We start from the raw sequence: 57,165 nt of genomic DNA on the forward strand, positions 1-57,165 counted from the left end.
CTCCGGCGCCAGCTTGCTCAGCAAAGCCTTCTGCCGGGCATCGGCCTTGGCTTCGACACGGGTGGCGAACGGCTTGCCCAGCGCCTCGGTCAGGTCGGCGTAGGCCTGGCTCGGGTTGCGCCCGGTGCGGGCGGTCATTTCGGCGGCCAGCAAGGCCGGGATCAGCCCGTCCTTGTCGGTAGCCCAGACCGAGCCATCACGGCGCAGGAACGAAGCCCCCGCACTTTCCTCGCCACCAAAGCCCAGCGAGCCGTCGAACAGGCCCTGGGCGAAGAACTTGAAGCCCACCGGCACTTCGTAGAGCTCGCGGCCCAAGCGCTGAGTGACGCGGTCGATCAGGCCGCTGGACACCACCGTCTTGCCGACGGCGGCATCGCTGCGCCATTGCGGGCGGTGGCGATACAGGTAGTCGATGGCCACGGCCAGGTAGTTGTTCGGCTGCAGCAGGCCATCCGGGGTGACGATGCCATGGCGGTCGTGGTCCGGGTCGCAGGCGAAGGCCACGTCGAAGCGTTCGCGCAAGCCGATCAGGCCCTGCATGGCGTATGGCGAGGACGGGTCCATGCGGATCTGGCCGTCCCAGTCGACGGTCATGAAGCGGAAGGTCGGGTCAACCTCGGTGTTCACCACTTCCAGGTCCAGCTGGTAATGCTCGGCGATCGCCGACCAGTAGCGCACCCCTGCCCCGCCCAGCGGGTCGACACCCAGGCGCAGCTTGGCGCCGCGGATGACGTCGAAGTCGATGACGTTTTCCAGGTCGGCCACGTAGTTGCTCACGTAGTCGTGGCGCTGGGTGGTGGATGCCCGCAGCGCCTGGGCATGGTCCATGCGCTTGACGCCCGCCAGGTCAGCGGCCAGCAGTTCGTTGGCCTTGGCCTCGATCCACTTGGTCACGTCGCTGTCGGCCGGGCCGCCATTGGGCGGGTTGTACTTGAAGCCACCACTCTGCGGCGGGTTGTGCGACGGGGTGATGACGATGCCGTCGGCCAGGCCCTGCTGGCGGCCACGGTTATGGCAGAGGATGGCGTGGGATACGGCCGGCGTCGGCGTGTATTCGTCATCCTTGGACAGCATCACCTGCACGCCATTGGCCGCCAGTACTTCCAGGGCGCTGGCGGTGGCCGGTGCCGACAGCGCGTGGGTATCGGCGCCGATGAACAGCGGGCCATCGATGCCCTTCTCCTGGCGATACAGGCAGATGGCCTGGGTAATGGCCAGGACGTGGTACTCGTTGAAACTCAATTCAAGCGAAGTGCCCCGGTGCCCCGAGGTGCCGAAGGCCACGCGCTGGGCCGCCACGGCAGCGTCGGGGCGGCCGGTGTAGTAGGCGGTGAGCAGTCGGGGAATATCGACCAGCACGCTGGCCGGAGCCGGCTTGCCTGCCAAAGGACTGAGCGTCATGCAGAAACCTCGAGTTCAACGAATGTTGGTGTTGGAGCGTGCAGTGTACTGAGAGTTGCAAGAGCGCGCGATGGGCGGCAGCAAAGAATCAGTGAGCGCACCGCACACCCTGTGGGGCGGCTTTAGCCGCGAAGAATCCAACGCGGTGCCTGCTTCGCGGGCTCGCCCGCTCCCACAATGGACCCGCGCATGTCCCTCATCTCTGTAATGACCGTCTAGAGTGGTACCCATACACCCGACAACGAGGCCCCATGGCTTTTCACCGCCTGACCCGCACCCACCCGCGCCTGAGCATCGCCACCGTGGTCGGCCTGCTCGGCGGCTGGCTGATCCCCGCCAGCGACAGCGTGCAGCACATCCTCGCCGGCTGGAACCTGGGCGTGTGGCTGTACCTGCTGCTGGTGCTCTACCTGAGCTGGAGCGCCAGCGCAGAGAAGGTGCGCAAGGTCGCCCGCGTCGAAGACGAAAACGCCGGCCTGGTCCTGCTCACCGTGTGTATCGCCGCCATCGCCAGCCTTGCCGCCGTCACCCTGCAACTGGTGTCCAGCCGAGGCCTGCAAGGCAGCGCCCTGGCCTTGCACTACCTCTACACTGGCCTGACCGTAGCCGGCTCCTGGCTGCTGATCGGCTGCATCTTCAGCCTGCACTACGCACGGCTGTTCTACACCGGACAAAACCACGAACCGCCGCTGCGCTTCGTCGATGGCGAACGCAACCCCGATTACTGGGACTTCCACTACTTCTCGTTCACCATCAGCGTGGCGGTACAAACCTCCGACGTGGGCGTTGCCGGGCGGGGGCTGCGACGGGTAGTGCTGGCGCATTCGCTGGTGGGGTTTGTTTTCAATACCGCGATTCTAGGATTCACCATCAACATCGCAGCTGGGCTATCAGGTTGATGACCTGCCAGTTTTGCCAGTAGACGCCAGGTTAACCAATAGAAAAAATCAAAAGCCCACCAACCTCCACAGGTCGATAACATGACGGCTCTTGAGAAACCACCAAGCCCTACCAGACATTTCTATCAATCAAACCGTCTGTGTAGTTTGATTGGGTCGAGGGCTGAACGACTAGTAATGGCTCAGGCAGTCGCGATCGGGCAGCAATCAAGCAACAGGAAGGTACAGCTCTTTCATTTGGATTCGGCAGAATCGGTCATAGGGAGCTCCGCAGCACCGTCAGCCTATCAATACCCTCCCTTTGGAGGAGGCCGCATAGGGACTGCCCTGCTCATGGCAGCGTTCGTCGGTCAACACTTCGATGAGACGTCTGGCGGATATCCATTGGGCAATGGACGACGGGTTTATAAACCCGAAATTTTCCGCTTTACATCTCCTGACATGCTGTCTCCTTTTGACAAAGGGGGAGCGAATCCTTACAGCTACTGCCTGGGAGACCCCATCAACAGGCATGATCCAAGCGGTCAATTTCCGATATTCCGTTACCTGCTTCGTGCCGTTGCTCGAACGACGGTGACGGCTTCACGTCATTTCAATCGCGCTACCGAAGCGCTAATTCGAATGGTTGATGAAGTTGTCGCGGACACTTTGCGTGATGCGGGCAGGCAGCTAACCCCGATTTTTGAAGCAGGCCGCGAAGTAATAACCGCTGCTGCTGCGGTGCCAACAGAGCTCTCCATGAGGGTCAACACCCTGCACCTGACACTTGAACCTCCAACTCCGCGAGCACCGAGAGCTGACACTCAATCACCGAACCAATTGGGAGAACAACGCACTCATATTCGCAGGCGTTGATTAAGGGAAATACCCAATGACCGCCGCGCCGCTCGTCGGAAAATACTGAACGACAGCCTCACCAGAAAATCTAGCTACCTCCCCGGTAGCCGCTGCAATCGTGCAAGGAAAACGTTTGCCTGGCAGCCCCCGCCGGACAGCTTCCGTGACAAGGATGTGACCGCTGTCATGCATTAACACATTTGTCTTGTTTGCCGCCGAGAATCGCGCGTGGCAGGTGCTATGGTTAGTTTCCCGGCGGCCGCATCGATGTGGCCACCCACTCACCACGTCCAGGTAGGACAAGGAGGCTGGCATGAACAAGATGACGTTCCCCAACGCCTGCCAGGTGATGCGCTGGCATTTCCACCCGCTGGGCTTCGAAGCCAGCATGGATGCGCCACGCAGCATGGTTGCACGGCTGTTTGACCGCGCCACCGGTGAAACCCTGCTGGCGATTGCCGGCATCCCCTGCTCGGCGATCATGGCCGCCGCCGATGTAGAGCGCATCATCGAGGCCGTCGAGGCGGAGATGGATGCCTTCATGCCCGCCTTCACCCTGCGTGACGCGGTCTAGCCCACTGCCGTACTCTCCTGGCGCATGGCCTGCAACTTGCCCATGAACTGCTCGGCTGGCACCGGCTGGCCCAGCAGGTAGCCTTGCAACGAATCGCAGCCCAGGCGGGTCAGGAAGTCCTGCTGCTTGTCGGTCTCCACCCCTTCGGCAACGATGCGCAGGCCCAGCGCCTGGCCTAGCGCGACGATGGCTGAGACGATCGCCGCATCGTCACTGTCCTGCTCCAGCTCACGCACGAAGCCGCGGTCAATCTTCAGCTCGTTGGCTGGCAGGCGCTTGAGGTACATCAGGCTGGAATAGCCAGTACCAAAGTCATCGATGGACAAGTCCACGCCCATGTCGGACAACTGCTGCAGCACCGTGAGGCTGGCATCGGCGTCGTGCATGGCAGTGGTTTCGGTAATTTCCAGGGTCAGGCAGTTGGCCGGCAGGTTGCTCTGCTGCAGGGCCCGGGCCACGCTCTCGACCAGCCCGGCATGGCAGAACTGGATGGCCGACAGGTTCACCGCCATGCGCCAGCCCTGGTACCCCTGGTCCAGCCACTCGCGCATCTGCCGGCAGGCCTCGATGAGCACCCACTCGCCAATGGGGATGATCAGGCCGGTCTTTTCCGCCAGGCCAATGAAGCGGTCAGGCAGCAACAGGCCCTGCTGCGGGTGCTCCCAGCGCAACAAGGCCTCGGCCCCGATCGGCTGGCAGGCCTGGGCGTCGAACTTGGGCTGGTAGTGCAGGCGGAACTGACGCTGCTCGAGGGCCTGGCGCAGGTCCTGCAATAGCTGCAATTGCTGGCGGGCGTTGCTGTTCATCGACACGTCGAAGAAGCTGTAGCCATTCTTGCCGGCGCTCTTGGCGTGGTACATGGCGGCGTCGGCATTGCGCAGCAGCTCGTGCTGGTCCTGGCCATTGCCCGGGTACAGGACGATGCCCAGGCTCGCCGTCAGTTGCAGGTCATGCTCGGCCACGCGGAACGGCCGTGACACCAGGTTGACCTGCTTGACTGCCACATCCATGGCATCGTTCGGCTCACGCAGTTCCACCAGCAGCACGAATTCGTCGCCGCCGATACGCGCCAGCGTGTCCTGGCTGTGCAGGTGACCGCGCAGGCGCGCCGCCACGGCCTTGAGCAGCAGGTCACCGATGTGATGGCCAAAAGCATCATTGACCGGTTTGAAGCCATCCAGGTCGATGAACATCAAGGCAAAACAGCCGCCCTGCTCCGCCACCTTGGCGATGGCCTGCTCGATGCGGTCGGCCAGCAGGGTGCGGTTAGGCAAGTCGGTGAGCGTGTCGTGCAAGGCCAGTTGGGTCAGTTCCTGGTTAGCCAGGGTCAGCGAGCGGGCCAGCTCGGCGGTGCGCGCCTCGAGGCGGGCGTCCAGCACCGAGGTGAGCAAGGCCACTGCCAGTACGGCCAGGGTGGTGATCAACACCAGGTAGACCAGACCATCGCCTTGCAAACCGCCGCCCGCCAGTGCACCGCAGAAACTGCCCTCGGGGAAGTTCGCCGCCGCCATGCCGGTGTAGTGCATGCCGACGATCGCAAAGCCCATCACCACTGCCGCCAGGCCGCGAATCTGCCGCACATAGGGGGTGTGCGCGCGCAGGCGGAAGGCGATCCACAAGGCCGCTGCCGAGGCGCCCACGGCAATCAGCAGCGAAGCACCGAACAGCGTCGGGTCATAGTCGATGCCCGGCAGCATGCGCAGCGCGGCCATACCGGTGTAGTGCATGCAGGCGATGCCTGCGCCCATGATCAGCGCACCAAACCCCAACTGCAGTCCCGGCAGGCTCGGTTGGCTGACCAGCCACAAGGCAAAGCCCGAGGACAACACGGCAATCAGCAGCGAGAACGCGGTCAGGGCGAGGTCGTAACCCAGGTCTATGGGCAGGCTGAAAGCGAGCATGCCGATGAAGTGCATCGACCACACGCCGATGCCCATGGCCAGCGCGCCCCCCACCATCCACAGCCAGGCAGCCCGGCCTTTGGCCATGGCGATGCGGCCTGTCAGGTCAAGGGCGGTATAGGACGCCAGGATCGCTACGCACAGCGAAATCAACACCAGCGAAAAGGAGTAGCTACCGGTCAGCATTGGGAGTTCCAGCGGCGGGACGGGAGGCCCGGAAAAAGCTGACGATTGTACTCAAGCTTAAGCGAAACGCACGGGGTTTTTGCGAATGGGAAAGGATCCAAAGGGAAGACGCCATACGGCCTCGCAGAAATGCATTCTCTTTTGTGGGAGCGGCCTTGTGTCGCGACAGGGCTGCGAAGCAGCCCCAGCAATATCAGCCATTGTGTCGAGAACCTGGGGCCGCTTTGCGGCCCTTTCGCGACACAAGGCCGCTCCCACAAAGCACTGCGAATATTTCAATCCTGCTCGGCAAACGCCTGTTCCGCATCCCAACCACCGCCCAGCGCGGCAACCAGCTGCACGCTGGCCACCAGGCGCCCCTGCAGCAGGTTCAACACACTGCGCTCGTTGCTCAGCGCCGTGGTCTGCACGTTGACCACATCCAGGTAGCCGATGAGCCCGGCGCGGTACTGGTTCTCGGTCAGGCGCAACGACTCGCGGGCGGCATCCAGTGCCTCCTGGCGCACTACCGCTTCATCGCCATACACCTTCAACTGCACCAGCAGGTTTTCCACTTCCTTGAAGCCGTCGAGCACGGTCTGGCGGTACTGCGCCACGGTCTGGTCATACACCGCCACCGTGCGGTCCACCTCGGCACTGCGCTTGCCGGCGTCGAACAAGGTCAGCGCCAGCTGCGGGCCCACCGACCAGTAGCGGTTGGGCAGTTCGATCCAGTTGCTGAAGCTGCTGCTGGAATAACCGCCACTCATGCTCAGGCTCAGGTCCGGGAAATACGCCGCCCGCGACACGCCGATATTGGCGTTGGCCGCCATCACGTTGCGTTCAGCTGCAGCGATGTCCGGGCGTCGCTCCAGCAACTGCGAGGGCAAGGCCACCGGAATTTGCGGCAGCGCCGGAATGGCCTTGCTGTCAGCCAGGGCGAAGTCGGCGGGGGTCTTGCCCAGCAGCACGGCAATGGCGTTCTCGAACTGGGCGCGCTGCCAGATCAGGTCGATCAGGTCAGCCTGGGTGCTCTTGAGCTGGGTACGCGCCTGGGCCACCGCATCAGGGCCGGCGACACCGGCGCGGTACTGGTTTTCGTTCATCCGTAGCGAACGTTCATAGGCTGCCACAGTGGCTTCCAACAGCCGCTTCTGCTCGTCGATCACCCGCAACTGCAGGTAGTTCTGCACCAGTTCCGACTGCTGGCTGAGGCGGATCGAGGCCAGGTCGGCCAGGCTGGCTTCGGCACTGGCTTGGTTGGCATTGAGGGTCTCGCGCAGCTTGCCCCACAGGTCGATTTCCCAGCTGACGCCAAGCTGGGCGTTGTAGGTGTTGCGTATGCCGCTGCTGTTATTGGACAGGCTCGAGCTGGAGCTGCCGGTGCCCTGTGCCGAACGGGTCTTGCCGACGCTGAGGTCCAGGCTGGGGAACAGCGCCGCCCGGCTGCTGCGCACCAGCGCCTGGGCCTGGCGGTACTGAGCCTCCGATTGCGCCACGGTCTGGTTGCTGCGGTTGAGCTCTTCGACCAGTGCATTGAGCCCGGCATCGCCGTAGATTTCCCACCAGGCGCCGCGGGCGATGGCATCGGACGGCGTGGCCTGGGTCCAGCCTTCGGCGTGCTTGAACTGCGCCGTGCTGCTCAGCTCCGGGCGGTGGTAGTCCGGGCTCAGGGTGCAGGCGCTGAGCAAGGCGACGCACAACCCGGCGCTGAGCAGGCGCGAGCCACGCCCACGGGTCAGCGTCTGCAGGGCGCGATGAAGTGGGGTCTGGGCAAAAGTCATAGCGGGGTTTCCAGGGCGGCGTCGGTGCGCACGCCGCGCCAACGGTTGAAACGGTGACGCAGGCGGTCCAGGTACAGGTAGACCACCGGTGTCGTGTAAAGGGTGAGGATCTGGCTGAACACCAGGCCGCCAATGATGGTCAGGCCCAGCGGCTGGCGCATTTCCGCGCCTTCGGCGCGGCTCAGCAGCAGCGGCAAGGCACCGAGGATGGCCGCCAGGGTAGTCATCAGGATCGGCCGCAGGCGCAGCAGGCAGGCCCGGCGGATCGACTCTTCCGGTGTCAGGCCCTGGTGGCGCTCCAGCTGCAAGGCCAGGTCGATCATCAGAATGGCGTTTTTCTTCACCACGCCGATCAGCAGGAACAGCCCCAGCAGCGAGATCAGGCTGAACTCGCCGCCGGTGACGTACAACGCCAGCAAGGCACCGACGCCGGCCGAGGGCAATGTCGAGAGGATGGTCAGCGGGTGAATGTAGCTCTCGTAAAGGATACCCAGCACCAGGTAAACCAGCACCAGCGCGCCAAGGATCATCAGCGGCTGGCCTTCCTGGGTCTTGGCGAAGGCATCGGCAGAACCACCGAGCTTGGCGATCACTTCTTCGGGCAAGCCCAGCTTGGCCACCGCACGCTCCAGCGCCGCCATGGCCTGGTCGGGGCTGTAGCCTTCGGCGACATCGAAGGCGATGCTTTCGGCGGCGAACTGGCCTTCGTGGCTGACCCGGTCGTTGGCCAGGCTGTTCTCGTAGTGGGCGATGGTCGACAGCGGTACGCGGGCACCGTCGGCAGTAATCACCTGCACCTGCTCGAGGGTGCTCGGGTCCCAGGCGTACTTCGGGTTGATCTCCAGCACCACCTGGTACTGGTTGAGACTGTCGTAGATGGTGGAAATCTGCCGCTGGCTGTAGGCGTTGTTCAGCACCGTGGTGATCATGTCCATGTCGATGCCCAGGCGCTTGGCCTGGTCGCGGTCGACCACCAGGGTCACCTGCTGGGTGCCGGCACCGTCGCGAGCGTCGATGGCAGTCAGCTGCGGCAGTGTACGCAGCGCCGCCACCACTTTCGGGAACCATTCGCGCAACGCCGCCAGGTCGCCGCTCTGCAGGGAGTACAGGTACTGCGAAGAGGTCTGGTCACGGCCGCCGCCGCCCAGTTGCAGGTCCTGGTCGGCCATCAGGAACAGGCGCCCACCGGGTACCTTGGGCATTTCCTTGCGCAAGCGCTCGATCACCTTCTGCGCATCGATCTTGCGCTCGCTGATCGGCTTCAGGCGTACCAGCACAAAGGCATTGTTGGTCCCGCTGTTGCCACCGATGAAGCCGGCAACGCTCTGCACCGCCGGGTCGGCCAGCAAGGCACGGCGGTAGATTTCCATTTTCGGTTGCATCACGCTGAACGACAGGCCATCGTCGCCACGGATGAAGCCCATCAGCTGGCCGGTATCCTGCTGCGGCATCAACGTCTTGGGCACCACCACGTACAGGGCGATGTTGATAGCGATGGTGGCCAGCAGGCTGATCAGAGTCAGGCGCTTGTGACGCAGGGCCCAGCCCAGGCTGCGGTCATAGGCCTCGACCATGCGCTGGTGCAACTGGTCGCTCCAGCGCTGCAGGCGGGTCTGCTCGGCCTGGTGTGGTTTTAGCCAACGGGCGCACAGCATCGGCGTGAGGGTCAGCGACACCACCAGCGATACGATGATCGCTGCCGCCAGGGTGATGGAGAACTCCTGGAACAGGTTGCGCACGATGCCGCCCATGAACAGGATGGAGACGAACACCGCCACCAGCGACACGTTCATCGACAGCAAGGTGAAACCCACTTCCTTGGCCCCGAGGAAGGCCGCCTTCATCGGCGGCTGGCCGTCCTCGATGTGCCGGGAGATGTTCTCCAGCACCACGATGGCGTCGTCCACCACCAGGCCGGTGGCAAGGATCAGCGCCATCAGCGACAGGTTGTTGAGCGAGAAACCGCACAGGTACATGACCGCGAAGGTGCCCACCAGTGACACCGGCACCGCCAGGCTGGGGATCAGCGAGGCACGCAGGCTGCCGAGGAACAGATAGACCACCAGAATCACCAGCACCACGGCGATCAGCAGGGTGTGCTCGGCTTCCTTGAGGGTGGCCTTGATCACTGGCGAGCGGTCCATGGCCACGTTCAGTTGCACGCTGGCCGGCAGCAGCGACTGCAGGGCCGGCAGCTGTGCCTTGATCTGGTCGACCGTTTCGATGATGTTGGCGCCGGTCTGGCGGTTGACCACCAGCAATACCGCGCTCTGGTCATTGAAGAAGCCGCTGTTGTAGCGGTTCTCGACGCCGTCGGTGATGCTCGCCACGTCGGACAGGCGCAGGATGGTGCCGTTCTGCTGGCGGATCACCACCGGCTCGTAGTCCTTGGCGCTTTCCAGCTGGTCGTTGGCACGCACCTGCCAGCTGCGCTCGGCGTCCTCGACAAAGCCCATCGGCCGGCGCTGGTTGGCGTTGGATACCGCCGTGCGTACTTCATCCAGAGAAAGGCCGTACTGGTTGAGCAATTGCGGTTCGACGGCAATCCGCACCGCCGGCAGCGAACTGCCGCCGATCTGTACCTCGCCTACCCCCGGTACCTGGGCCAGGCTCTGCGACAGGATGGTGTCGGCCAGGTCGTACAGCTGGCCTTTCTGCAGCACGTCCGAGGTCAGCGACAGCACCATGATCGGTGCCTGCGACGGGTTGATCTTCTTGTAGGTGGGCATGCTGCGCATACCGCTGGGCAGCAGGTTGCGGGTGGCGTTGATCGCTGCCTGCACCTCGCGCGCCGCGCCGTCGATGTCGCGGCCCATCTCGAAGCCGATGATCACCCGTGTGGAGCCCTGGTTGGAGCTGCTGGTCAGCGTGGTCACGCCGGCAATGCTGCCCAGCTTGCGCTCCAGCGGAGTGGCCACGGTGGCCGCCATGACTTCCGGGCTGGCGCCGGACAGGTTGGCCGACACCACGATCACCGGGAAGTCCATCTGTGGCAGCGGTGCCACCGGCAGCAGGCCGAAGCTGACCCCGCCCAGCAGCATGATCGCCAGGCTCAACAACATGGTCGCCACCGGGCGACGGATGAAAGGACCGGACAGGTTCATGCCTCGGCCTGCTTCACGTCAGTGGCCGGGCGCCAACGGCGGGCCAGGCGGTCGAAGTACAGGTAGATGACCGGGGTGGTGAACAGCGTCAGCACCTGGCTGACCAGCAAGCCACCGACCATCACCAGGCCCAGCGGCTGGCGCAGCTCGGCGCCGGAACCAGTGGCGAGCATCAGTGGCACGGCGCCGAACAGCGCGGCCAGGGTGGTCATCAGGATCGGCCGGAAGCGCAGCAGAGCGGCCTGGTAGATGGCATCGCGCGGGCTCATGCCTTGCTGGCGCTCGGCTTCGAGGGCAAAGTCGATCATCATGATCGCGTTTTTCTTGACGATGCCGATCAACAGGATGATGCCGATGATGGCAATCATGCCCAGGTCGTTGCCGCTGATGAGCAAGGCCAGCAAGGCGCCGACCGCCGCCGACGGCAGGGTCGAAAGGATGGTCACCGGGTGGATGTAGCTCTCGTACAGCACGCCCAGCACGATGTACATGGTCACCACCGCCGCCAGGATCAGCAGCAAGGTGCTCGACAGCGATGCCTGGAAGGCCTGCGCCGCGCCCTGGAAGCGGGTCTGCACGCCCAGCGGCATGCCAATGTCCTTTTGCACCTGCTCGATCACCTGCACCGCCTCGCCCAGCGACGCGCCGTGGGCCAGGTTGAACGACAGGGTCACCGCCGGGAACTGGCCGATGTGGGAAATGGCCAGCTGGGCCTGGCGCTGCTCGATACGCGCCAGCGCCGACAGGCGCACCTGGCCACCATCGGTGGCCTTGACGTGGATCGACTCCAGCGCCTGCGGGCCGATCACCGCCGCATCCTTGGACTGCAACACCACGCGGTACTGACTGGCCTGGGTGTAGATGGTCGAGATCTGGCGCTGGCCGAAGGCATCGTACAGGGCGTTGGTGATCTGCGACACGCTGATGCCCAGGCGGCTGGCCATGTCGCGGTCGATCACCAGGTACACCTGCAGGCCCTTGTCCTGCAGGTCGCTGGCCACGTCGGCCAGTTCCGGACGCTGCTGCAGCGCCTGCACCAGCTTGCCGCTCCACTGCGCCAGCAGCTCGGCATCCGGTGACGACAGGCTGAACTGGTACTGGGTACGGCTGACCCGGTCTTCGATGCTCAGGTCCTGCACCGGCTGCATGAACAGGCGGATGCCCACCAGCCGGTCGACTTGCGGTTGCAGGCGGTCGATCACCTCGCTGGCAGTGACATTACGCTCGCCATGAGGCTTGAGGTTGATCAGCAGGCGGCCGCTGTTGAGCGTGGCGTTGTCACCATCGACGCCGATGTAGGACGACAGGCTCTGCACTGCCGGGTCCTGCAGGATCACCTTGCTCAGGGCCTGCTGGCGTTCGCTCATGGCGGCGAACGAGGTGGACTGCGGCGCTTCGGAAATGCCCTGGATCACCCCGGTGTCCTGCACCGGGAAGAAGCCCTTGGGCACCACCATGTACAGGAACACGGTGAGCGCCAGGCTGGCCACGGCCACCAGCAGCGTCAGCGGCTGGCGCTTGAGTACCCACTGCAGGGCGCTGCCGTAGTGCCTGATCAGCCAGTCGATCCAGGCGCCACTGGCGCGATAGAACCGGCCCTGTTCTTCTTCCTTGGGCTCGCGCTTGAGCAGGCGCGCGCACATCATCGGCGTCAGGGTCAGCGATACCACCAGGGAAATCAGGATGGCCACCGCCAGGGTGATGGCGAACTCACGGAACAGGCGGCCGACCACATCGGCCATGAACAGCAGCGGGATCAGTACCGCAATCAGCGAGAAGGTCAGCGAGATCAGGGTGAAGCCGATTTGCCGGGCGCCCTTGAGCGCCGCCTGCATGGGCGTCTCGCCCTCCTCGATGTGCCGGGAGATGTTCTCCAGCATCACGATGGCATCGTCGACCACGAAGCCGGTGGCGATGGTCAGGGCCATCAGCGTCAGGTTGTTGACCGAGAAGCCGGCCAGGTACATCACGCCGAAGGTGCCGATCAGCGACAACGGCACGGCGATCGAAGGAATGAGGGTGGCACTGAAGCGGCGCAGGAAGACGAAGGTGACCATCACCACCAGGGCGATGGCGATCAGTAGTTCGTGCTGCACGTCCTTGACCGCGGCGCGGATGGTCTGAGTGCGGTCGGTGAGCACCGAAACATCGAGGCCGGCCGGCAGGTTGTCGGTGATCGACGGCAGCAGGGCCTTGATGCGATCGACCACTTCGATGACGTTGGCGCCCGGCTGGCGCTGGATGTTCAGCAGCACCGCGTGGTTTTCATTGGCCCAGGCAGCCAGGCGTTCGTTTTCCGCGCCGTCGACGATTTCGGCCACGTCCTTGAGACGCAGTGGTGCGCCGTTGTTGTAGGCCAGGATCAGGTTGGCGTACTCCTCAGGGGAGCGCAGCTGGTCGTTGGCGTCGAGCATCGACACCCGGGTCGGGCCGTCGAAGTTGCCCTTGGGCTGGTTGACGTTGGAGGCGCCGATCAGGGTGCGCACGTCCTCCAGGTTCAGGCCGTTGGCGGCCAGGGCATCGACGTTGACCTTGATCCGCACCGCCTGGCGCTGGCCACCGGCAATGCTGACCATGCCCACACCGCTGATCTGCGCGAGCTTCTGTGCCACGCGGGTATCGACCAGGTCGTTGAGCTTGGGCAGCGGCATGGTCTTGCTGGAGATGGCCAGGGTCAGCACCGGGGTGTCGGCCGGGTTGACCTTGTTGTACACCGGCGGCGCTGGCAGGTCGCTGGGCAGCAGGTTGCTGGCGGCGTTGATCGCGGCCTGCACCTGTTGCTCGGCAACGTCCATGTTCATGTCGAGGTTGAAGCGCAAGGTCAGCACCGAGGCGCCGCCGGAGCTGGTCGAGGCCATCTGCTCCAGGCCCGGCATCTGGCCGAACTGGCGTTCCAGCGGCGCGGTAACGGCGCTGGTCATGACCTGCGGGCTGGCGCCGGGGTACAGGGTCATGACCCGGATGGTCGGGTAATCCACCTGCGGCAGGGCGGAAACCGGCAGCAGCTTGTAAGCGATCAGGCCGGCCAGGACGATGGCCAGCATGCTCAGCGTGGTGGCAACCGGCCGCAGGATGAACAGACGCGAGAGGTTCATGCGCCCGCCTTGCCTGCTGCGCTACCAGGCTGTGCTTCACCAGGCTGCACATCACCAGCGCGTGCCGAGCCCTTGGCTTCCTGGCCTTGCAGCTGCTGACCCGGCGTGGTCGGCACTTGCGAGCTGTCTTCGACCACTTCCACCTTGGTGCCTTCGCGCAAGCGGTCGGTGCCTTCCAGCACCAGGCGGTCGCCGGCCTTCAGGCCTTCGAGGATGACGCTGTTCTGGCCGTCGCTGGCCCCCACCTTGAGCTTTCGCACATTGACCTTGCTCTCGGCGTTGACCACATAGGCGAAGGTGCCGTCGTTACCGAACTGGATGGCCGCCGCCGGGGCCATGGTCACCTGCTTGAGGGTGTCGGCCAGCAGGCGCACGTTGACGAACTGGTTGGGGAACAGGGCCAGGTCCTTGTTCTCGAAGCGGCCCTTGAACTTGAGGGTGCCGGTGGTGGTGTCGATCTGGTTGTCGATGCTGCCCAGCACGCCGGTGGACTGCAGCTTGCTGTCACTGCGGTCCCAGGCCTCGACCGGCAGACTGGCGCCGCTACGGTAGCGCTCCAGCACGGTGCTCAGCTCGGTTTCCGGCAGGGTGAAGGCGACGCTGATCGGCTCGGTCTGGGTAATCACCACCAGCGCAGTGGTGTCGTTGGCCGCCACCAGGTTGCCCAGGTCGAGCTGGCGCAGGCCCACGCGGCCGTTGATCGGCGCGCGTATCTGGGTGAAATCGAGGTTCAGGCGGGCGTCGTTGACCTGCGCCTGGTTGGTCTTCACCAACCCCTGGAACTGCGCCACCTGCGCTTCGGCGGTGTCGAGGGTTTGCTTGGCAATGCTGTCTTCGGCGTACAGGCCTTTATAGCGGGCCAGGTCGACCTGGGCATTCTTCAGCTGCGCCTGGTTCTGCGCCAGGGTGCCTTCGGCCTGTTGCAGGGCAATGCGGTACGGGCGCGGGTCGATCTCGGCGAGCAGGTCGCCGGCCTTGACCTGCTGGCCTTCCTTGAAGTGGATCTTCACCAGCTCGCCAGCCACGCGGCTACGCACGTTGACGGTGTTGGTCGCGGTGACTGTGCCCAGGGCCTTGTAGTACAGCGGGAAGTCGCCCACCCGCACCGGCTCGACGCGCACCGGCACCGGGTCGCTGGAGCCGCCGAAGCCCGGCCGCCCGCCCATCATGCCCATGCCCTTGCCACCGCGCCCGCCACTGGCTTCTTTATGCGCAGGTGTCGCTGCCGGCCACAGCCACCAGGCCAGTGCAGCCACCAGCAGCAGGATCAGCAGGCCGACGAGCCAGCGACGAGGGGAACGGGAATTGGACGCTTGCATGGGTTGAACGAACCTTGTTCGGAATGACGACTTGGGGAGGATGAACGATAAGCACTGACATCGTTTTAGCAAAGCGCCTTTACCAGAGGTTTACCTTTGCCTGACGTTGCCAAGAGTTTGAACTTTAAATGAAAACGGCCCGGAACGTGTTCCGGGCCGTTTACAGGGTGTTGCTTGGAGCAGGTAGCGGGCTAAAAGGTTTCCGCTGCCTGTGCCGGACTCTTCGCGGGTAAACCCGCTCCCACAGGTACGGCACAGGTTTCAAAGGCTGTGATATCCCTGTGGGAGCGGGTTTACCCGCGAAGGGGCCAGAACAGTATTCAGCCGCCCTGCCCCACAACCATTACTTCAGTACGGCCAGCGCTGCTTCGTAGTTCGGCTCATCAGCGATTTCGCCAACCAGCTCGCTGTGCAGCACCTTGTCGTTTTCGTCCAGCACCACCACGGCACGGGCGGCCAGACCGGCCAGCGGGCCATCGGCAATGGCCACGCCATAGTTTTCGAGGAACTCGCGGCCACGCAGGGTCGACAGGTTCTTCACGTTGTCCAGGCCTTCGGCACCGCAGAAGCGTGCCTGGGCGAACGGCAGGTCGGCGGAGATGCACAGCACCACGGTGTTGGCCACATCGTTGGCCTGGGCGTTGAACTTGCGCACGGAAGTAGCGCAGGTCGGGGTGTCGACGCTCGGGAAGATGTTCAGCACCTTGCGCTTGCCGGCAAAGTCTTTCAGCGACTTGTCAGCCAGGCCTTCACCGACCAGGGAGAAAGCCGGCGCCTGGGCGCCGGTTTTCGGCAGTTCGCCTTTGACCTGAACCGGGTTGCCTTTGAGAGTCACTTGAGCCATGACGAAATCCTTATGCGGGGTTTGAAAAGGACACTGAGTTAAGCATGAAGGCGGTCGGGTGCCTATGGGGGCAGGTAAAATTGTTCTATTGCCGGACAATTCCTGTGGACAAAAAAATGCCCGGGTCGCGACAAGCGACCCGGGCATTCGTTATTGCAGGCGGTGTATCAGCCGAGCAGGCCGTATACCACCGAGGTCAGCGCAACCAGGCCGACTACCACCACGAACACGTTGGAGGCAGCACCGCTGTACTTGCGCATCGACGGCACGCGGCGAATGGCGTACATCGGCATCAGGAACAGCAGCACCGCGAGGATCGGGCCGCCGAGCGACTCGATCATGCCGAGGATGCTCGGGTTGAGGGTGGCGACAATCCAGCACACTACCAGCATCAGTGCAGCAACCACGCGATCCAGGGCCTTGGCACCCGGGCGAGCGCCGGCCTTGGTGATGATGCCCTTGAGGCCTTCGCTGGCGCCGATGTAGTGGCCGAGGAACGACTTGGCGATGGCCACGAAGGCAATCAGTGGCGCAGCGAACGCGATGGTCGGGTTGCTGAAGTGGTTGGCCAGGTACGACAGGATCGACAGGTTCTGCGCCTTGGCCTCGGCCAGCTGGGCGCTGCTCAGGGTGAGCACGCAGCTGAACACGAAGAACAGCACCATCACCACCATCAGCAGGTGGGCACGGCGCAGGATCTGGCCGCTACGCTCATCGGCATGCTCGCCGTAGCGGCGCTTCTGGTCGACGGCAAAGGCGGAGATGATCGGCGAGTGGTTGAACGAGAACACCATCACCGGAATCGCCAGCCACAGGGTGTGCAGGAAAGCCGAGGCCGGCGGCACCTGGGCGGCGCTGTCGAGAATGCCACCGGTCCAGTGTGGCACCAGGTAAAGGCCCAGCAACGCCAGGGCAACGATGAACGGGTAGACCAGCAGGCTCATGACCTTGACCGTGGCCTGCTCCCCGCAGCGCACGATGGCCAGCAGGCCGAGGATCAGCACGAACGACAGGATGGCCCGTGGCGGCGGCTGCATGTGCAACTGGTGCTCCAGGAAGCTGGACACGGTGTTGGTCAGCGCCACGCTATAGATAAGCAGGATCGGGAAGATCGCGAAGAAGTACAGCACCGTGATCGAGGCGCCGGCGGTGATGCCGAAGTGCTCCTTGACCACTTCGGTGATATCGCCGCCATCGCGCCCGGAAAGGACGAAACGGGTCAGCCCGCGGTGAGCGAAATAGGTCATTGGGAAGGCCAATATGGCCAGGATCAGCAGCGGCCAGAAGCCGCCGAGGCCGGCGTTGATCGGCAGGAACAGGGTTCCGGCGCCGATCGCTGTGCCGAACAGGCCCAGCATCCAGGTGGTGTCGTGACGCGACCAGCTGCCGAGGGTGGCGGGGGTCGATTCTGCAAAGCGTTGTTCAACGCTTGGGGCCTGCTCATTCATTCCGGGTGAAGCTCCACTCGCAAGACTGCAACAGGCTGAGAATGGCGAAATAGACGTTTCGCCCAACTCAACCGAAAAAGGGAGCGCGATTGTGCACGGAAAGGTTGCACTTGCGAAGCCCTTTTCCGAGGAGCGGTTGCACTTGTCTTTACAAGCGGGTTATGCCGGTGGACTGCAGGGGGGATTTGGGAGGTGTGGGAGCGGCCTTGTGTCGCGAAAGGGCCGCAAAGCGGCCCCGGCAATATTCGCGGCGAAGCTGCAAACGCCGGGGGCGCTGCGCCCCCCCTTTCGCGACACAAGGCCGCTCCCACAAAGGCCACACTGCCACAAAGGCCGCGGCCCCGTGCGGCGTTACTTCTGGACGGCGGCGAACGCTTCGGCAACCCGTTGCAGGTTGGCCGGGCGCAGGCCGGACATGCATACGCGGCCGCTGTCGATCAGGTACACGCCGAACTCGTCACGCAGGCGACGCACTTGCTCGACGCTGAAGCCGGTGTAGCTGAACATGCCGCGCTGGCGCAGGAAGAACTGGAAGTCCTGGCCCGGCAGCAGCACGGCCAGGGCATCGACCAGCGCCTGGCGCATGTCGAGGATACGCTTGCGCATCACTTCGACTTCCTCGGCCCACTGGGCATTGAGGGCGGCATCGCTCAGCACGCCAGCGACCAGCTGGGCGCCGAAGTTGGGCGGGCTGGAGTAGTTGCGGCGCACGGTAGCCTTGAGCTGGCCGAGCACGCTCTGGGCAGTGGCATCATCGTCACAGACCACCGACAGGCCACCGACCCGCTCGCCGTACAGCGAGAAGATCTTCGAGAACGAGTTGCTGACCAGGCACGGCACACCGGCGCGGGCCATTTCGCGGATGGCGTAGGCGTCTTCCACCAGGCCTTCGGCAAAGCCCTGGTAGGCGATGTCGAGGAACGGGATCAGTTGGCGTGCCTTGACCACTTCAACCACTTGTTGCCACTGGTGCTGTTCCAGGTCGGCACCGGTAGGGTTGTGGCAGCACGGGTGCAGCAGCACCACGCTGTTGGCCGGCAGGGTCTGCAGGGTGGCCAGCATGCCATCGAAGTCCACGCCACGGGTGGCCTGGTCGAAGTACGGGTAGGTGTGCACCTTGAAACCGGCGCCTTCGAAGATGGCGCGGTGGTTGTCCCAGGTCGGATTGCTGACCCAGACTTCGGACTGCGGGAAGTAGCGCTTGAGGAAGTCGGCACCGACTTTCAGGGCGCCGGAGCCACCCACGGTCTGCACGGTGGCCACGCGCCCGCCGGTCACGGCCGGGTGATCGGCACCGAACAGCAGCGCCTGGATCGCCTGGCGGTAGCTGGCCAGGCCTTCCATCGGCAGGTACAGCGAGGCTTCGTGGTCCTGGCCGGCGATGCGTTTTTCCACCGCATCCACAGCCGCCAGTTGCGGCACCACGCCGGCCTCATCGTAGTACAGGCCGATACTCAGGTTGACCTTGTCGGCGCGCGGGTCGGCCTTGAAGGTTTCCATCAACGAGAGGATCGGGTCGCCGGCATAGGCATCGACATGTTTGAACACAGCGTGCAGCTCCTTGGATCAGGACAGTTCGAAAATGCAGCCCTGAGCATACCCGGAGTGCGGGCTCAGGAACATCAACTATTGTGCAAGGTTGTCTATGCAACATTGCATGGCTGAGGATTGGTGCTGGATTCTTCGCGGGTAAACCCGCTGCCACAGGTCATGCACAATTTTCAAAACCTGTGATAACCCTGTGGGAGCGGGTTTACCCGCGAATGGTTCGGGTCAGCCAAGCAGCTCTTTCAGGCCTTGCAACTCCTGCTCGGTCACCGCCACCCCCTCCTCCTCGGCCACCTCGCGCTCGCGATAACGCCGCTCGCCGGGCATGCGCGTAAGCCCCACCGCCTGCATCTGCTCGACCAGTTCGCGGCTGCGCTGGGCAAACCGCTCGCCCTCGGCCTTGCTCGGGTCGATGACGATGATTAACTGCCCGGTCCACGGCGTCTTCGCCCCCGGGTGCCCCGACCAGTCGAACTCCCAGGAGAAATGCCCGCCGGTCAGCGCCGCCGCCAGCAATTCGACCATCATCGACAGGGCCGAGCCCTTGTGCCCGCCAAATGGCAGCAAGGCGCCGCCTTCCAGAATCGCCTTGGGGTCGGTGGTCGGCTCACCATTGGCATCCACCCCCATGCCCTCCGGCAATTGCTGGCCAGCGCGCGCGGCAATCTGCACGTCGCCATGGGCCATGGCGCTGGTGGCCATGTCGAAGACGATCGGGTCATGTTCCGCGCAGGGTGCGGCAAAGGCGATGGGGTTGGTGCCGAACAGCGGCTTGCGGGCACCGTGCGGCACCACGCAGGTCATGCTGTTGACCACGCTCAGGGCTACCAGGCCTTCGTCGGCGAATGGCTCCACATCCGGCCACAGCGCAGCGAAGTGGTGCGAGTTGTGGATCGCCAGCACGGCGATGCCAGCGTTACGCGCCTTCGCCACCAGAAGTTCACGGGCCGCCGCCAGCGCCGGCTGGGCGAAGCCGCCTGCGGCATCGACGCGAACATAACCGGGCGCCACATCGCTGACCTTCGGCGCGGCCTGGCCATCGACCCAACCGCTGGCCAGGGTCGAGACATAGCCGGGCATGCGGAACACCCCATGGCTATGGGCACCATCGCGCTGGGCGCTGGCACAGTTGTGGGCCAGCACCCGGGCCACGCTTTCGCTGCAGCCATGGCGCTGGAAGATGCTCTGCAACAAGCCCTGCAGCTCGGTAAAAGGCACACGCACGACGGTGCTGGTGGAAGGTGCGGACATCTGAAGCTCCTTGTTGGAATTGGAATGGCTACAGCGTTGCAACGACAAAAACTTTCCTGCATGTGACAGCTATCTGTCAAATGTTGACTTGATGACAGAAAACAGCCATTTTCTTTCGCAAGCCTGACCCCTGGAGCCGCAGCATGAGCCAACCGATCAAGCAACGCCTGGAAAACAGCCTGGAAGGGGCCGCTGCTTCGGGCCGCAAGATCGCCAGCTACATGCTTGCCAACCTCCATGAACTGCCGTTCCAGACTTCGGCCAGCATTGCCGTCAAGCTGGGCGTCAGCGAATCCAGCGTCGGCCGTTTCTGCCGCTCCTTGGGTTATGCCCACCTCAAGGCGTTGAAGCAAGACCTGCAGAACGACCTGGGCGATGGCCCGTGGTTAGTGGGTGACCGCCTGCAAGATTACCGCCAGAACCAGGACGCCAGCGACAACGCCGGCAGCCTGGAGCTGGAAATCGCCGCCCTGGTGCGCGTGCACGAGTATCGCCAGAGCAGTGCCTGGCATAGCGTTGCGCAACGCCTGGCGAGCAAGCGCCGGGTGTTCATCGCCGGTTTCCAGACCGAGCGCGGCATCGCCATGTGCATGAGCCACCTGCTGCAGTACCTGCGCGACGGCGTGCAACTGGTCGATATCAGTGCCGGGCACTTTGGCGAAGTGTTGCTGGGGCGCGCCGAAGACAGCGCCCTGGTGGTGTTCGAAGCCCGCCGTTATTCCCGCCATGCCCTGCTGTTGTGCCAGAAGGCGCGCGAGGCTGGCATTGCGGTCACCCTGGTGACCGACCCCTTCTGTGACTGGGCCGATGCCAACGCCGACGAGGTGTTCCGCATCCCCACCGAGTTCAACCTGTTCTGGGAGTCCACCTCGACCATGCTGTCGTGGGTGCACCTGATGGTCAACGAGGTCTGCAAGAAGCTCGGGCCGGATGTTGAAAAACGCTTGGAAGCAACTGCCGCTCTACATAACGAATTCGTCGGCTACACCTCGTGGTCGACGGGAAAACAACAATAGCAAGAGTGCAATGAGGTGCGAGATGAACAAGACCATGGCCTTGGTGGGTGCGTGCGCCCTGCTGCTGTCGGGTGCCGCCAGTGCCGAAACCCTGCGCTTCGCCACCGAGGGCGCCTACCCGCCCTTCAACTACGTCGACGCCAATAACCAGTTGCACGGCTTCGACGTCGACATCACCCATGCCCTGTGCGAGCAGATGAAAGTCGAGTGCACACTGGTGGCCCAGGACTGGGAAGGCATTATCCCGGCGCTGATGGCACGCAAGTACGATGCAGTGGTCGCGTCGATGATCAATACCGAAGAACGGCGCAAGAAAATCGCCTTCACCGACCACTACTACCGCACCCCGCTGACCGTTGCCGTAGCCAAGGACAGCAAGATCAACGACGCCCAGACCAACTTCGACGGCTACACCGTTGGCGCTCAGTCGTCGTCCACCCAGGCCATCTACGCCGAAGACGTTTACGCCAAGGCCGGTGCCGACGTGAAACTGTACCCGACCATGGACGAAGCCAACGCCGACCTGGCCGCGGGCCGCCTGGATGGCGTGATTGCCGACAAATTCCCGCTGCACGAGTGGATGACCAAGAACGGCGGGGACTGCTGCAAGATCCTCGGCGACGTGGCCGACACCAAGGCCGATGCTGCCATTGCCGTGCGCAAGGACGACGAAGCCCTGCGCCAGCGCCTGAACGTTGCGCTGCAACAGATCGTGGCCAACGGCACCTACCAGAAGATCGCCAGCAAGTATTTTGCTTTCGATATCTACAACTGATCTTCAGGAAACTGCGCAATTTCTGTAGGAGCGGCCTTGTGTCGCGACAGGGCCGCAAGGCGGCCCCGGCAATCCCTGCTGCGGCATAGATCCTGGGGCTGCTCCGCAGCCCTTTCGCGACACAAGGCCGCTCCTACAAAGAGTCCGCGTTGCCCATCCTAGGGGTTTGTCATGCTCGATCAATTGTCCTTGCTGTCCTTCGCCAGCGGAGGCTGGGGCCAGGCGCTGCTGGCCGGCGCGCTGGTCACCGTTTCCCTGGCCCTGGCCTGCCTGCCCATCGGCCTGCCACTGGGTCTGGTGGTCGCCCTTGCCGCACGCTCGCGCAAGCGCTTGCCGCGGGCCTGGGCCACCACCTTCTCCACCGTGTTCCGCGGCCTGCCCGAACTGCTGACACTGCTGATCATCTATTACGGCTGCCAGATCGCCGCGCAGAAGATCCTCGCGGCCATGGGCTACCAGGGCGAGTTCCTGATCAATACCTTCCTCGCCGCGATGATCGCCTTCAGCCTGGTGTTCGCCGCGTTCTCCAGCGAAATCTGGCTGGCAGCCTTCAAGACCCTGCCCAAGGGCCAGCTGGAAGCCTGCTCGGCGCTGGGCCTGAGCAAGCGCACCGGCTTCTTCAAGGTGCTGCTGCCGCAACTGACCCGCATCGCCCTGCCCGGCCTGTCCAACAACTGGCTGTCGCTGCTCAAGGACACCTCGCTGGTATCCACCATCTCGCTGGTCGACCTGATGCGCCAGACCAACCTGGCGGTCAGCGTGACCAAGGAGCCGATGTTCTTCTATGGCGTCGCCTGCCTGGGCTACCTGCTGTTCGCCGCCATTTCCGGGCGTGTGTTCGCCTTCATCGAACGGCGCAGCAACCGCCACCTGCAAGGAGCACGCGCATGAGCTTCGAACAACTGCTGGCGCTGGTCCTCGACCCCGACCTGCTGGACCGCTATGGCCCGCGCTTCCTCGATGGCCTGCTGGTAACCGCCAAACTGGTGGCGATTTCCTTCAGCCTGGGTGCCGTGCTCGGCCTGTTGCTGGCCCTGGCGCGCATGTCGCGCAGCCTGCTGCTGCAGCGCATGGCCGCCGGCTACGTGTACTTCTTCCGCGGCTCGCCGCTGCTGGCCCAGCTGTTCCTGCTGTATTACGGCCTGGGTTCGCTCAAGGGCTTCTGGCAGGACGTCGGCCTGTGGTGGTTCTTCCGCGAAGCGTGGTTCTGCACCCTGCTGGCGTTCACCCTGAACACCGCCGCCTACCAGGCCGAGATCTTCCGCGGCAGCCTGATGGCCGTCGCCCCCGGCCAGCATGAGGCGGCGCGGGCGTTGAACCTGAAGCGCTCGACCACCTTCTTCAAGGTGATCCTGCCACAGTCGCTGCTGGTGGCCATCGGCCCGCTGGGCAACGAACTGATCCTGATGATCAAGGCCAGCGCGATCGCCTCGCTGGTGACCATCTACGACCTGATGGGCGTAACCAAACTGGCCTTCTCGCGCAGTTTCGACTTCCAGATCTACCTGTGGGCCGCTGTGCTCTACCTGCTGATTGTCGAACTGGTGCGGCGCCTGCTGAAACACCTGGAAGCCCGCCTGGGCCGCCACCTGAACTGACCGAAGGATACGTTCCATGCATTGCCAGACCCTTGTCCTCGGCGCCGGCATCGTCGGCGTCAGCACCGCGCTGCACCTGCAGGCCCGCGGGCGCCAGGTGATCCTGATCGACCGCGACGAACCGGGCAGCGGCACCAGCCACGGCAACGCCGGGCTGATCGAGCGTTCCAGCGTGATCCCCTATGCCTTCCCCCGGCAACTGGGCGCGCTGCTGCGCTACGGCCTGAACCGTCAGCCCGATGTGCGCTACAGCCTGCTGCACCTGCCCAAGGCCGCCCCCTGGCTGTGGCGCTATTGGCGCCAGTCGGCCCCCGGGCGCCTGGCCGGGGCCGCTGCCGACATGCTGCCGCTGGTGCAGCGCTGCGTCGAAGAACACGACGCCCTGATCGCTGCCGCTGGCCTGGAAGCGCTGGTGCAGGCCAAAGGCTGGATCGAAGTGTTCCGCGACCCGGCGCTGTTCGAGCAGGCCAAGGCCGACGCCAAGGGCCTGAGCCGATATGGCCTGCAGTTCGAAATCCTCGAATGCGGGCAGTTGCAGGCCCGCGAACATCAGCTGGACGCCAGCGTGGTCGGTGGCATCCACTGGCTCGACCCCAAGACCGTGAACAACCCCGGCGCCCTCACCCGTGGCTACGCCACCCTGTTCATGCAACGCGGCGGGCAGTTCCTGCATGGCGATGCGCGCAGCCTGCGCCAGGTCGACGGCCAATGGCAGGTAGACAGCCGCCGCGGCCCGATCACCGCCAACGAGGTGGTGGCCTGCCTCGGCCCGCAATCGGCCGACCTGTTCAGCGGCCTGGGCTACCAGATCCCGCTGGCGATCAAGCGTGGCTACCACATGCACTACAGCACCCGTGACGGCGCGCAACTGGAGCATTCCATCTGCGACACCCAGGGCGGCTACGTGCTGGCACCAATGGCCCGTGGCGTGCGCCTGACCACCGGCATCGAGTTCGACGCCAGCAGCGCGCCGGGCAACCAGATCCAGCTGGGCCGTTGCGAAGCCCTGGCGCGCAAGCTGTTCCCGGCCCTGGGCGAGCGTCTGGACGATACCCCCTGGCTGGGCCGTCGCCCATGCCTGCCGGACATGCGCCCGGTGATTGGCCCGGCGCCGCGCCACCCGGGGCTGTGGTTCAACTTCGGCCACGCCCACCACGGCCTCACCCTTGGCCCGGTCAGCGGCCGGCTGGTGGCCGAGCTGGTCACCGGCGAACGCCCCTTCACCGACCCCGCGCCCTACAGCGCGACCCGATTCGACTGACCCCCTGCGGGAGAACAACAAGATGACCGCACCATTGAGCCTTGCCACCCTTGCCCCCGAACCCGACCCGCGCCCGGTGCTGATCCGCATCGAAGGCCTGAACAAGCACTACGGCGCCTTCCACGTGCTGCGTGACATCGACCTACAGGTGCGCGAAGGCGAACGCATCGTGCTGTGCGGGCCGTCCGGCTCGGGCAAGTCGACCCTGATCCGCTGCATCAACCGCCTGGAAGTGGCCCAGCAGGGCAGCATCAAGGTGGATGGCATCGACCTGGCGGCCACCACCCGCGAAGCGGCGCAGGTGCGCAGCGACATCGGCATGGTGTTCCAGCACTTCAACCTGTTCCCGCACATGAGCGTGCTGGACAACTGCCTGCTGGCCCCCACCAGCGTGCGCGGGTTGTCGCGCAAGGACGCCGAAGAGCGGGCGCGCATGTACCTGAAGAAGGTTGGTATCGAAAGCCAGGCACACAAATACCCCAGCCAGTTGTCTGGCGGCCAGCAGCAGCGCGTGGCGATTGCCCGCGCGCTGTGCATGAAGCCGCGGATCATGCTGTTTGACGAGCCTACTTCGGCGCTGGACCCGGAGATGGTCGCCGAAGTGCTGGATGTGCTGGTGCAACTGGCCGGCACCGGCATGACCATGCTCTGCGTCACCCATGAAATGGGTTTTGCCCGGCAGGTGGCCGAGCGGGTGCTGTTCCTGGAAGGCGGGCAGATCATCGAAGACAGCCCGCCGCAGGTGTTCTTCAACCAGCCGCGTACCGAGCGTGCCAAGGGGTTCCTGGCGCAGATACTGCACTGACACCTGTACCGGCCTCTTCGCGGGCTCGCCCGCTCCCACAGGATCACCTCGGCCTTCGGGACCTGTGGTGAACCTGTGGGAGCGGGCGAGCCCGCGAAGAGGCCGGTACAGGCGACACCTTCATTGCACCGCTGCAAAGACCCAACTGCATCGTTAAATATTATTGACCACAACCCCCGCCAAACCCACGCCGCAGCAGGCCCGCATCAGTTTCAGCCCCCCAAAACCGGCGCATTCCCCACCCCAAAGCCCTCCCCGGTCGTTTGACATATCGAACGGCTCTGGCAAGCTATCTACAAGCCCCGACCGGAATCGTCGCCTCCGACGAGCCGGCAGTGCTCGGGGCTACAGGTTGCACCCAGGGCCCCGCGCCGTGCACCTGCACAACAACGACAGGCCGAACCTGTCCCAAGGTGACATATGTCCAACAGCAACATTGGCAACAAGCAACCCTCCCTGCGCAAACCCGTCGTCCTGATGACCATGGGCAGCCAAGAGCGCAAAGGCCATGACTACCAGGTCATGACCCACAAATACATCACCCCGCTGGTCGAGTTTTCCGATTGCGTCCCGGTGCTGGTGCCCACCTGCTGCGGCATCGAGGACCTCGAGACCTATCTGGACATGGCCGACGGCGTGTACCTGACCGGCGCCGGCAGCAACATCGACCCGGCCCTGTACGGCCAGGAGAACGAGACCCCCGGCAAAGGCCAGGACAAGAACCGCGACCTGTTCGACATCCCGCTGGTCAAGGCGGCGATCAAGCGTGGCCTGCCAATCTTCGGCATCTGCCGTGGCATGCAGGAAATCAACGTGGCCCTGGGTGGCGACATCTACCAGAAGGTGTACGCCGAGCCTGGCTTCAACGACCACCGGGAAAACCCGGAAGACCCGGTCGAGGTGCAATACGCCCAGGTGCACGGCGTGAAGATCAAGCCGGACAGCTGGTTGCGTGACACCCTGGGTACCGACGAGATTCGCGTCAACTCGCTGCATGGCCAGGGCCTGCACAAGCTCGGCGCCGGCATCGAGGCCATCGCCCATGCCGAAGACGGCCTGGTCGAGGCGATCCATGCCCCGAGCATTTCGCCGTTCCTGTTCGCCGTGCAGTGGCACCCGGAGTGGCAAGCGGCGAAGAACCCGGATTCGGTCAAGATCTTCCAGGCTTTCGGCGACGCTTGCCGCGCCCAGGTACGCAAGGCGCAGATCAAGCGCCAGCATGCTGCCTGAGCTTCAGTTTCCTCTGCTTTGATCGCGGGGCGGCGCAAGGCCGCCCCCGTTTTCCCCGGTCACCCTCTGCTGGTCCCAGAACACTTCCCGTGGAAACGGGCGGCGGGCTTGTGCCTGTCTCCGCGATCGTTTTTTCCTACCCCACCAAGAGATACGATGACTGATCGCAGCAAGTCTGCCCGACCGGTGTCGAGGTGTGTGATGCGATGGTGCACGCTGGACCTTACCCGGCCACCTCGGATGCACGCGGCACGTCGGTCGGCACCCTGGCCATCGACCGCTTCCTGCGCCCGGCGTGCTACCAGAACTACCCGCAGGCGCTGTTGCCCGAGGCACTGCGTGACGGCGCGATCTGACTGATTGCCTGAAACAGCAAAGCCCCGCGCATGGCGAGGCTTTCTTTTGGCTGTACCGACGTCGCCGGGGCGATACGCAATGCGGTATTTGTAGGTGTCCGCAGACGACTCCCCAGCACTGAAAAAACACTGGAAATACTGGCCCCACGCAGGCGCAAGCCTGTACTGTGCGGTTTCACGCTCATCCATGGAAGGAAACCACAGCATGAAACCCCTCGAACGCCTGTTGCTCTCCAGCGGCCTGCTGATCCCACTTTGGCTGCTGGCAGGCGTATGGTTCACCGCCCAAGCCTACCCCGGCTACAACCACCTGCAACAGGCCATGAGCCAGCTCGGCGCCGTCGGTTCGCCGACCCAGAATTGGTCGCCGCTGGTCAATAACTTCCCCCTCGCCATACTGTTTGCGCTGTTTGCCTGGGGCCTGGCACGACGTTGGCGTGGCTCGAAGCTGGCGTTGCTGAGTGCGGCGTTGGTGCTGCTGCATGGCCTGGGCAGCCTGGGCACCGGCTGGTTTCCCTGCGACCAAGGTTGCGCACCGGCACAGCCTTCCCGGTCACAACAACTGCACAACCTGTCCGGCCTGCTGATGTTCTTCTCGCTTACCCTGGCCAGTGCCCTGTGGGCCTGGCTGGGCAATCGCATTGCCGGGTCCAGGGCACTGGCGCTGTTTTCCCTGACCTGCGTGGTACTGGCGATCATCACCGTCGCGCTCATGGGCCACGCCGCACAAAACGGCCAGTTGTTCGGCCTGTACCAGCGCCTGAACTACGGTGTATCGGTGATCTGGGTCGCCAGCCTGGCCTGGACCAGCCTGCGCACACCCGTCTCCAGCCCGTTGCCCATGGCCACAACCTGACGGCAAATTGCTGGCCCCCAGCGTCTTCAAGCGAAGGCAAACTTCGTTTTCCTTCAGATGCTTAGGACAGCAACATGCGAGTACTTCTAGCAACGATGGCCGGCTGCCTGCTGGCCACGCTCGCTTTCGGCGCCCAGGCACGGGCGTTGAGCCAGAACGATCGCCACACCTGCGGCTGGGGCGCGCAGATAGCCGCCGAGGCCCAGCAGGCCAAGCTTTCCGGGGTAACCTTGTATGCCACGCGCAAGAAGCTGCAGGTGCGCAAATTTCCCAAACCGTGGATGCGCATGACCGCCTTCGGTATTACCGAGCAGACCTATAACAGCCGCTCGCGGCTCAAACCTGCAGCGATCAAGCAGACCTATTACGAGCAGTGCGTGCAGCATGCGGTAGCAAGGCGATAACGCGCTGCAGGAGGTCGCCCAGCCCTTTGGGATGCGCTGTGGGAGCGGGCGTGCCCGCGAATGCCACAACGCGGTGTATGGCACCGGCTCCGCCGGTGTTCGCGGCGGTTCGACGCCTCGACATGCCCGCTCCCACAGAGGGCGTGCCAAATCAATGAATTATGTGCTGTTCCCAGAGAGCGGCCTTGTGTCAAAGCCGCCAGGGCGCACCGGCCTCGAAGCGTGCTTCCAGCCACGCCTTGAAGGCCCCCAGGGCGGCGGTGTTGAGGCGCGCGGTCGGCCGTACCAGGTAGATGCCTGCCGCCACATTCAGCTGCCATTGCGGCAGCACCCGCACCAAGCGCCCGGCGGCGAGGTCTTCGCCCATCAGCCAGTCTCCTCCGGCCAGAATACCCACGCCACGGCGCGTCGCCTCCAGCAGGGCTTCGTTGTCATTACTGCGCAAGCTGCCGGCAACCTTGACACTCCGCCAGGCGCAGGCGCCCACGTACCGTCGCCGCCCCTTCGGCCGCTTCCTGTTCCGCCTCGGCGATCAGCCGGTTGGCCTCGCGCACCTGGCCACCAGCCGCTCGCCTTCATCGGTAAAGCGCAGCTGCCGCGTACTGCGCTCCACCAGGCGAATGCCCAGGCGCGCCTCCAGTGCTCTCAGGCGCTTGGACAGCACCGTGGGGTGGTGCGGCGGCTGTCGAAGGCATCCATGGCAAGGCTCGGCACAAGGCAGTAGGGTCAGGAGTCAGGCAGTAAGGACCAGCGCGCCCTCCGACAACCCTTGCTCCAGGTCCCCGTGGACCCTGGCCGCTTCGGCCAGCGGGTAGCGACGCCAGACCCGAGGCTGGATGATACCCTCGGCGACCGCCGCCAGCACGGCGGCGGCGGCCTGCTCATCCAGCTGCGGCGGTAGCTTGACCAGGCGCTCAGCTGGGTACAGGCGGCCGCTGGCGTAACCGCCAACCGGGCCCATTGCATAGGCGACCCGGTCGCCCACCTGCACGCCATGTACCCCATCACCGACGGCAATTCAGCCAAGGTCAGCAGGACCCTCTGCGCGCGCCGAACCGCGTCAGCCTCGGTTATTTGTTAAGCTGATCGAAACCGTCAGAGATGACCAAGACCATTCGTACCATGGATGAACTACGCAAGATCGACCTCAACCTGCTGCTCGCCCTGCACGCGCTGCTGAGCGAAAAGCACGTGACCCGCGCCGCCCTGCGCCTGCACCGCAGCCAACCCGCGGTAAGCCACGCCCTGGCGCAGCTGCGCAAGCACTTCGACGACCCCTTGCTGGTGCGCCAGAACGGCCGCATGGCCTTGACCGCCCGCGCCCAATCGCTGGCCAAGCCGCTGCAGGACGCCCTGGGCAACCTCAACGGCCTGCTGGCCGCCCCACAGTTCGAACCGGCGAAGTCCCAACGTCGCTTCAGGCTCTCGCTGTCCGACTACTCCTCACGGATCATCCTGCCACCCCTGCTGCGCCACCTGCGCCAGGTCGCGCCCGGGGTGGACCTGGCCATCAGCCAGGCCAGCCGCGAAACCATGCTGGCCCAGCTGCTCGACGGTGAACTGGACCTGGCCCTGGGCATCTTCCCCGAACTGCCCCAGGCCATCACCGCCCAAGCACTGTTCGCCGACAACTTCATCAGCGTTGCCGATCGCCAGGTCCTGCCGGCCAGCGGTGGCCTGGCCCTGGCCGACTGGGTGGCCCGCCCGCATGTGCTGATGGCCATGCGCCCGGATGCCTTTGACGAAATCGAGCGCGCCCTGGCCGCCCAAGGCCTGCGCCGGCGGATTGCCCTGGCCTTGCCGCACTGGAGCGCGGCGGTCGAGGTGCTGGCTGGCACTGACCTGATCCTGACCGTGGCCAGCCGCGCCGTAGGTTCCCTACACCAGCACCCTGCATTGCGCCAGTTCGAGCCGCCGCTGGCGATCCCTTCGTTCGACTACCAGCAGGCCTGGCACAGCCGCAAGGACAGCGACCCCGGGCATCGCTGGCTGCGTGAAACCGTATGGGCCTGCAGCCAGCCGACACGTTGATCAACCCTCCGGCTGTCTCACCACGGCCGCGGCACTGGCCGGCGTGCCCGCCGCCCAGCTGCCTTGCACCAGCAGCACGCCACACAGGATCAGCACCACGCCCGCCAGCCTGGCCAGGTTGAGCGGTTTGCCCCCTAGTCCCATCACCCCGAAGTGGTCGGCGACCACCGCCGTGATGATCTGCCCCGCCACCACCAGCACCAGGAACCCCGCCGCACCCAGCTTAGGGGTAAGCGCAGCGGCACCGGCCACGTACAGCGCCCCCAGCACACCGCCTACCCACAACCACCAAGGCCCCTGCAAGGCCTTGCCCATGTCCGGCGCCGGCACCCTGAGGATCAGCAGTGCAGCGATCACCACCAGCGAACTTACCGTCAACGACGTGAACGCGCCCCACAACCAATGCCCCAGCGCCCGGCCGACGGCGGCATTACCCGCAGCCTGGAATGGCAGCACGGCACCGGCAAGCAACGCCAGGGCAAAGGGAAGCGCTAGCAGGCACAGGGTTTTGCTGGGCATGGCAATTCTCGTTCTCGACAAATGTTCAGACCATGATCGACAAATTCTCTCTATCTATGGAAATCGAAAGTGTGCACCCACACTATTCGCTACATGGATACCATGCATGCGGTTCCTGCCGAGTCGGCTAGGATGCTGCCCAGTCACGCCCCCAGAAGCCCAAGCCGACGGGGTCCGGCTGAAACCAGACCAGAACCGTATGTGATGGAGCACATTCGATGACAGATGAACGCACAACCCTGATCGACCATGGACAGTTGCCCACCCGCAACCTGGCCGAGTGCCTGGCAGTGGATCAAACGACCCTGGTCGGGGCATTGGCAGGCCAACTGCCCGACACACTGATCGGACCGTTGGCTACCTGTGCCGAAGCAACACGCTCGCTGGGCCTGTCGAAGAAAATCGCGGCCATCGGGCTTACCCTCGGGCAATGGCTGGAACCAGCCCCTGCGCCCCTGCGCCAGCAGGTGTTCGAGCGGTGCAGCGCACACAGCGCCGATACGGTGCGCAGCTGGGCGGCCTTCGCCCAGGCGCACCTGTCGCGCACGCTCGATCTCGAGTCCGCTTTGCTGGCCCAGCTGCGTTTTGCCCGCGATGAACATTTTGGCGTGCGCGAATGGGCCTGGATGGCCCTGCGCCCTCACCTGGCTCGGGAACTGGATAGCGCCCTTGCCCTGCTCGCACGGCATGCCGGCGACAGCAACCCACTGGTACGACGCTTCTGCATCGAGGTACTGCGCCCGCGTGGCGTCTGGTGCGAGCACATCGCCGCGCTCAAGCTGATGCCGGAAGCGGCCGAGCCACTGCTGGTGCCCCGCCTGGCCGAAACCGACAAGTATGCCCAGGACTCGGTTGCCAATTGGCTCAACGATGCCAGCAAGACTCGGCCCGACTGGGTGATCCAGCTGTTCGAACGACATCCGCCGTCATGCAAGGCATCACGGCGGATCCATACGCGGGCAACCCGTAGCCTGCCCCAATGAATGGTCAGCGCGAGGTTTCGACGCGCAGCACTTCGGTGTAGATCGCGTCGACCGTCTGGCCGACCTTGAGGTTCTTCATGCGTGCCTGCAGGTCAGGGTTCTCGACCTTGACCACCTGCAGCTTGCCCTCCGGTGGCAGCAGGCTCACCTCATGCGCCTTGAGGTCGATCTTCTTGATCTGCGAGGTCACCTTGACCTGGCGGAACGCTTCGCCGCCCGGGTTGGGGTTGTCCGCAGTGGCGCGGATGGTGCCGGACTCTTCAGTCGCCTTCGGCGCCCCGCCTACTTCGGGATTCAGCACATAGGCCACCGCACGGGTCACGTAGATGTCGACCTGGTCACCCACCTTGAGGTTGGGCAGCGCCTTGGCCTTTTCCGTGAGCTGGAAGGTCACATCCTTCTTGTCGTCGGGGCCTTTCACCGTGACCTGGCGGCTGGCCAGGTCGATGGCCGTGACCTGCGTGGTGACGTGGCTTTCCAGCGCCTCGCTGCCAATGGGAATACCGGCAGCCTGCACCATGAAGCTGGCGGTAGACGCCAGGGTGGCAAGGGCAACAGCACGAGCGAGAGAGCGAATTGGATTCATAGGCCTGCTTCCATGTAATCAAGACCGGATCGGTGCGTGAAATGTTCACGCGCCAACAAGCATAGCCCTTGGCTGCCACATTGCCGGGCCGCCACCTTGCAACAGCAAATGCGAATTCTTTACACTTGCTTTACATTTACAAATCATTACTATTCGTTACCTCAAATACAACAAAGAGTCATTTGTAATGGCAAAAAAGTCCGTTGCCCCAGCATCCATTTCCATGCTGGGTCTGCTGGTTGTGCCTGCTGTTCACGCGGCTGTCCAACCTGAATCGCAGGGTTCCCTCGCCTTGCCCGCCACTGCCGTCACCAGCGCCTACGAGCAGCAAAGCTACAAGGCCAGCGAAAGTCGCAGCGCCATGAAGATCGACGCCCCGCTGCGCGACATCCCGCAAACCGTCAACGTCGTGCCCGAAAGCGTAATCAAGGACCAGGGTGCGCAGTCCATGGAGGACGTGCTGAAGAATGTGCCCGGCATCGGTCTGTCCAACGGCGACGGCCAGCGCGACCAGGTGACCATTCGCGGCTTCAGCGCCATTGGCGACATGTACATCGACGGCGTGCGCGACGACGCCCTGTACTTCCGTGACCTGTCCAACATCGAGCGGGTCGAGGTGATCAAGGGCCCTGCCGCCGTGCTCTATGGCCGTGGCTCTTCGGGCGGCCTGATCAACAGCATCAGCAAGAAACCGAGCTTCACGCCCAAGCGCGAGGTCGGCATGAGCTTCGACAGCGAAGGCAAGCGCCGCACCCAGTTCGACACCGGCTGGGCAGACCCGCAAAGCAACCAGGCCTACCGCGTGACCGGTGCCTTCGAAGACAGCGACACCTTCCGCGACGATGGCTACATCGACCGCAAGGCCATCGCGCCGTCGGCCTACTTCCGCCTCTCCGACGACCTGGAACTGAACCTGGGCGCCACCTACCTGTACGACAAGCGCCTGATCGACTTCGGCATCCCGGCGCTGGGCAACCGCCCGGTGGATGTGGATCGCGACAAGCGCTTCGGCTCCGGCGATGCCGATCAGGACTACGCCCGCAGCGAAGTGTTCTCGCTGACCGCAAGCCTGGACTACCGCATCAATGACGACTTCACCCTGACCAACACCAGCCGGTATTACCGCTACGACCTGGACCGCAACAACACCCTGGCCGACAGCAGCCCGACGCGCTTCGTCACCGCGCCCAACGGCGAACTGCTGGTCAAGCTCAACCGTGGCAACGTGGCCCGAGACGAGTACGGTGTGTTCAACCAGACCGAACTCAAGCAACAGGCGCAGCTTGCCGGAATGCAGCACAACTTGCTGTATGGCGTGGAAGTAGGCTTCCAGGACAAGCACCAGCGGGTGCTGAGCCAGAACAACGTTGCCCAGGTGCCGGTGTTCCGCGACGCCCTGGTGCCGGTGCCGGAGCACGGCGCCAACCTGTCGTCCAAGGGCACCAACTTCCAGCAGACCACCGGCCTGTATGTGCAGGACATGATCGAACTGAATGAGCACTGGAAGGCCTTGGTCGGTGTGCGTTATGACATCTTTGGCCAGGAGTACGACGACGACCGCGCGCAGAACGTCGACCTCGACCGTACCGACAAGACCTGGAGCCCACGTGCCGGCCTGGTCTACCAGCCGGATAACATCCAGTCCTACTATGTCTCGGTCAGCCGCAGCTACCAGCCTTCGGGCGAGGTGTTCGCGGTCAGCCCGACCAACCAGCACCTGGAGCCGGAAGAAACCACCAACTACGAACTCGGCGCCAAGTGGGACCTGCTCGACAGCCGCCTGTCGGTGACCGCAGCGGTATTCCGCCTCGAGCGCACCAACATGAAGACGGCCGACCCGGCCAACCCCAACCTGACCGTGCTGGCCGGCGAACAACGCACCGACGGTTTCGAAGCCACCGTCAGCGGGCAGCTCACCGACAAGTGGCAGATCTACGCTGGCTATGCCTATCTGGATGCCGAGATCACCAAGTCCAACAGCAAGACCAACGGCGTGGCTAACAAAGGCCAGACCCCTACCCTGACACCGCGTAACAGCGCCAACGTCTGGCTGGTGCGTACCTTGACCCCGGAATGGCGCGTGGCTGCCGGCGCCAACTACGTCGACGAGCGCTACACCGCACTCGACAATGTGGTGGTGATGCCGGGCTACACCACCTTCGACACCGCGCTGCTGTACAGCGTGCCGCAATGGGACGCCGCGCTGCGCCTGAAGAACGTGTTCGACCGCGACTACTATGCCTCCGCGCACGGTTCGGTGGACCTGATCACACCGGGTGCACCGCGCACGCTGGAAGCCAGCTTCAGCTACCGGTTCTGATCCCCTGCCCCAAGGCGCAAGGCCTTGCTGTGGTGCAAGGCCTTGCGCTGCATCTGGTGCAATGCAAGCGTTCACCGCTTCGCTTGAATGCAATATCCTGCGCAGTGAATGGCACCGACTTTGCCGGTGTTCGCGGCGGTGCGCCGCCTCGACAAACCCGCTCCCACAGTGTGGACAGCACCTTGCTTGCGATCACAGCGTCCCGCCCCTCAGTAAGGAGAGCATATGAGCAACAAACCGAATCGCCCATACACACCTTGGGCGCTGACCACCCTGCTCGCCTTCAGCCTGGCACTCACCGCCGGCTGCTCCAGCAAGACCAGCAAGGCCCGCTACGCAACTCCCGCAACAGGCTCCAACTGCTTCGCCAAGGCGGTCCCCACCACCGGCGAAGGCGGCCTCGCGTGGGGCAATACCCTGAGCATTGCCCGGCAGAAATCGCTGAACAACTGCGTGCGTTATGCAAGCCGGTCAGGGGGCACACCGAAGACTTGCCAGGTGGTGATGGCCAAGTGCAAGAACTAAATATTTATAGACAAATTATAAAGTAAGACCTTTCTTACAAATATATCCGCACTGCTTCTCCTTCATGAGGAGCACTTGAGCAACATCCGACTCACCCAAATATACTCTTACACTTTCGACCTCGACTCAAAACGGCAGTCGAGGCATTGTCTTGCCATTGAAACTTGATACGCCCTATCCGTGGCAACCCAAAACAAGAACTTTCCTACAACATACAGCCCATCAAGAAAACCAGGGTACGGCACACACGCGGGATATACGTCAATAACGCTTCAATACATCCCCATGAAATAGATAACAACAGGCTGACCAGCAATAAAGCAGGCCATTTTTTATTTCGTGAGCAAGAAAGTTTGACACTGAGCAAGGAGCTCCCATGACTGACGCCTCCATCAGCAGCGCCACCTCCGGCCCTGCCTGTAGCGCACGCATCCCCATCCTGCCGGTGCGCTATGCCATCGTGCCACGCACCGGCGATATGCCCGCCTGCCGCTATGCCGATGCAGGCTTCAACCTCGAACAAGGCTTCGGGCCACTACAACACTCTGCCTACACCCTGCGCGCGCTGCGCCCGGGCTATGTCTACGTGTTCATGCAAGGCGCCCTGGGCCAGAAGCTGGCCATTCACGAGTACGTCGGCGCGGGCCTTTACAAGGAACTGCGCTACCGCGGGCTGGACGACTACCACCGGCGTGATCGCTACCTGTCCAGCCGCACCCTGGGCTGGGTGTGGGCCGATACCTGCCCCGATACCGCCAGGGAAGTGTGGATCGGCTACAGCCCGCACCTGTGGACCAACGCCATGACCGCCCGCATCACCAGTTCAGCCGCCTTGCGCCAACGGCACATGCGCCAGCTGGACATGGCCGAACTGATAGCCGGCAACCAGGTACCCTCAACCCAACGCCATGTCTTGCCGGTCAGTGCCCTGCAAACCTGGGTCGAAGACTTCAAGCCCACCGAGCGGCGCATGCCCCTGACCTGGAGCAGCGACCCGATCACCGAAACCTTGCCCATCGGCAACCTCGTTGCCATCGGCCGGCACTACCCCTACACCCAGCCGAAAGTACCGGTAGTGGTGGCGCTCACCGATGCCGAAGGCATGGCCCTGGACCTGAGCCTGACGGTGTCGGCCTACCAGCATCAACTGCGCGACCTGATGCCCGCCGAACAACTGGAGCACATGAAACCGGCACAAGGGCCCGAACAGGAACGCGTACCGGCGTGCTACCGGCTGGATGCCGAGCAACTGAGCGTGCAAAGCCGCGATTTCCACCACCGCAACCTGGTGGCCATGCTGCTGAACAAGACGCTGGAAAGCCTGTACCCGGCGGATGCCCCTTCACCGGAGCTGGCCGAGTTCCGGCTTGGCACCAAGCGCCGCGGCCCCGCCCTGTCGCCGTCCGAGTCACGTTTTCAGGCCCTCACCCATGAAGACTACTCACCCAACGGCGCCCGCCTGGCACAGCGTCTCGACCTCGCCAAGTACCGGCGCTTCCTCACCGAGCGTGATGAACTGGAACGCCGGATCATCGCGTTGCGCAACCAGGCCTTGCAGGCCAGCCACGACCATGACGCCTGGCTCGGGACCGCCGAACCCGAGCATGTCGATAACCCCTACAGCCTGGCTGCGGCCCTGGCCTGCTACGACCGCGACGAAATCACTTCCGCCCGCGGCCTGGAAATATCCTTGGCGCTGCTGATTCAGTCGATGGGCCAGCCAGCGCCCGGCACTGAAGAACTGGACCCGCGACTCAAACGTCTCGAACAGTGGCTGGACCAGCACGACAGCCCGCTGTACACCGCCCTGGCGCCATTCAACCCGTTCAAGGACAAGGCGGATTCGATCGGCAGCCTGTTCGGCGCCAGCGACAACGTGATCGAAGGGTTGGCGGGTCGCTTTCCGGCCATGGCCGACATCACCGACCTTACCGCCCAGTCGGTCACCACCGCGGTGCTCAAGCGCCTGCGTGGGCAGACCCGCTGGGATGCCAGTCATGGCCTGCGTCAGCAAGTGTTGTTGGCGGCGAGCGAGGCCAATGCCGAGAAAGCGCTGGGACTGCTGGCAGCGCGTTACCAGATCACCGGGCAGGCCATTCGGGACAATCCTTTCAGTCAGGAGGTGGAGAAGTACCTGAAGAACGGCATGGCGCAAGTTGAAGAGATGAAAGAGCTACGCATCTCGGGAAGCCGGACGGTGTCAATCGAACTGACCACCACCGCGCGAGCTAAACCCAACTTTCTCGGGTTACTCACGGCGGGCGGCGGCGGTGGATTGAATGCGGGAATGCTGTGGTTCAACGTGATTTCGCTCAAGACCGCCTACCACAGCCTGCAGCAGAGCGATGCACCGGAATACACCATGGGGTTCGCTTCATCGATTTTCGGGGTGATTGGTGCTGCATCGGCGACATTAGTCAGCGTGCGGGCAACGCAGAAAGCAGTGATGCTCAGGCTAAGTTCAACCGCCCCTGGGATGGCCTTTGGAAATGGGATTATAAAATTCTTAAGCAGTAACTTGTTTGCGCGATTAGCAGGATATCCTGCAATAGTATTTAGTCTGTTCTCTGATGGATCCAAGGGGTTTCGCCAGTTCAATAACGGTGACTCTACTGCCAGTAAATACACAATTGCTGGCGGATTAACCATGGCTATTGGCTCTGCTGTCGTCCTTGAAGCCGGACTTGCTGTTGCGGGTGCTACATCGGTTGTGCCCTTCGCCGGATGGGCCGCAGCTGCCCTTGTTCTCGTAGGAACAGCAATCATTGCAGGAGGTCTCTACCTCCATGCCAAGGCACATGAGCGACTTCACAGCCCAATTGAGTTTTGGGCAGCACGTAGCGTCTTCGGTAATCGCAACAACGATGGGGAGGCGCGCCCTGAGATCACCTTGAACTATGAAAATAAACTTCCTGCTTTCACCTCGCTACAAGCAGAAATCAAAGCTTGGCATAGTGAGCATTACGGACCGAAACTATTATCCGCCGAGCAGGCCCAATCACTCGGTATAACTAAAGTCGACACCAGATGGCATCATAACAATCACTGGTCTCCGCCAAGCTGGACAGCAATCACTCGCAACGAAGTAGCCACACCTCAACCAACCGTTGAGTTCACAGTGCTGCTGCCTGGCTTCGTACTTGGAGTAAGTGAATGGTCAGGAAGCTTGAGCGCCCTCCGTAACGACCAAGGAATGGACGTTTTTCCAATCGTCCCGACCGGCCACATTGCAGGTGCTGGCTTAGTTCTTCATTTCGAGAACACGTTAGGCACCCAAAATCATGTCTCACTGCATCTAGCCTACAACGTCAATCAAGGGTTGGATGAGGACAATGAGATCCTGTCAACTTTCCGTCTTGAGCGCTGATCATGGCAACCATCTGGATATTCAATTCAACGTCAGGGTCCGGGCATGAACCTGCCATTGGCGGGCAGCTGGTAAAAGTATCAAAAAACACCTTATGCCTGCGAAATCCATGGGTAACAGATTCCGTATTTATGGGGAAATTATACTGTGCAATGACGATCATACTACTGATTGGTTTTTACCCCTACCTCCTCCCAAGCATCCCAGACCTATATACCGAAGACACCATATTGCTGTTATTGTTTTTAACAGCACCTTTCATATTCACCCCTTTTCTGATCTATCGAATTTACTTTATAAAAGGCTTATCAAGTTTCTGCCTCAACCGTTCAACCCAAAGAATCTACTACCAGCGCTTGAGTAAGGTATTAATTTTTGAATGGAGCAATACGGGAGGTGGAATTTTCAAACGCACCGAATACGGCGGCTCATCCTTCAGCACCAGCTATGCCCTCGCCTTCGCCCCTCGCCGAGAGGACGGCAGCCTTCACCAGAAAGACTGCCTTTGGGTCGACAGTAACGAACCCACCGAACCCGGCGTCAAACACGTCGCCGAAGTCTGGGAATACCTCCGCCACTTCATGGACCACGGCCCGGACAAACTTCCCCCACCTGGCGAACCCAACTGGTGGCACAAGCCACTGCACGCGATCTGCCTGACCCCGGCAGAAGCCTGGCGCCACTACGTCCCTTGGCGAACCGGCGAACCCGGCGAAATGCAAGGCAAGAAGAACTGGCAACTGCCGTTCTGGGCCGTGCTCTTCCCCTACAACATCACGCTTGCCATCTGCTGGTACGGCATCTGCCGGCTGTTCAATGTTCGAGCAGCCCCACCGCCCGCAGAAGCGTTTGAGGAAGCCCCGGCACATTCAGTCAAAAGGAAGCGTACATGAACGACGCCTCCGTCAGCAGCGCCACCTCCGGCCCAGCCTGTAGCGCACGCATCCCCATCCTGCCGGTGCGCTATGCCATCGTGCCACGCACCGGCGATATGCCTGCCTGCCGCTATGCCGATGCAGGCTTCAACCTCGAACAAGGCTTCGGGCCACTGCAACACTCTGCCTACACCCTGCGCGCGCTGCGCCCGGGCTATGTCTACGTGTTCATGCAAGGCGCCCTGGGCCAGAAACTGGTCATTCACGAGTACGTCGGCGCGGGCCTTTACAAGGAACTGCGCTACCGCGGGCTGGACGACTACCACCGGCGTGATCGCTACCTGTCCAGCCGTACCCTGGGCTGGGTGTGGGCCGATACCTGCCCCGATACCGCCAGGGAAGTGTGGATCGGCTACAGCCCGCACCTGTGGACCAACGCCATGACCGCCCGCATCACCAGTTCAGCCGCCTTGCGCCAACGGCACATGCGCCAGCTGGACATGGCCGAACTGATAGTCGGCAACCAGGCACCCTCAACCCAACGCCATGTCTTGCCGGTCAGTGCCCTGCAAACCTGGGTCGAAGACTTCAAGCCCACCGAGCGGCGCATGCCCCTGACCTGGAGCAGCGACCCGATCACCGAAACCTTGCCCATCGGCAACCTCGTTGCCATCGGCCGGCACTACCCCTACACCCAGCCGAAAGTACCGGTAGTGGTAGCGCTCACCGATGCCGAAGGCATGGCCCTGGACCTGAGCCTGACAGTGTCGGCCTATCAGTATCAACTGCGCGACCTGATGCCCGCCGAACAGCTGGAGCACATGAAGCCGGCACAAGGGCCCGAGCAGGAGCGCGTACCGGCGTGCTACAAACTGGATGCCGAACAGCTGAGCGTGCAAAGCCACGATTTCCACCACCGCAACCTGGTGGCCATGCTGCTGAACAAGACGCTGGAAAGCCTGTACCCGGCGGATGCCCCTTCACCGGAACTGGCCGAATTCCGGCTTGGCACCGAGCGCCGCGGCCCCGCCCTGTCGCCGTCCGAGTCACGTTTTCAGGCCCTCACCCATGAAGACTACTCACCCAACGGCGCCCGCCTGGCACAGAGTCTCGACCTCGCCAAGTACCGGCACTTCCTCACCGAGCGCGATGAACTGGAACGACGGATCATCGCGTTGCGCAACCAGGCCTTGCAGGCCAGCCACGACCATGACGCCTGGCTCGGGACCGCCGAACCCGAGCATGTCGATAACCCCTACAGCCTCTACCAACTCCAGCGCCGACTTTTTTATTGAGAGATAATCCTATGGCAACCATATGGCTATTCAACCCCAAAACAAAAACCGACATAGATCCAAAAATCTCAGGACAACTGGTTGGAACAACGAGTTCCCTTCTGCGCTTGCGGAACCCATGGGTTACTGACTCTGTATTCATGGGTAAGATGTACACCGCAATGTGTATAGCCACAGCTTTTTTTGCCTATCCACCCCTTCTAGATGACTCGACAAATTATGAACTTGATGGCGCCTACGCATTTCTTGCCATGCAGATTATTTTGCCGTTTATTTTCACACCCTTTTTAGCCTACAGAATATTTTTCATAAGAAATCTCTCAGACATCCACCTGAACAGGCTAACAAAAAAGATCTATTACAACCGAATAGGAAAGGTGTTTACCTTTGACTGGTACAACATCAGAGGCGGCTTGTTCAAACGTAGAGAATTCGGTGGTTCTTCCTTCAGCACGAGCTATGCCCTCGCCTTCGCCCCTCGCCGAGAGGACGGTAGCCTCCACCAGAAAGACTGCCTGTGGGTCGACAGCAACGAACCCACCGAACCCGGCGTCAAGCACGTCGCCGAAGTCTGGGAATACCTCCGCCACTTCATGGACCACGGCCCGGACAAACTTCCCCCACCTGGCGAACCCAACTGGTGGCACAAGCCACTGCACGCGATCTGCCTGACCCCGGCAGAAGCCTGGCGCCACTACGTCCCCTGGCGAACCGGCGAACCCGGCGAAATGCAAGGCAAGAAGAACTGGCAACTGCCGTTCTGGGCCGTGCTCTTCCCCTACAACATCACGCTTGCCATCTGCTGGTACGGCATCTGCCGCCTGTTCAATGTCCGAGCAGCCCCACCGCCCCCAGAAGCTTTTGAGGAAGCCCCGGTATATTCAGTCAAAAGGAAGCGGCCATGACCGAGGCCTCCGTCAGCAGCGCCACCTCCGGCCCTGCCTGTAGCGCACGCATCCTACGGCGGCAGCGCAGTCGCGATAGGTTCAGCTTTAGTATTGGAGGGCGGACTAGCTATTGCAGGCGCCACAACATTTATTCCTTTTGCCGGATGGACCGCAGCAGCAATTGCTCTTTCAGGCGCCGCCATGATAGCTGGAGGTTTATATCTTCACGCGAAGGCCAATGAGCGTGTTCACAACCCCATAGAACTGTGGACCAGTCGAAGCGTTTTCGGCACGCGCCTCAATGACGGCGAGAGTCGTCCTGGCCTGACACTGGATTTTGACAAGAAACTTCCATCGTTCGCTAGCATACAGTCCGAAATCAACGCCTGGTACGCGACATTTTATTCACCCTGCCTACTTTCACACAAAGAGACAAGTCAATTTGACTTAGGACAACTGGATAGTAAATGGACTGAAACTGGTACATGGGCTATTCCAAACTGGACTGCTATCACACACAACGAAGTCTTAGGCAACGCTTCCTTCACTGAGTTCACAGTTCTCTTGCGCGGTTTCCTTCTAGGGCGAAGCGAATGGCAGGCTAGCCTGAGCAGCAAAACTGCGAGCGATAACATAGCAATGCTCCCAGCCATACCTGACTGCTATGCGATCAAAGGAGGACTAATTCTCAACTTTAAAAATGAAATCCAATCCCACAACCACGTCACGCTGCAGATCACATACCAACCTAATCTAGGTTTAGATGAGCAAGCAATCTCTTATAGCACCTTTACACTGGAGAAGTAATCATGGCTATCGCCTGGATCTTCAAACCACATATGCCGACTCACTGCGCCGCCCACATCTCCAGCCAACTTTCGAGCCTAAATAAGCTTTCACTATCCTTAAGAAACCCTTGGGTATCGGATTCCGTATTCATGGGAAAATTATATGTCGCCATGACTTTAGGATTAGCACTTTATTGCTACTCCGGAATCACAGAGGCCGAATACAGAACCATGGTACTAGCAGACCCGCACTCACTCATGCAATACATAGTCGCACCACTTATATTTACACCCTTTCTAGCTTACAGAATTTTTTTCATAAAAACCTTATCAGAGATCCACTTCAACCGCGAAACCAAAAGAATATTATATCAACGCAACAAAAAGCTCATATCTTTTGATTGGGGAAATGTTGAAGGGGGCGTATTCAAACGCACTGAATTCGGCGGTTCATCCTTCAGTACCACTTACGCCCTCGCCTTCGCCCCTCGTCGTGAGGACGGCAGCCTGCACCAAAAGGATTGCCTCTGGGTCGACAGCAACGAACCCACCGAGTCCGACATCCAATACGTCGCAGAAGTCTGGGAATACCTCCGCCACTTCATGGACCACGGCCCGGACAATCTTCCCCCACCTGGCGAACCCAACTGGTGGCACAAGCCACTGCACGCGATCTGCCTGACCCCGGCAGAAGCCTGGCGCCACTACGTCCCCTGGCGAACCGGCGAACCCGGCGAAATGCAAGGCAAGAAGAACTGGCAACTGCCGTTCTGGGCCGTGCTGCTCCCTTACAACCTGACCGTCGCCATCTGCTGGTACTTCATCTGCAAACTCTTCAATGTCCGTGCAGCGCCACCACCGGCAGAGGCCTTCGAAGGAGCGCCTGCTAACCCCGAATGATCACCACCTCAAGGTATTCACTCGGCACCACCAATGACGCAGAGCCCCCCACGTTGCTTTCATTCAGCAACTGGGTCAGATCCCGCTCCAACGCCCCGGCCGCCTCCGGCTCCAGCAAGGCAAACGCCTTGTGCACCGGCCCGTACCAGGTGCGGAACACCTCGATGAAATGCGCCGCCGAACGATAGCGGAAGTTGAAGTACTGGCGACTGACCTGCAATTCGCCAAGCGCCCCCTCGAACAGCACACGTAGTTGTTCCTCGTCGCCCCAGCGCGAAGGTGGCAAGGCCCCGGCTGGCGGCGGCACGTGCCGCCCGAGGGTCTTGAACATCTGCCCGACGAACCCTTGCGGGGTCCAGTTGGCCAGGCCGATCCGGCCACCGCGCCGGCACACCCGGCTCAATTCGTGCGCGGCCCGAGCCTGGTCGGGGGCGAACATCACGCCGAAGGTGGAAAGCACAGCATCGAAGGTGCCATCGGCAAACGGCAGCGCTTCGGCATCGGCGGTCTGGAACACCACGTTGAAATGCTCGGCCCGCGCACGTTCTTCACCGCGCTTGAGCAGTTCGGGCACATAGTCGGTGGAGGTAACGCGGCAGCCGCGCCGGGCGGCGGCCAGGGTGGCATTGCCGTTGCCGGCGGCGACATCCAGCACCTGCTCGTCCCAGCGCAGGTCACAGGCTTCTGCCAGGCGCTCGCCAACCAGTTGCAGGGTGGTGCCGATTACCGCGTAGTCGCCACTGGCCCACGCGGCTTGCTGGCGGGCTTTGAGGGTATTGGTATCCAAAGGGGTGCTCATGGTCTGCGCCTTCTTGTTGTGCGCGGCCGAGGTCCTTCTGGCGGTCAACGCGCCATGGATTCAAGGGATGGGAGCAAAACGCTACGCGCCTGGCGGGCGAAGCGGCAAGAAATAATAAGCGGTGAAGCAAGATCGATTTGGTGTAAACACCAGAGATGAAAGGCATATGAGCTCTATTGGCTCATACTCCCCCTGTGGGAGCGGCCTTGTGTCGCGAAAGGGCCGCACAGCGGCCCCAGCAATATTCGCATCACCGCAGTAACCCTGGGGCTGCTACGCAGCCCTTTCGCGACACAAGGCCGCTCCCACAAGGCCTTGCGTTCTGCGAAGGAAAGAATACCTGTCAGATATCAGGCGAACCTGGCCCGGGCCGCGTGCAGCTTCTTGTAGCTTTCGATCAGACGCAGGTGGCGATCGAGGCCTTCGAGCTTCATGCTGGTCGGGGTCAGACCATGGAAGCGTACGCTGCCGTCCACCGAGCCCAGCACCGCGTCCATGCGCGGGTTGCCGAACATGCGCCGGAAGTTGGCCTCGTAGTCGTCCATTTCCAGTTCGTCGTCCAGCAGCACTTCCAGCACCACGTTCAACGCCTGGTAGAACAACCCGCGCTCGACGGTGTTGTCGTTGAACTGCAGGAACGCCTCGACCAGCTCCTTGGCATCCTCGAAGCGCTGCACCGCCAGGCAGATGAGCAGCTTCAGCTCAAGAATGGTCAACTGGCCCCACACCGTGTTCTCGTCGAACTCCACGCCGATCAGCGTGGTGATGGTGGTGTAGTCATCCACATCACAATTGTCCAGACGCTTGAGCAGCAGCTTGAGCGAGCGGTTGTCCAGGCTGTGCAGGTTGAGGATGTCGGCACGGAACGACAAGGCGCGGTTGGTGTTGTCCCAGATCAGGTCTTCGACCGGGTAGATCTCCGAATAGCCCGGCACCAGGATGCGGCAGGCGGTGGCGCCAAGGTTGTCGTACACCGCCATGTACACTTCCTTGCCCAGGTCTTCGAGGATGCCGAACAGGGTCGCGGCCTCCTGCACGTTGGAATCCTCGCCGTGGCCGGAGAAGTCCCACTCGACGAACTCGAAGTCGGCCTTGGCACTGAAGAAGCGCCACGACACCACGCCGCTGGAGTCGATGAAGTGCTCGACGAAGTTGTTCGGCTCTGTCAGCGCGTGGCTTTCGAAGGTCGGTTGCGGCAGGTCGTTCAAGCCTTCGAAGCTGCGGCCCTGCAGCAGTTCGGTGAGGCTGCGCTCCAGCGCCACTTCCAGGCTCGGGTGGGCACCGAACGAGGCGAACACGCCACCGGTGCGCGGGTTCATCAAGGTCACGCACATGACCGGGAACTCACCCCCCAACGACGCATCCTTGACCAGCACCGGGAAGCCCTGCTCTTCCAGGCCCTGGATGCCGGCAACGATGGCCGGGTACTTGGCCAGTACCTCCTGCGGCACATCCGGCAGGCACAGCTCACCTTCGAGGATTTCACGCTTCACGGCGCGCTCGAAGATTTCCGACAGGCACTGCACCTGGGCCTCGGCCAGGGTGTTGCCGGCGCTCATGCCGTTGCTGAGGAACAGGTTCTCGATCAGGTTGGACGGGAAGTACACCACCTGCTGGTCGGACTGGCGCACGAACGGCAGCGAGCAGATGCCGCGCGCGGTGTTGCCCGAGTTGGTGTCGTACAGGTGCGAGCCGCGCAGCTCGCCGTCCGGGTTATAGATTGCCAGGCAGTGCTCATCGAGGATCTCGGCCGGCAGCGCATCGCGTGGGCCGGGTTTGAACCACTGCTCGTTCGGGTAGTGCACGAACGGCGCGTTGGCCAGGTCCTCGCCCCAGAACTGGTCGTTATAGAAGAAGTTGCAGTTCAGCCGCTCGATGAACTCGCCCAGCGCCGAGGCCAGCGCGGCCTCCTTGGTCGCGCCCTTGCCGTTGGTGAAGCACATTGGCGACTGGGCGTCGCGCACGTGCAGCGACCACACGTTGGGCACGATGTTGCGCCACGAGGCGATTTCGATCTTCATCCCCAGACCGGCGAGGATGCCCGACATGTTGGCGATGGTCTGCTCCAGCGGCAGGTCCTTGCCGGGGATGTAGGTGCTGGTGTCCGCCACCGGCATCAGCAGGCCCTGGGCATCGGCGTCGAGGTTGTCGACCACTTCGATCACGAACTCGGGGCCGGTCTGCACCACCTTCTTCACGGTGCAGCGATCGATGGAGCGCAGGATGCCTTGGCGGTCCTTCTCGGAAATATCTTCGGGCAGCTCGACCTGGATCTTGAAGATCTGGTTGTAGCGGTTTTCCGGGTCGACGATGTTGTTCTGCGACAGGCGAATGTTTTCGGTGGGGATGTCGCGGGTCTGGCAGTACAGCTTGACGAAGTAAGCCGCGCACAAGGCCGAAGACGCCAGGAAATAGTCGAACGGCCCCGGGGCCGAGCCATCGCCCTTGTAGCGGATCGGTTGGTCGGCGATCACCGTGAAGTCGTCGAACTTGGCTTCGAGACGGAGATTGTCGAGAAAATTGACCTTGATTTCCATGCGGGATTACCGTGATTTAAGCGTGCAAAACGAAATTGGCCGGCATTATCCGGTTTTTTCTGCCGGAAGTCCTGTTTGCCTGTACCGGCCCTATCGCCGGCAAGCCAGCTCCCACAGGAACTGCACATGACTTGCGGTCGATACGGTCGAGGTGGGAGCCGGCTTGCTGGCGATAGGACCGGTACAGACTTGCGTATTCCACCGAATTGCTTGCCTGATCCTCTGAACCTGCCCCGCCAGCAGACCAGCGGTCACCTCGCTGTGCTAGCGTTTCTGCACTGGGGAGCACCGTACTCCCCGCTCAGAAAAAACCAGGCGACAGCAACCGTTGACGGGCAGGTGAACCATGGAACTACGCATCAACCAGAAGACCTACCAGGTCGAGGCAGACGCCGACACGCCCCTGCTGTGGGTGATCCGCGATGACCTGGGGCTGACCGGCACCAAGTATGGCTGCGGCCTGGCCCAGTGCGGCGCCTGTTCGGTGCTGGTGGACGGCAACGTGGTACGTGCCTGCGTCACCCCGGTGGCCGGCGTGGTCGGGCGCGAGGTAACCACCATCGAGGCGATCGAGACCGATGCCGTCGGCAAACGGGTGGTCGCGGCCTGGGTCGAGCACCAGGTGGCACAGTGCGGTTACTGCCAGTCCGGCCAGGTGATGGCGGCCACGGCGCTGCTCAAGCACACGCCCAAGCCCAGTGACGCGCAGATCGAGGCAGCCATGGTAAACCTGTGCCGCTGCGGCACCTACAACGCCATCCATGCCGCCGTGCATGAACTGGCGCAAGGGGAGAAGGCCTGATGAACACCCCAGTCGATACCCCCGTTGAACTACTCAAGCTGCAACTGGGCGAAACGGTCAACCTGTCGCGTCGGCGCTTTCTTGCTGGCACGGCTGTCGGTGCCCTGGTGCTGGGTTTCGGCCTGCCCATGGGGTCGGCCCGCGTGCAGGCAGCGGCTGCGGTAACGCCGGAGCGCGGTACTCAGGTACCGGCGTTTCTGGAGATCCGCCCAGACGGCAAAGTGCGCCTGCTCAGCCCATTCATGGAAGGCGGGCAAGGCCCCTTCACCGCCATGGCGCAGATCGTTGGTGAAGAGCTGGACGTCGACCCGGCCAACTTCGTGGTCGACAGCGCGCCGCCCGGGGAAGCCTATGTGGTGATGGAAAACGGCATGCGCATCACCGGCGGCAGCATGTCGGTGCGCATGAGCTACCCGACCATGCGCCGTCTGGGCGCCCTGGCCCGGGCCATGCTGCTGCAGGCGGGTGCCGAGCAACTGGGCGTGCCGGTCGAAGAACTCTCCACCACGCCGGGTCACGTGGTACATACCACGACTGGCCGTTCCATCCCCTACGGTGAGCTGGCCGGACGTGCCATGGACCTGCCAGTGCCAGACCCGGCCAGCGTCAAGCTGCGCGACCCCAGCCAGTTTCGCTGGATCGGCAAGCCGGTACGTCGCCTGGATGCCTACGACAAGTCCACTGGCAAGGCCGTGTACAGCATCGACATAAAGGTCGACGGCATGCTCCACGCTGCCGTGCAGCACGCACCACGCCTGGGCATGACCGTCGGCAGCCTGCGCAACGAAGACCAGGTCAAGGCCATGAAAGGCGTGCATTCGGTGCATCAACTGCCGGGCGCCGTGGCGGTGGTTGCCGAACGCTGGTGGCACGCCAAGCGCGCGGTCGAAGCCATCCAGGTGGACTGGAAAGAGCCCGCTGCCGACAGCCCGGTACGGCCGATGCCGGCCGATTTCTCCAGCGATGGTTGGCGCGAACACCTGGCCACGGTCACGGGCCCGGCGCGCGACGATGAAAACCAGGGCGATGTGGCCGGCATGCTGGCCAGTGCCAAGACCCAAGTCGAGGCCACCTACCACAACCAGTACCTCAACCACGCCCAGCTGGAACCGCCATCGGCTCTGGCGCGCTTCAACCCGGACGGCACCCTGGAGGTGTGGCTGCCCAACCAGGCGCCGGACATGTTCCGTGACGACATCGCCAAACGCACCGGCCTGGCCCCGGCGCAGATCACCCTGCATTCGCCGCTGCTGGGCGGTTTCTTTGGCCGCCACTTCCTGTACGACTCGGCCAACCCCTACCCGCAGGCCATTGCCTTGGCCAAGGCGGTCGGCCGGCCGGTGAAACTCATCTGGAGCCGCGAGGAAGAATTCCTCCGCGATGTACTGCGCCCGGTCGCCGTGGTGAAGTTCCGCGCCGGGCTGGATGCCGACGGCCTGCCGGTGGCCCTCGAAGCAGTGAGCGCCACCGAAGGCCCGACCGAAGCCATCGCCGGCAAGCAAGGCGAAAAGCTCGACCCGACCGCGCTCGAAGGGCTGTCGGGCAAGTCTTACGCCATCGCCAACAAGCGCATCGCGCAGATCTACGTCAAAGGCCCGGCCATGCTCGGCTACTGGCGCTCGGTGGGCAACTCGCTGAACGACTTCTTCTATGAGTCGTTCCTCGACGAGTTGGCCGACAAAGGCGGCAAGGACCCGTTCGAACTGCGCCTGCACCTGCTGCGCGACAACCCGCGCCTGACCAACCTGTTGCAGGCCGTCGCCGAACTGTCCGGCGGCTGGAAGCGTGGGCCTTTCACCGCCGAGGATGGCAGCAAACGGGCGCGTGGCGTGGCCATGGCCTCGCCGTTCGGCTCGGAGGCCGCGGTCATTGCCGAAGTGTCGATCGAGAACGGCCAGGTCAAGGTGCACGACATCTGGCAGGCCATCGACCCAGGCAGCATCGTCAACCCGGCCATCATCGAGCACCAGGTCAACGGCGCCGTCGCCCTGGGCCTGTCGCAGACGCTGCTGGAAGAAGCGGTGTACGTGGATGGCAAGCCGCGCGCGCGCAACTACGACCTGTACCCGATCCTGCCGCCGTCGCGCATGGCCAGGGTACATGTGCGCATTGTCGAAAGCGGGGCGAAGATGGGCGGTATCGGCGAGCCACCGTTGCCCGCGGTGGCACCGGCGGTGGCCAACGCAGTCGCGCAGCTCACCGGCCAGCGCGTGCGCAGCCTGCCATTGAGCCGCCATACCTTCAGCTGAGCACACAAGGACGCCCCATGACCCATCGCTTCGCAAGAACCGCTTGCTGGCTGGCACTGCCGTGCCTGGTCGCGGCAGGCCTGCTGGCCTGGTACGTCACCCGCGAGCCCGCCTCGCCGTTTGCCGGTACGCAGGCCACGGCCACCGACCCGGCGCTGGTCAGCCGCGGCGAGTATGTGGCCCGGCTCAGCGACTGCGTGGCGTGCCACAGCCTGCCGGACGGCAAACCGTTCGCCGGCGGACTGGAAATGGCCACCCCGCTGGGGGCGATCCACGCCACCAACATCACCCCCGACCGCGACACCGGCATCGGTCACTACAGCCTGGCCGACTTCGACCGTGCCGTACGCCAGGGCGTCGCGCCCGGTGGCCGGCGGCTGTACCCGGCCATGCCCTACCCGTCCTACGCCAAGCTCAGCGATGACGATGTCAAGGCGCTGTACGCCTTCTTCATGCGCGGCGTACAACCGGTGCAGCAGGCCAACCTGGCCAGCGACATTCCCTGGCCGCTGAACTGGCGCTGGCCCATTGCCATGTGGAATGGCTTGTTCGCCGCCACCACGCCATACGCCGACCAGGCCGGGCAGGATGCACAGTGGAACCGCGGCGCCTACCTCGTCCAGGGCCCCGGCCACTGCGGCAGCTGCCATACGCCGCGCGGCCTGGCCTTCAACGAAAAGGCCCTGGATGACAGCGGCAAACCGTTCCTCGCCGGAGCTCTGCTCGATGGCTGGTATGCACCGAGCCTGCGTGCCGACCCCAACACCGGGCTGGGGCGCTGGAGCGAGGCCGAGATTGCACAGTTCCTCAAGACCGGGCGCAACCGGCATGCAGTGGTATTCGGCTCGATGACCGAGGCGTTCAACAACTCCACGCAGTTCATGAGCGACGACGACCTGTCCGCCATCGCCCACTACCTCAAGTCGCTGCCCGGCGACCCGCAACGCGATGGCGCGCCGTGGCAATACCAGGCCCAGTCGGCAGCGGCACGGCTCGATAGCCCTGGGGCGCATACCTATGTAACCCGCTGTGCGTCGTGCCACGCCCTGGACGGCAAGGGCCAGGCCGAATGGATGCCACCCTTGGCCGGCGCCACTTCGGCACTGGCCAAGGAAGACGCCTCGGCGATCAATATCACCCTCAATGGTTCGCAACGGGTGGTGACGGCCGGGTTGCCCGATGCCTATCGCATGCCGGCCTTCCGTGAGCAATTGAGTGACCAGGAAATTGCAGATGTGCTGGGTTTCGTGCGCAGCGCCTGGGGGAACAATGGCGGCGCGGTGAATGCGCAGGCGGTGGGCAAGTTGCGTGGGCATACCGACCCGGCCAGCAGCAGCCCGATCATTTTGCATATGCGATGAAATCTGGTGGCTGTACCGGTCTCTTCGCGGGTGAACCCGCTCCCACAGGTACTGCACAGGTCTCATGACTAGTGCAACTCCTGTGGGAGCGGGCATGCCCGCGAAGAGGCCGGCACCGCCCCCCTTGAACATCAGGTTTAATGGAGTCCCCATGGAAAGCATCGACCTGCTGGTCCTGCGCACCACCCGAGACTGGCTCGCCGCCGGCCACCGCGCCCTGCTCGCCACGGTCGCCCGCACCTGGGGCTCCTCCCCCCGCCCGGTGGGCTCGATGATGGCGCTGCGCAGCGACGGCCGTGTGGTCGGCAGTGTCTCTGGCGGCTGCATCGAAGACGACCTTATCCACCGCTACACCAGCGCCTACGGCGGCCCCGGCATGCCCGGCGGCTTGCCCCAGGTGGTGCGCTATGGCGTCAGCGCCGACGAGGCCCACCGCTTCGGCCTGCCCTGTGGCGGTACCCTCGAACTGGTGCTGGAATTCGCCCCGTCGTTGCAACACCTCGAGCAGCTGCTCGCCGACCTCGACAGCGGCAGGCTGGTACATCGTGGGCTCGACCTGTGCAGCGGTGAAACCAGCCTCACCGCCACCACCACGCCCGAACTGTTCAGCTTCGATGGCATGCACATGCTCAGCACCCTAGGCCCCGGCTACCGCCTGCTGCTGATCGGTGCCGGCGCGCTGGCCGAATACCTGGCGACCATGGCCCTGTTCAATGGCTTCAGCGTTTCACTGTGCGACCCGCGACCCGAGTACACCGCAGGCTGGAACGTTGCCGGCGTCAACCGCCTGGCCGGCATGCCGGACGACGTGGTCCGCGCCTTCGCCCCGGACCTGCGCAGCGCCATTGTCGCCGTCAGCCACGACCCCAAGCTGGACGACCTGGCCCTGCTCGAAGCCCTGCACAGCCCGGCGTTCTACATTGGTGCCATCGGCTCACGGCGCAACAGCCAGCTGCGCCGCGAGCGGCTGATCGAACACTTCGGCGAAAGCGAAGCGTCGTTGCAGCGCCTGCACGGCCCTATCGGCATCTATATCGGTAGCAAGACCCCGGCCGAGATCGCCGTCAGCGTCATGGCCGAGATCCTCGCGGCAAAGAACAATGTCAGCCTGCCCGGCGCGGTCAGCGTGACCCGGGCCAAGGAAGCCGCGCAGTTGGCCCTGTAGGCGCGCATCCCGGGCTGCTACTGCCAACGCTCCAGGTTTTGCTGCAACAGCTGCTCCGGCAGCGCCCCGGCAACGATCTTCTCCATCTCCCTCGCCAGCGCCTCACGCAGCTGCGGCTGGTTGCAGGGCGATTCATGGGACAGCGCCAGGTACAGCCCTTCGCTGGATATCGGTGGCTCCAGCACCTGTACAGTGTCGGCAATCCCCAAGGTGCGCGCCAGCGCCATGCCGGGGTACTGCTCGTACACCACGTAGTCGCTACGCTTGTGCACCAACTTCTCGAACGCCTGCCTGGCACCGGGTACCGCTTCGAGGGTGAGATTGGCCTTGGCGTAGTCGTCGAACTGCTGGCCGTGGCTGTTGTTGACCAGCGTGCCACCTTTGCGGCCCTTCAGGTCGGCCCACTGCCGGTAGGCAAAGGCACTGTCCTGGCGCACCCAGACAACGCTGGGTGTATGCAAAAATGCCGGAGTAATGAAGTCCATCTGTTGCTGACGGTCCTTGGTCAGGAAATACCCGGCCATCAGGTCGATTCGGCCCGTGCGTACTTCTTCCTGGGCGCGCGACCACGGCCCGCCGTAGACCACCTCGATTTCCAGCCCCAGTTGCTTGCCCAGGTACTTGAGCAGGTCGGCATTGGCACCGATCAGTTGTTGGGGGTTTTGCGGGTCGCGCCACAGGTAAGGAGGGTATTCCGGGTTGCCGGTAGCAGTCAGCCGCCGGCATTCCTCATCCGCTACCGCCGCCAGCGGCAGCAGCAACAGGCACTGCAACAGCGGCAAAGCGTGGCGAAAGCAGCGCTCGATCATCGACAACCCTCGGCACATGTATCATCCGGAGACCCGGAGCGGTGGCCAAAGGCTGCCACATCCTGTGGTCGACTGCAGCATCCATCTGTGCGTGCTGTAGACAGTCTGGACCATGTATGGCCATTGGGTTGGCCTTTCATCGGCCGGAACAAGCGGCCCTCATATTTCAGGCACCCTGCCGGCGCATCGCCAGGATCGCCGCGCCAAAACCGATAAAGGTCGTGCCCACCACCCGGCTCACCCAGCGCGACAGCGACGGCCGGGTCAGCACGCCCTTGGCCCGCGCCGCCAGTGCGGCATACAGGCTCAGAGAAACCAGCGACAACGCGACGAAAATTCCGGTCAGGATCAGGAACTGCGGCAGCAACGCCGCCCCCTGGTCGATGAACTGCGGGAACAGCGCGGTGAAGAACATGGTCGCCTTGGGGTTGGTCACTGCCGTGAGGAATGCCGACTTGTACAGCTTCAGCGGCGTGGGCCGGACCTTGGCCATACCCTCTGCGGCGCCTTGCGCCAGCATCGGGCTCTTTTTCAGCAATTGCCGCGCCCCCAGGTAGAACAGGTAGCCCGCCCCCAGGATCTTCACGGCATTGAACAGCATTTCGGAACTGGCCAGCAGCGCACCCAGCCCCAGCATGGCGGCAGCCGACAGGCAGAACAGGCCCGAGCCATTGCCCAGTGACGACCAGATCGCGCTGCGCTGGCCATGGGCGAGGCTGTTGTTGATGGCCATCAGGGTGGCAGGGCCGGGGCTGGCGATCGCGATGGCAGCGACCAGGGTAAAGGCAAACAGCGAGTGAGAATCCATTTTCAGGCTCGTCAGACAATCAGGAAAGGGCGCGCGCGGGACACGCAGGTTCAACCTGTATTCTGCCGCTTGGCCGCCTTCTTGGCGATAGCCTTCATTCGCGTTGCGGCCCGCTGCACGGTGGCCATCTTCTCGGGGCGCTTCATGCCCCGCCATTTGCGAATTTCGTCACGGGTGCGGCCGCAGCTCACGCACAACTCGCTGTTGAGCTGGCACAGCGAGACGCAAGGGTTGTCGATGTCTTTCGCCATGCCACCACTCAGCCGGGCATTTCCGCCTGTGCACGCTCGGCGGCACTGTGAAACACCTGGCGTACTTCCTCGGCCTTGACCTTGCTGACCGACCTGGCAGCCAGCAGCTCGTCGACCACGCGCAAGCCCTGCTCCAGGGCGGTGGCCAGTTGCTCGCGGTCGGAGGCGTCAGCGATATCACCCAGATAAGGAGCGATGAGATACACGTAACGGTCCTGCAGCTTGAGCGCTTCCAGCGCGTCGAGGGCTTTCTGGAACCGATCGGCAGCGGCAGGGCTCATGCTCAATTTATCGAAATGAATCAGGCTCACACGGTCAGTGGCCATTTTGACGAATCTCCGTTTCCTGGTGCGGCCAGGCCCACAAGCAGCAGCGCTTCTACGGTGCTCGGATGTGCAGGCCCGGGGAATGCCCATCAGGGTACCAGAACGCGAGGCAGAAAGGGCCATCGCCCCCAGAACTAAAAGTATCTGGCAGGTCGCGTAATGGACGCCCCGGGGCGCTATCGGGACAGGAGCTGCCGTTTCCTGCACAGGATAATCGTGCCAGCAGTCTCCCCGCCGAGGCAGTCATCGAACTCGGTAGCCCACACAAAACTACAAGCCTGTACCTGCAGGTAAGCCAGAAAGGGGCCTCATCATTCATGGCAAAGGAACACATCACCGAAACGCTCGACCTTGGCGTGACGGACCCCTCGAAAACCGCAGAAGCACGCCAGGACCGGCATTTCGAGGGCAAGCTTGACTGGATCGTCTTTGGCTTCACCAGCCTCCTGGCAATCGCTTTCGTCCTCTGGGGCTTCCTCAATCAGGCCAGCCTCGCCAGCAGCGCCTCCAGCGCGCAATCCTGGGTCATTCTCAACTTCGGCTGGTTCTTCGTACTCACCTCTACCCTGTTCGTGGTGTTCGTGCTGTGGCTGGCCGCCAGCCGATACGGCCGGGTTCCGCTGGGCCGTGATGGCGAACAGCCAGAATTCCGCACGGTGTCCTGGGTGGCGATGATGTTCAGCGCCGGCATGGGCATCGGCCTGATGTTCTTCGGCGTTGCCGAACCGCTGTCGCACTACGTGTCGCCACCGCCTGGGACGACCACTGGGCAGTCCAGCGAAGCGATGCAGGTGGCCATGGCCACCACGCTGTTCCACTGGACCCTGCACCCCTGGGCCATGTACGCCATCGTCGGCCTGGTGATTGCCTATGGCACCTTCCGCCGCGGCCGCTCGCAGTTGATTTCTGCCGCCTTTCGGCCATTGATCGGCAAGCATGCCAACGGCCCGCTCGGCCGCCTGATAGACATGATGGCGATCTTCGCCACGCTGTTCGGCTCGGCTGCCTCGCTGGGCCTCGGCGCGCTGCAGATCGCCGGTGGCCTGGAGTACAACGGCTGGATCGAAAGCCCTGGCAAGCTGTTCTACATCTCGATCATCACTTTGCTGACCATTGCCTTCGTCACCTCGGCGGTGTCGGGCATCGGCAAGGGCATCCAGTGGCTGTCCAACACCAACATGGTGCTGGCACTGGTGCTGGCAGTGTTCGTGTTTTTGGTCGGCCCGACCCTGCTGATGCTCAACCTGCTGCCAACCTCGATCGGCATCTACGCCAAGATGCTGCCGGAAATGATGGCCCGCACCAACGCCAGCGGCGGTGAGCAGATGAACAGCTGGCTGGCCGGCTGGACCGTGTTCTACTGGGCCTGGTGGATTTCCTGGACGCCGTTCGTGGGCATGTTCATCGCCCGTATCAGCCGCGGCCGCACCATCCGCCAGTTCGTCACCGGGGTGCTGCTGGTACCGAGCCTGGTCAGCCTGGTGTGGTTCACCATCTTTGGCGGCGCGAGTATCGATGCCTTGCGCGAAGGCGCCTTCCAGCTGGCCAATGGTGCGGTCAACAGCAACCACGCGCTGTACCAGCTGCTGGACAGCTACCCGCTGGCCTCGGCGACTTCAGTGCTGGTGATGGTTCTGGTGGGTATCTTCTTCGTCTCCGGTGCCGATGCGGCCTCACTGGTCATGGGCACGCTATCGGAGCACGGCACCACCACGCCATCGCGACGCACGGTGATTTTCTGGGGTGCGCTGACCGGTACGGTGGCGGCGATCATGCTGGCAATCGGCGACCCACGCGACCCTGGCGAGGCGCTGACTGGCCTGCAGAACCTGACCATCGTCGTGGCCCTGCCGTTCGTCGTGGTGATGGTGCTGCTATGCCTGGCGCTGTACCGCGACCTGCGCAAGGACCCGATGATGCTGCGCCACCTGCGCGGCAACGAGCTGATCGAGAAGGCCGTGCTGTATGGCGCGGTGAAGCATGGCGAAGAGTTCTACATCGTGGTGCAGGAGAAGAAGACTTCGACCAAGCCGGCGTCGGCAGAGGCCGAAGTGACCGGCAACTGACCTGGCAAGTTTGTGGAATCGGGGGCTGCTGCGCAGCACCCGATCAAGATGCCTTCACTGCCGTGGTCAGCCCTTCAACGCTGCCTCTATCCTGGCCACATCGATCTTGCCCATCTGCATCATGGCATCGAACGCCCGCTTGGCCGCCGCCCGGTCGGGGTGGCCGATGGCTTCGATGAGGATGCGTGGGGTGATCTGCCACGAAATCCCCCACTTGTCCTTGCACCAACCGCAAACGCTGGCCTCACCGCCGTTGCCGACAATGGCATCCCACAAGCGGTCGGTCTCGGCCTGGTCCTCGGTACTGACCTGGAACGAAAAAGCCTCGCAGTGCGTGAAGGCCTTGCCGCCATTGAGCCCCACGCAAGGAATCCCCATCACGCTGAACTCCACGGTAATCACGTCACCTTGCTTGCCGGATGGATAGTCAGCGGGCGCCTGGTGC

General features: G+C 63.0%; 48 protein-coding genes and 2 pseudogenes (2 of these 50 running past the window's edge). 28 read left to right on the forward strand and 22 right to left on the reverse strand.

Translation table 11 applies throughout. The features are described from left to right. On the reverse strand, positions 1-1,401 hold the 5' portion of the coding sequence (gene pgm, locus ACIQYU_RS13400) for a phosphoglucomutase (alpha-D-glucose-1,6-bisphosphate-dependent) (RefSeq protein WP_207837735.1). Its footprint begins 237 nt before the window's first position; 1,401 of the gene's 1,638 nt are visible here — the first part of the coding sequence; its start codon is at positions 1,399-1,401; the stop codon falls past the left edge of the window. Positions 1,402-1,652: 251 nt separating this feature from the next. Here pgm and ACIQYU_RS13405 point away from each other — a divergent pair, with 251 nt between their 5' ends. The 3 genes from ACIQYU_RS13405 (at position 1,653) to ACIQYU_RS13415 (ending at position 3,711) form a co-directional block, all read left to right on the forward strand. Beyond that, entirely contained in the window at positions 1,653-2,300 is a 648-nt protein-coding gene (locus tag ACIQYU_RS13405) for a DUF1345 domain-containing protein (protein WP_233694441.1), read from the forward strand. A 177-nt stretch (positions 2,301-2,477) separates the two neighbouring features. After that, positions 2,478-3,155: an RHS repeat-associated core domain-containing protein gene (locus tag ACIQYU_RS13410; protein WP_402800280.1), complete on the forward strand. Its 678-nt coding sequence runs from the start codon at positions 2,478-2,480 to the stop codon at positions 3,153-3,155. A gap of 295 nt (positions 3,156-3,450) precedes the next feature. Beyond that, a complete protein-coding gene (locus ACIQYU_RS13415; RefSeq protein ID WP_207837727.1) occupies positions 3,451-3,711 on the forward strand; it encodes a DUF1652 domain-containing protein in 261 nt (86 codons plus the stop codon). Here ACIQYU_RS13415 and ACIQYU_RS13420 read toward each other — a convergent pair. The 9 genes from ACIQYU_RS13420 to ACIQYU_RS13460 form a co-directional block, all read right to left on the reverse strand. After that, positions 3,708-5,798 (reverse strand): bifunctional diguanylate cyclase/phosphodiesterase, encoded by a 2,091-nt coding sequence (locus ACIQYU_RS13420; protein ID WP_207837725.1) that lies wholly within the window; start codon positions 5,796-5,798, stop codon positions 3,708-3,710. The genes ACIQYU_RS13415 and ACIQYU_RS13420 overlap by 4 nt on opposite strands. A 275-nt stretch (positions 5,799-6,073) precedes the next feature. Beyond that, a complete protein-coding gene (locus tag ACIQYU_RS13425; RefSeq protein ID WP_207837723.1) occupies positions 6,074-7,561 on the reverse strand; it encodes an efflux transporter outer membrane subunit in 1,488 nt (495 codons plus the stop codon). Beyond that, positions 7,558-10,665 (reverse strand): efflux RND transporter permease subunit, encoded by a 3,108-nt coding sequence (locus tag ACIQYU_RS13430; protein WP_207837721.1) that lies wholly within the window; start codon positions 10,663-10,665, stop codon positions 7,558-7,560. Before ACIQYU_RS13430 ends, ACIQYU_RS13425 begins: the two co-directional genes overlap by 4 nt. Beyond that, positions 10,662-13,760, reverse strand: a complete 3,099-nt coding sequence (locus ACIQYU_RS13435; protein ID WP_207837719.1) for an MdtB/MuxB family multidrug efflux RND transporter permease subunit — start codon at positions 13,758-13,760, stop codon at positions 10,662-10,664. The genes ACIQYU_RS13430 and ACIQYU_RS13435 overlap by 4 nt, the downstream gene beginning before the upstream one ends. Then, a complete protein-coding gene (locus ACIQYU_RS13440) occupies positions 13,757-15,079 on the reverse strand; it encodes an MdtA/MuxA family multidrug efflux RND transporter periplasmic adaptor subunit (RefSeq protein WP_233694437.1) in 1,323 nt (440 codons plus the stop codon). Before ACIQYU_RS13440 ends, ACIQYU_RS13435 begins: the two co-directional genes overlap by 4 nt. A gap of 343 nt (positions 15,080-15,422) precedes the next feature. Further along, positions 15,423-15,923, reverse strand: a complete 501-nt coding sequence (gene tpx, locus ACIQYU_RS13445; protein WP_233688276.1) for a thiol peroxidase — start codon at positions 15,921-15,923, stop codon at positions 15,423-15,425. A gap of 167 nt (positions 15,924-16,090) precedes the next feature. After that, the gene (locus ACIQYU_RS13450) at positions 16,091-17,371 is read right to left on the reverse strand and encodes a serine/threonine transporter (RefSeq protein WP_207837713.1); all 1,281 of its coding nucleotides are present in this window, start codon (positions 17,369-17,371) and stop codon (positions 16,091-16,093) included. 351 nt (positions 17,372-17,722) lie between these two features. Next, on the reverse strand, positions 17,723-18,919 hold the full coding sequence (locus ACIQYU_RS13455; protein ID WP_063915003.1) for an amino acid aminotransferase: 1,197 nt from the start codon (positions 18,917-18,919) through the stop codon (positions 17,723-17,725). 225 nt (positions 18,920-19,144) lie between these two features. After that, complete coding sequence (locus ACIQYU_RS13460; protein WP_207837711.1) at positions 19,145-20,170, reverse strand: Ldh family oxidoreductase; 1,026 nt, start codon at positions 20,168-20,170, stop codon at positions 19,145-19,147. A gap of 143 nt (positions 20,171-20,313) precedes the next feature. Between ACIQYU_RS13460 and ACIQYU_RS13465 the strand changes: the two genes are divergently transcribed. From ACIQYU_RS13465 to ACIQYU_RS13510, 10 genes and pseudogenes are all read left to right on the forward strand, one after another. Further along, positions 20,314-21,186 carry a MurR/RpiR family transcriptional regulator gene (locus ACIQYU_RS13465; protein ID WP_233688275.1) on the forward strand — a complete coding sequence of 291 codons (873 nt, stop codon included), beginning with the start codon at positions 20,314-20,316 and terminating at the stop codon, positions 21,184-21,186. A gap of 22 nt (positions 21,187-21,208) precedes the next feature. Beyond that, positions 21,209-21,961, forward strand: a complete 753-nt coding sequence (locus ACIQYU_RS13470; RefSeq protein WP_233688274.1) for a transporter substrate-binding domain-containing protein — start codon at positions 21,209-21,211, stop codon at positions 21,959-21,961. 171 nt (positions 21,962-22,132) lie between these two features. After that, positions 22,133-22,852 (forward strand): ABC transporter permease, encoded by a 720-nt coding sequence (locus tag ACIQYU_RS13475; protein WP_004376260.1) that lies wholly within the window; start codon positions 22,133-22,135, stop codon positions 22,850-22,852. Then, positions 22,849-23,559, forward strand: coding sequence for an ABC transporter permease (locus ACIQYU_RS13480; RefSeq protein WP_025338833.1), 711 nt, complete (start codon positions 22,849-22,851; stop codon positions 23,557-23,559). Before ACIQYU_RS13475 ends, ACIQYU_RS13480 begins: the two co-directional genes overlap by 4 nt. A gap of 16 nt (positions 23,560-23,575) precedes the next feature. Continuing rightward, positions 23,576-24,820 carry an FAD-binding oxidoreductase gene (locus tag ACIQYU_RS13485; protein ID WP_207837702.1) on the forward strand — a complete coding sequence of 415 codons (1,245 nt, stop codon included), beginning with the start codon at positions 23,576-23,578 and terminating at the stop codon, positions 24,818-24,820. Between the two features lie 22 nt (positions 24,821-24,842). Beyond that, positions 24,843-25,625 (forward strand): amino acid ABC transporter ATP-binding protein, encoded by a 783-nt coding sequence (locus ACIQYU_RS13490; RefSeq protein WP_063914997.1) that lies wholly within the window; start codon positions 24,843-24,845, stop codon positions 25,623-25,625. Between the two features lie 420 nt (positions 25,626-26,045). After that, positions 26,046-26,855 carry a gamma-glutamyl-gamma-aminobutyrate hydrolase family protein gene (locus ACIQYU_RS13495; RefSeq protein WP_207837762.1) on the forward strand — a complete coding sequence of 270 codons (810 nt, stop codon included), beginning with the start codon at positions 26,046-26,048 and terminating at the stop codon, positions 26,853-26,855. Between the two features lie 179 nt (positions 26,856-27,034). After that, positions 27,035-27,211, forward strand: a pseudogene (locus ACIQYU_RS13500) (aldehyde dehydrogenase (NADP(+))); the annotation flags it as partial. A 205-nt stretch (positions 27,212-27,416) separates the two neighbouring features. Beyond that, positions 27,417-28,067: a DUF998 domain-containing protein gene (locus ACIQYU_RS13505; RefSeq protein WP_233688273.1), complete on the forward strand. Its 651-nt coding sequence runs from the start codon at positions 27,417-27,419 to the stop codon at positions 28,065-28,067. 74 nt (positions 28,068-28,141) lie between these two features. Further along, complete coding sequence (locus ACIQYU_RS13510) at positions 28,142-28,471, forward strand: hypothetical protein (RefSeq protein WP_063914989.1); 330 nt, start codon at positions 28,142-28,144, stop codon at positions 28,469-28,471. A gap of 190 nt (positions 28,472-28,661) precedes the next feature. On the opposite strand, the gene ACIQYU_RS13515 is transcribed toward ACIQYU_RS13510, so the two are convergent. The 3 genes from ACIQYU_RS13515 to ACIQYU_RS13525 all read right to left on the reverse strand — a co-directional run bounded on the left by ACIQYU_RS13515 (position 28,662) and on the right by ACIQYU_RS13525 (position 29,462). Continuing rightward, on the reverse strand, positions 28,662-28,958 hold the full coding sequence (locus ACIQYU_RS13515) for a LysR substrate-binding domain-containing protein (protein WP_325175959.1): 297 nt from the start codon (positions 28,956-28,958) through the stop codon (positions 28,662-28,664). Between the two features lie 45 nt (positions 28,959-29,003). Beyond that, complete coding sequence (locus ACIQYU_RS13520; RefSeq protein ID WP_325175958.1) at positions 29,004-29,135, reverse strand: LysR family transcriptional regulator; 132 nt, start codon at positions 29,133-29,135, stop codon at positions 29,004-29,006. 69 nt (positions 29,136-29,204) lie between these two features. Beyond that, positions 29,205-29,462 carry a zinc-binding dehydrogenase gene (locus tag ACIQYU_RS13525; RefSeq protein ID WP_402800301.1) on the reverse strand — a complete coding sequence of 86 codons (258 nt, stop codon included), beginning with the start codon at positions 29,460-29,462 and terminating at the stop codon, positions 29,205-29,207. A 131-nt stretch (positions 29,463-29,593) separates the two neighbouring features. Between ACIQYU_RS13525 and ACIQYU_RS13530 the strand changes: the two genes are divergently transcribed. Then, positions 29,594-30,502, forward strand: a complete 909-nt coding sequence (locus tag ACIQYU_RS13530) for a LysR family transcriptional regulator (protein WP_207837832.1) — start codon at positions 29,594-29,596, stop codon at positions 30,500-30,502. Here ACIQYU_RS13530 and ACIQYU_RS13535 read toward each other — a convergent pair whose 3' ends face one another. After that, positions 30,503-31,021: a DMT family transporter gene (locus ACIQYU_RS13535; protein ID WP_233688272.1), complete on the reverse strand. Its 519-nt coding sequence runs from the start codon at positions 31,019-31,021 to the stop codon at positions 30,503-30,505. A 218-nt stretch (positions 31,022-31,239) separates the two neighbouring features. Between ACIQYU_RS13535 and ACIQYU_RS13540 the strand changes: the two genes are divergently transcribed. After that, on the forward strand, positions 31,240-32,004 hold the full coding sequence (locus tag ACIQYU_RS13540; RefSeq protein WP_207837771.1) for a hypothetical protein: 765 nt from the start codon (positions 31,240-31,242) through the stop codon (positions 32,002-32,004). A 4-nt stretch (positions 32,005-32,008) separates the two neighbouring features. On the opposite strand, the gene ACIQYU_RS13545 is transcribed toward ACIQYU_RS13540, so the two are convergent. After that, the gene (locus ACIQYU_RS13545; protein ID WP_207837773.1) at positions 32,009-32,590 is read right to left on the reverse strand and encodes a hypothetical protein; all 582 of its coding nucleotides are present in this window, start codon (positions 32,588-32,590) and stop codon (positions 32,009-32,011) included. A gap of 187 nt (positions 32,591-32,777) precedes the next feature. Between ACIQYU_RS13545 and ACIQYU_RS13550 the strand changes: the two genes are divergently transcribed. The 8 genes and pseudogenes from ACIQYU_RS13550 to ACIQYU_RS13585 all read left to right on the forward strand — a co-directional run bounded on the left by ACIQYU_RS13550 (position 32,778) and on the right by ACIQYU_RS13585 (position 43,547). Then, the gene (locus ACIQYU_RS13550; protein ID WP_402800307.1) at positions 32,778-34,910 is read left to right on the forward strand and encodes a TonB-dependent receptor; all 2,133 of its coding nucleotides are present in this window, start codon (positions 32,778-32,780) and stop codon (positions 34,908-34,910) included. A gap of 225 nt (positions 34,911-35,135) precedes the next feature. Beyond that, positions 35,136-35,435 (forward strand): hypothetical protein, encoded by a 300-nt coding sequence (locus ACIQYU_RS13555; RefSeq protein ID WP_063914982.1) that lies wholly within the window; start codon positions 35,136-35,138, stop codon positions 35,433-35,435. A gap of 376 nt (positions 35,436-35,811) precedes the next feature. Beyond that, positions 35,812-38,802 carry a T6SS effector BTH_I2691 family protein gene (locus ACIQYU_RS13560; RefSeq protein WP_402800311.1) on the forward strand — a complete coding sequence of 997 codons (2,991 nt, stop codon included), beginning with the start codon at positions 35,812-35,814 and terminating at the stop codon, positions 38,800-38,802. A gap of 2 nt (positions 38,803-38,804) precedes the next feature. After that, entirely contained in the window at positions 38,805-39,695 is an 891-nt protein-coding gene (locus ACIQYU_RS13565; protein ID WP_402800314.1) for a hypothetical protein, read from the forward strand. After that, positions 39,692-40,942, forward strand: a pseudogene (locus ACIQYU_RS13570) (T6SS effector BTH_I2691 family protein); the annotation flags it as partial. The gene ACIQYU_RS13565 and the pseudogene ACIQYU_RS13570, both read left to right, overlap by 4 nt. Positions 40,943-40,983: 41 nt before the next feature. Beyond that, positions 40,984-41,877 carry a DUF6708 domain-containing protein gene (locus ACIQYU_RS13575; RefSeq protein WP_233693514.1) on the forward strand — a complete coding sequence of 298 codons (894 nt, stop codon included), beginning with the start codon at positions 40,984-40,986 and terminating at the stop codon, positions 41,875-41,877. 93 nt (positions 41,878-41,970) lie between these two features. Then, positions 41,971-42,666: a hypothetical protein gene (locus ACIQYU_RS13580; protein ID WP_233693515.1), complete on the forward strand. Its 696-nt coding sequence runs from the start codon at positions 41,971-41,973 to the stop codon at positions 42,664-42,666. A gap of 2 nt (positions 42,667-42,668) precedes the next feature. Beyond that, a complete protein-coding gene (locus ACIQYU_RS13585) occupies positions 42,669-43,547 on the forward strand; it encodes a DUF6708 domain-containing protein (RefSeq protein ID WP_402800319.1) in 879 nt (292 codons plus the stop codon). Here ACIQYU_RS13585 and ACIQYU_RS13590 read toward each other — a convergent pair. Both ACIQYU_RS13590 and ACIQYU_RS13595 read right to left on the reverse strand, forming a co-directional pair. Beyond that, positions 43,534-44,346 carry a class I SAM-dependent methyltransferase gene (locus tag ACIQYU_RS13590; protein ID WP_402800322.1) on the reverse strand — a complete coding sequence of 271 codons (813 nt, stop codon included), beginning with the start codon at positions 44,344-44,346 and terminating at the stop codon, positions 43,534-43,536. The genes ACIQYU_RS13585 and ACIQYU_RS13590 overlap by 14 nt on opposite strands. A 350-nt stretch (positions 44,347-44,696) precedes the next feature. Next, a complete protein-coding gene (locus tag ACIQYU_RS13595; protein ID WP_207837783.1) occupies positions 44,697-46,883 on the reverse strand; it encodes an OsmC domain/YcaO domain-containing protein in 2,187 nt (728 codons plus the stop codon). Between the two features lie 346 nt (positions 46,884-47,229). Between ACIQYU_RS13595 and ACIQYU_RS13600 the strand changes: the two genes are divergently transcribed. From ACIQYU_RS13600 to ACIQYU_RS13615, 4 genes are all read left to right on the forward strand, one after another. After that, positions 47,230-47,685, forward strand: a complete 456-nt coding sequence (locus ACIQYU_RS13600; protein ID WP_063913636.1) for a (2Fe-2S)-binding protein — start codon at positions 47,230-47,232, stop codon at positions 47,683-47,685. Next, the gene (locus tag ACIQYU_RS13605; protein ID WP_233687950.1) at positions 47,685-49,934 is read left to right on the forward strand and encodes a molybdopterin cofactor-binding domain-containing protein; all 2,250 of its coding nucleotides are present in this window, start codon (positions 47,685-47,687) and stop codon (positions 49,932-49,934) included. The genes ACIQYU_RS13600 and ACIQYU_RS13605 overlap by 1 nt, the downstream gene beginning before the upstream one ends. A gap of 17 nt (positions 49,935-49,951) precedes the next feature. Further along, on the forward strand, positions 49,952-51,295 hold the full coding sequence (locus ACIQYU_RS13610; RefSeq protein WP_402800328.1) for a c-type cytochrome: 1,344 nt from the start codon (positions 49,952-49,954) through the stop codon (positions 51,293-51,295). A 151-nt stretch (positions 51,296-51,446) separates the two neighbouring features. Then, positions 51,447-52,460: an XdhC family protein gene (locus tag ACIQYU_RS13615; protein WP_343583500.1), complete on the forward strand. Its 1,014-nt coding sequence runs from the start codon at positions 51,447-51,449 to the stop codon at positions 52,458-52,460. A 17-nt stretch (positions 52,461-52,477) separates the two neighbouring features. Here ACIQYU_RS13615 and ACIQYU_RS13620 read toward each other — a convergent pair whose 3' ends face one another. The 4 genes from ACIQYU_RS13620 to ACIQYU_RS13635 form a co-directional block, all read right to left on the reverse strand. Further along, a complete protein-coding gene (locus tag ACIQYU_RS13620; RefSeq protein ID WP_207837792.1) occupies positions 52,478-53,269 on the reverse strand; it encodes an ABC transporter substrate-binding protein in 792 nt (263 codons plus the stop codon). Positions 53,270-53,435: 166 nt separating this feature from the next. Continuing rightward, the gene (locus tag ACIQYU_RS13625; protein WP_207837794.1) at positions 53,436-54,077 is read right to left on the reverse strand and encodes a LysE family translocator; all 642 of its coding nucleotides are present in this window, start codon (positions 54,075-54,077) and stop codon (positions 53,436-53,438) included. A gap of 50 nt (positions 54,078-54,127) precedes the next feature. Next, positions 54,128-54,328 (reverse strand): DUF1289 domain-containing protein, encoded by a 201-nt coding sequence (locus ACIQYU_RS13630; protein ID WP_063913642.1) that lies wholly within the window; start codon positions 54,326-54,328, stop codon positions 54,128-54,130. A gap of 8 nt (positions 54,329-54,336) precedes the next feature. Further along, the gene (locus ACIQYU_RS13635; RefSeq protein ID WP_207837796.1) at positions 54,337-54,654 is read right to left on the reverse strand and encodes a hypothetical protein; all 318 of its coding nucleotides are present in this window, start codon (positions 54,652-54,654) and stop codon (positions 54,337-54,339) included. A 317-nt stretch (positions 54,655-54,971) separates the two neighbouring features. Between ACIQYU_RS13635 and ACIQYU_RS13640 the strand changes: the two genes are divergently transcribed. Then, complete coding sequence (locus tag ACIQYU_RS13640) at positions 54,972-56,720, forward strand: BCCT family transporter (protein WP_207837798.1); 1,749 nt, start codon at positions 54,972-54,974, stop codon at positions 56,718-56,720. Between the two features lie 66 nt (positions 56,721-56,786). Here ACIQYU_RS13640 and ACIQYU_RS13645 read toward each other — a convergent pair whose 3' ends face one another. Next, positions 56,787-57,165: the 3' portion of a VOC family protein gene (locus ACIQYU_RS13645; protein ID WP_343583496.1), read on the reverse strand. The gene runs 101 nt beyond the window's last position; 379 of the gene's 480 nt are visible here — the last part of the coding sequence; the start codon falls outside the window, past its right edge — the gene reads right to left on this strand; its stop codon occupies positions 56,787-56,789.

Origin of the sequence: Pseudomonas sp. NPDC096925, assembly GCF_044762545.1 — a bacterium.
GTDB lineage: Bacteria > Pseudomonadota > Gammaproteobacteria > Pseudomonadales > Pseudomonadaceae > Aquipseudomonas.

What these genes read in the sequence shown, in the direction of transcription:
- ACIQYU_RS13605 (WP_233687950.1), top strand. Translation starts at nt 47,685, where the DNA reads ATGAACACCCCAGTCGATACCCCCGTTGAACTACTCAAGCTGCAACTG.
- ACIQYU_RS13555 (WP_063914982.1), top strand. Translation starts at nt 35,136, where the DNA reads ATGAGCAACAAACCGAATCGCCCATACACACCTTGGGCGCTGACCACC.
- ACIQYU_RS13430 (WP_207837721.1), bottom strand. Translation starts at nt 10,665, where the DNA reads ATGAACCTGTCCGGTCCTTTCATCCGTCGCCCGGTGGCGACCATGTTG.
- ACIQYU_RS13640 (WP_207837798.1), top strand. Translation starts at nt 54,972, where the DNA reads ATGGCAAAGGAACACATCACCGAAACGCTCGACCTTGGCGTGACGGAC.
- ACIQYU_RS13495 (WP_207837762.1), top strand. Translation starts at nt 26,046, where the DNA reads ATGTCCAACAGCAACATTGGCAACAAGCAACCCTCCCTGCGCAAACCC.
- ACIQYU_RS13450 (WP_207837713.1), bottom strand. Translation starts at nt 17,371, where the DNA reads ATGAATGAGCAGGCCCCAAGCGTTGAACAACGCTTTGCAGAATCGACC.
- ACIQYU_RS13480 (WP_025338833.1), top strand. Translation starts at nt 22,849, where the DNA reads ATGAGCTTCGAACAACTGCTGGCGCTGGTCCTCGACCCCGACCTGCTG.
- ACIQYU_RS13545 (WP_207837773.1), bottom strand. Translation starts at nt 32,590, where the DNA reads ATGAATCCAATTCGCTCTCTCGCTCGTGCTGTTGCCCTTGCCACCCTG.
- ACIQYU_RS13590 (WP_402800322.1), bottom strand. Translation starts at nt 44,346, where the DNA reads ATGAGCACCCCTTTGGATACCAATACCCTCAAAGCCCGCCAGCAAGCC.
- ACIQYU_RS13620 (WP_207837792.1), bottom strand. Translation starts at nt 53,269, where the DNA reads ATGATCGAGCGCTGCTTTCGCCACGCTTTGCCGCTGTTGCAGTGCCTG.
- ACIQYU_RS13560 (WP_402800311.1), top strand. Translation starts at nt 35,812, where the DNA reads ATGACTGACGCCTCCATCAGCAGCGCCACCTCCGGCCCTGCCTGTAGC.
- ACIQYU_RS13575 (WP_233693514.1), top strand. Translation starts at nt 40,984, where the DNA reads ATGGCAACCATATGGCTATTCAACCCCAAAACAAAAACCGACATAGAT.
- ACIQYU_RS13420 (WP_207837725.1), bottom strand. Translation starts at nt 5,798, where the DNA reads ATGCTGACCGGTAGCTACTCCTTTTCGCTGGTGTTGATTTCGCTGTGC.
- ACIQYU_RS13435 (WP_207837719.1), bottom strand. Translation starts at nt 13,760, where the DNA reads ATGAACCTCTCGCGTCTGTTCATCCTGCGGCCGGTTGCCACCACGCTG.
- ACIQYU_RS13530 (WP_207837832.1), top strand. Translation starts at nt 29,594, where the DNA reads ATGGATGAACTACGCAAGATCGACCTCAACCTGCTGCTCGCCCTGCAC.
- ACIQYU_RS13440 (WP_233694437.1), bottom strand. Translation starts at nt 15,079, where the DNA reads ATGCAAGCGTCCAATTCCCGTTCCCCTCGTCGCTGGCTCGTCGGCCTG.
- tpx (WP_233688276.1), bottom strand. Translation starts at nt 15,923, where the DNA reads ATGGCTCAAGTGACTCTCAAAGGCAACCCGGTTCAGGTCAAAGGCGAA.
- ACIQYU_RS13610 (WP_402800328.1), top strand. Translation starts at nt 49,952, where the DNA reads ATGACCCATCGCTTCGCAAGAACCGCTTGCTGGCTGGCACTGCCGTGC.
- ACIQYU_RS13465 (WP_233688275.1), top strand. Translation starts at nt 20,314, where the DNA reads ATGAGCCAACCGATCAAGCAACGCCTGGAAAACAGCCTGGAAGGGGCC.
- ACIQYU_RS13405 (WP_233694441.1), top strand. Translation starts at nt 1,653, where the DNA reads ATGGCTTTTCACCGCCTGACCCGCACCCACCCGCGCCTGAGCATCGCC.
- ACIQYU_RS13540 (WP_207837771.1), top strand. Translation starts at nt 31,240, where the DNA reads ATGACAGATGAACGCACAACCCTGATCGACCATGGACAGTTGCCCACC.
- ACIQYU_RS13475 (WP_004376260.1), top strand. Translation starts at nt 22,133, where the DNA reads ATGCTCGATCAATTGTCCTTGCTGTCCTTCGCCAGCGGAGGCTGGGGC.
- ACIQYU_RS13470 (WP_233688274.1), top strand. Translation starts at nt 21,209, where the DNA reads ATGAACAAGACCATGGCCTTGGTGGGTGCGTGCGCCCTGCTGCTGTCG.
- ACIQYU_RS13485 (WP_207837702.1), top strand. Translation starts at nt 23,576, where the DNA reads ATGCATTGCCAGACCCTTGTCCTCGGCGCCGGCATCGTCGGCGTCAGC.
- ACIQYU_RS13490 (WP_063914997.1), top strand. Translation starts at nt 24,843, where the DNA reads ATGACCGCACCATTGAGCCTTGCCACCCTTGCCCCCGAACCCGACCCG.
- ACIQYU_RS13550 (WP_402800307.1), top strand. Translation starts at nt 32,778, where the DNA reads ATGGCAAAAAAGTCCGTTGCCCCAGCATCCATTTCCATGCTGGGTCTG.
- ACIQYU_RS13585 (WP_402800319.1), top strand. Translation starts at nt 42,669, where the DNA reads ATGGCTATCGCCTGGATCTTCAAACCACATATGCCGACTCACTGCGCC.
- ACIQYU_RS13510 (WP_063914989.1), top strand. Translation starts at nt 28,142, where the DNA reads ATGCGAGTACTTCTAGCAACGATGGCCGGCTGCCTGCTGGCCACGCTC.
- ACIQYU_RS13505 (WP_233688273.1), top strand. Translation starts at nt 27,417, where the DNA reads ATGAAACCCCTCGAACGCCTGTTGCTCTCCAGCGGCCTGCTGATCCCA.
- ACIQYU_RS13625 (WP_207837794.1), bottom strand. Translation starts at nt 54,077, where the DNA reads ATGGATTCTCACTCGCTGTTTGCCTTTACCCTGGTCGCTGCCATCGCG.
- ACIQYU_RS13595 (WP_207837783.1), bottom strand. Translation starts at nt 46,883, where the DNA reads ATGGAAATCAAGGTCAATTTTCTCGACAATCTCCGTCTCGAAGCCAAG.
- ACIQYU_RS13415 (WP_207837727.1), top strand. Translation starts at nt 3,451, where the DNA reads ATGAACAAGATGACGTTCCCCAACGCCTGCCAGGTGATGCGCTGGCAT.
- ACIQYU_RS13615 (WP_343583500.1), top strand. Translation starts at nt 51,447, where the DNA reads ATGGAAAGCATCGACCTGCTGGTCCTGCGCACCACCCGAGACTGGCTC.
- ACIQYU_RS13410 (WP_402800280.1), top strand. Translation starts at nt 2,478, where the DNA reads ATGGCTCAGGCAGTCGCGATCGGGCAGCAATCAAGCAACAGGAAGGTA.
- ACIQYU_RS13630 (WP_063913642.1), bottom strand. Translation starts at nt 54,328, where the DNA reads ATGGCGAAAGACATCGACAACCCTTGCGTCTCGCTGTGCCAGCTCAAC.
- ACIQYU_RS13635 (WP_207837796.1), bottom strand. Translation starts at nt 54,654, where the DNA reads ATGGCCACTGACCGTGTGAGCCTGATTCATTTCGATAAATTGAGCATG.
- ACIQYU_RS13600 (WP_063913636.1), top strand. Translation starts at nt 47,230, where the DNA reads ATGGAACTACGCATCAACCAGAAGACCTACCAGGTCGAGGCAGACGCC.
- ACIQYU_RS13565 (WP_402800314.1), top strand. Translation starts at nt 38,805, where the DNA reads ATGGCAACCATCTGGATATTCAATTCAACGTCAGGGTCCGGGCATGAA.
- ACIQYU_RS13460 (WP_207837711.1), bottom strand. Translation starts at nt 20,170, where the DNA reads ATGTCCGCACCTTCCACCAGCACCGTCGTGCGTGTGCCTTTTACCGAG.
- ACIQYU_RS13425 (WP_207837723.1), bottom strand. Translation starts at nt 7,561, where the DNA reads ATGACTTTTGCCCAGACCCCACTTCATCGCGCCCTGCAGACGCTGACC.
- ACIQYU_RS13535 (WP_233688272.1), bottom strand. Translation starts at nt 31,021, where the DNA reads ATGCCCAGCAAAACCCTGTGCCTGCTAGCGCTTCCCTTTGCCCTGGCG.